Annotated in this window: 45 protein-coding genes and 2 tRNA genes; 23 read left to right on the top strand and 24 right to left on the bottom strand. The window is 42.8% G+C overall.

Translation table 11 applies throughout. The features are described 5' to 3' along the window. From J5X92_RS19620 to lolB, 3 genes are all read right to left on the bottom strand, one after another. Positions 1–76 (bottom strand) — tRNA-Gln (locus tag J5X92_RS19620). 5 nt (positions 77–81) lie between these two features. Next, complete coding sequence (gene ispE / locus J5X92_RS19615) at positions 82–987, bottom strand: 4-(cytidine 5'-diphospho)-2-C-methyl-D-erythritol kinase (protein WP_244361106.1); 906 nt, start codon at positions 985–987, stop codon at positions 82–84. Then, complete coding sequence (gene lolB, locus J5X92_RS19610) at positions 987–1607, bottom strand: lipoprotein insertase outer membrane protein LolB (RefSeq protein WP_208806345.1); 621 nt, start codon at positions 1605–1607, stop codon at positions 987–989. The genes ispE and lolB overlap by 1 nt, the downstream gene beginning before the upstream one ends. A 114-nt stretch (positions 1608–1721) precedes the next feature. On the opposite strand from lolB, the gene hemA reads away from it, so the two are divergent. From hemA to kdsA, 6 genes are all read left to right on the top strand, one after another. Further along, positions 1722–2996: a glutamyl-tRNA reductase gene (gene hemA, locus J5X92_RS19605; RefSeq protein ID WP_126873894.1), complete on the top strand. Its 1275-nt coding sequence runs from the start codon at positions 1722–1724 to the stop codon at positions 2994–2996. Between the two features lie 15 nt (positions 2997–3011). Further along, on the top strand, positions 3012–4097 hold the full coding sequence (gene prfA / locus J5X92_RS19600) for a peptide chain release factor 1 (RefSeq protein ID WP_013784686.1): 1086 nt from the start codon (positions 3012–3014) through the stop codon (positions 4095–4097). Positions 4098–4101: 4 nt separating this feature from the next. Then, entirely contained in the window at positions 4102–4968 is an 867-nt protein-coding gene (gene prmC, locus J5X92_RS19595; RefSeq protein ID WP_208806344.1) for a peptide chain release factor N(5)-glutamine methyltransferase, read from the top strand. Between the two features lie 97 nt (positions 4969–5065). Continuing rightward, a complete protein-coding gene (locus J5X92_RS19590; protein ID WP_208806343.1) occupies positions 5066–6640 on the top strand; it encodes a DUF3369 domain-containing protein in 1575 nt (524 codons plus the stop codon). Between the two features lie 78 nt (positions 6641–6718). Continuing rightward, positions 6719–7090: a SirB2 family protein gene (locus tag J5X92_RS19585; RefSeq protein WP_208806342.1), complete on the top strand. Its 372-nt coding sequence runs from the start codon at positions 6719–6721 to the stop codon at positions 7088–7090. A gap of 24 nt (positions 7091–7114) precedes the next feature. Next, the gene (kdsA, locus tag J5X92_RS19580) at positions 7115–7969 is read left to right on the top strand and encodes a 3-deoxy-8-phosphooctulonate synthase (protein ID WP_013784682.1); all 855 of its coding nucleotides are present in this window, start codon (positions 7115–7117) and stop codon (positions 7967–7969) included. Positions 7970–8030: 61 nt separating this feature from the next. Here the strand turns inward: kdsA and J5X92_RS19575 are convergent, their stop codons facing one another. Continuing rightward, positions 8031–8318 (bottom strand): hypothetical protein, encoded by a 288-nt coding sequence (locus tag J5X92_RS19575; RefSeq protein WP_208806341.1) that lies wholly within the window; start codon positions 8316–8318, stop codon positions 8031–8033. Between the two features lie 228 nt (positions 8319–8546). Between J5X92_RS19575 and J5X92_RS19570 the strand changes: the two genes are divergently transcribed. The 5 genes from J5X92_RS19570 (at position 8547) to fusA (ending at position 14001) form a co-directional block, all read left to right on the top strand. Further along, on the top strand, positions 8547–9440 hold the full coding sequence (locus J5X92_RS19570; RefSeq protein WP_208806340.1) for a transcriptional regulator GcvA: 894 nt from the start codon (positions 8547–8549) through the stop codon (positions 9438–9440). 42 nt (positions 9441–9482) lie between these two features. Then, on the top strand, positions 9483–10139 hold the full coding sequence (locus tag J5X92_RS19565) for an alpha/beta family hydrolase (protein ID WP_208806339.1): 657 nt from the start codon (positions 9483–9485) through the stop codon (positions 10137–10139). Between the two features lie 166 nt (positions 10140–10305). Continuing rightward, complete coding sequence (locus J5X92_RS19560) at positions 10306–10635, top strand: DUF423 domain-containing protein (protein WP_232043584.1); 330 nt, start codon at positions 10306–10308, stop codon at positions 10633–10635. Next, the gene (gene rlmM, locus J5X92_RS19555; protein ID WP_126873887.1) at positions 10628–11722 is read left to right on the top strand and encodes a 23S rRNA (cytidine(2498)-2'-O)-methyltransferase RlmM; all 1095 of its coding nucleotides are present in this window, start codon (positions 10628–10630) and stop codon (positions 11720–11722) included. The genes J5X92_RS19560 and rlmM overlap by 8 nt, the downstream gene beginning before the upstream one ends. 194 nt (positions 11723–11916) lie before the next feature. Beyond that, positions 11917–14001, top strand: coding sequence for an elongation factor G (gene fusA / locus J5X92_RS19550; protein ID WP_208806337.1), 2085 nt, complete (start codon positions 11917–11919; stop codon positions 13999–14001). Positions 14002–14100: 99 nt separating this feature from the next. Here fusA and cynS read toward each other — a convergent pair whose 3' ends face one another. The 6 genes from cynS to J5X92_RS19520 form a co-directional block, all read right to left on the bottom strand. Then, a complete protein-coding gene (gene cynS / locus J5X92_RS19545; RefSeq protein WP_013784675.1) occupies positions 14101–14550 on the bottom strand; it encodes a cyanase in 450 nt (149 codons plus the stop codon). Between the two features lie 40 nt (positions 14551–14590). Next, a complete protein-coding gene (locus tag J5X92_RS19540) occupies positions 14591–16414 on the bottom strand; it encodes a protein kinase (RefSeq protein WP_208806336.1) in 1824 nt (607 codons plus the stop codon). A gap of 44 nt (positions 16415–16458) precedes the next feature. Next, positions 16459–17307, bottom strand: a complete 849-nt coding sequence (locus J5X92_RS19535) for a formate/nitrite transporter family protein (protein ID WP_013784673.1) — start codon at positions 17305–17307, stop codon at positions 16459–16461. 391 nt (positions 17308–17698) lie between these two features. Next, a complete protein-coding gene (locus tag J5X92_RS19530; RefSeq protein ID WP_126873884.1) occupies positions 17699–19726 on the bottom strand; it encodes a DUF3488 and transglutaminase-like domain-containing protein in 2028 nt (675 codons plus the stop codon). Next, entirely contained in the window at positions 19723–20808 is a 1086-nt protein-coding gene (locus tag J5X92_RS19525; RefSeq protein WP_208806335.1) for a DUF58 domain-containing protein, read from the bottom strand. Before J5X92_RS19525 ends, J5X92_RS19530 begins: the two co-directional genes overlap by 4 nt. A 3-nt stretch (positions 20809–20811) precedes the next feature. Continuing rightward, on the bottom strand, positions 20812–21723 hold the full coding sequence (locus J5X92_RS19520) for a MoxR family ATPase (RefSeq protein WP_126873882.1): 912 nt from the start codon (positions 21721–21723) through the stop codon (positions 20812–20814). A 218-nt stretch (positions 21724–21941) separates the two neighbouring features. Here J5X92_RS19520 and seqA point away from each other — a divergent pair, with 218 nt between their 5' ends. The 7 genes from seqA (at position 21942) to J5X92_RS19485 (ending at position 30565) form a co-directional block, all read left to right on the top strand. Next, entirely contained in the window at positions 21942–22679 is a 738-nt protein-coding gene (seqA, locus tag J5X92_RS19515) for a replication initiation negative regulator SeqA (RefSeq protein WP_208806334.1), read from the top strand. Between the two features lie 27 nt (positions 22680–22706). Continuing rightward, on the top strand, positions 22707–24356 hold the full coding sequence (pgm, locus tag J5X92_RS19510) for a phosphoglucomutase (alpha-D-glucose-1,6-bisphosphate-dependent) (protein ID WP_126873880.1): 1650 nt from the start codon (positions 22707–22709) through the stop codon (positions 24354–24356). Between the two features lie 217 nt (positions 24357–24573). Further along, positions 24574–27051 carry a glycogen/starch/alpha-glucan phosphorylase gene (locus J5X92_RS19505; protein WP_126873879.1) on the top strand — a complete coding sequence of 826 codons (2478 nt, stop codon included), beginning with the start codon at positions 24574–24576 and terminating at the stop codon, positions 27049–27051. A 250-nt stretch (positions 27052–27301) separates the two neighbouring features. Next, positions 27302–28603, top strand: coding sequence for a bifunctional diguanylate cyclase/phosphodiesterase (locus J5X92_RS19500; RefSeq protein ID WP_208806333.1), 1302 nt, complete (start codon positions 27302–27304; stop codon positions 28601–28603). 90 nt (positions 28604–28693) lie between these two features. After that, positions 28694–29731: a succinylglutamate desuccinylase gene (gene astE, locus J5X92_RS19495; protein WP_208806332.1), complete on the top strand. Its 1038-nt coding sequence runs from the start codon at positions 28694–28696 to the stop codon at positions 29729–29731. Next, complete coding sequence (locus tag J5X92_RS19490) at positions 29724–30125, top strand: HIT domain-containing protein (RefSeq protein WP_208806331.1); 402 nt, start codon at positions 29724–29726, stop codon at positions 30123–30125. The genes astE and J5X92_RS19490 overlap by 8 nt, the downstream gene beginning before the upstream one ends. A gap of 113 nt (positions 30126–30238) precedes the next feature. After that, on the top strand, positions 30239–30565 hold the full coding sequence (locus J5X92_RS19485) for a heavy metal-binding domain-containing protein (protein ID WP_013784663.1): 327 nt from the start codon (positions 30239–30241) through the stop codon (positions 30563–30565). A gap of 135 nt (positions 30566–30700) precedes the next feature. Here the strand turns inward: J5X92_RS19485 and J5X92_RS19480 are convergent, their stop codons facing one another. The 6 genes from J5X92_RS19480 to J5X92_RS19455 all read right to left on the bottom strand — a co-directional run bounded on the left by J5X92_RS19480 (position 30701) and on the right by J5X92_RS19455 (position 34050). Beyond that, entirely contained in the window at positions 30701–30868 is a 168-nt protein-coding gene (locus tag J5X92_RS19480) for a DUF2897 family protein (RefSeq protein ID WP_013784662.1), read from the bottom strand. Between the two features lie 35 nt (positions 30869–30903). Further along, complete coding sequence (locus J5X92_RS19475; RefSeq protein WP_208806330.1) at positions 30904–31602, bottom strand: M15 family metallopeptidase; 699 nt, start codon at positions 31600–31602, stop codon at positions 30904–30906. Beyond that, positions 31599–32732, bottom strand: coding sequence for a succinyl-diaminopimelate desuccinylase (gene dapE / locus J5X92_RS19470; RefSeq protein ID WP_126873874.1), 1134 nt, complete (start codon positions 32730–32732; stop codon positions 31599–31601). The genes J5X92_RS19475 and dapE overlap by 4 nt, the downstream gene beginning before the upstream one ends. Next, positions 32726–33061 (bottom strand): ArsC family reductase, encoded by a 336-nt coding sequence (locus J5X92_RS19465; protein WP_126873987.1) that lies wholly within the window; start codon positions 33059–33061, stop codon positions 32726–32728. The genes dapE and J5X92_RS19465 overlap by 7 nt, the downstream gene beginning before the upstream one ends. Before the next feature lie 96 nt (positions 33062–33157). Continuing rightward, positions 33158–33661 (bottom strand): PTS glucose transporter subunit IIA, encoded by a 504-nt coding sequence (locus J5X92_RS19460; RefSeq protein WP_338455810.1) that lies wholly within the window; start codon positions 33659–33661, stop codon positions 33158–33160. Further along, positions 33661–34050, bottom strand: a complete 390-nt coding sequence (locus J5X92_RS19455; protein WP_126873873.1) for an ACT domain-containing protein — start codon at positions 34048–34050, stop codon at positions 33661–33663. Before J5X92_RS19455 ends, J5X92_RS19460 begins: the two co-directional genes overlap by 1 nt. Positions 34051–34479: 429 nt before the next feature. On the opposite strand from J5X92_RS19455, the gene J5X92_RS19450 reads away from it, so the two are divergent. Then, complete coding sequence (locus J5X92_RS19450; RefSeq protein WP_013784656.1) at positions 34480–34845, top strand: VOC family protein; 366 nt, start codon at positions 34480–34482, stop codon at positions 34843–34845. 160 nt (positions 34846–35005) lie between these two features. Here the strand turns inward: J5X92_RS19450 and hppD are convergent, their stop codons facing one another. Both hppD and hmgA read right to left on the bottom strand, forming a co-directional pair. Beyond that, positions 35006–36079 (bottom strand): 4-hydroxyphenylpyruvate dioxygenase, encoded by a 1074-nt coding sequence (gene hppD, locus J5X92_RS19445; protein ID WP_129737622.1) that lies wholly within the window; start codon positions 36077–36079, stop codon positions 35006–35008. A gap of 331 nt (positions 36080–36410) precedes the next feature. Next, positions 36411–37715, bottom strand: coding sequence for a homogentisate 1,2-dioxygenase (gene hmgA / locus J5X92_RS19440; protein ID WP_208806329.1), 1305 nt, complete (start codon positions 37713–37715; stop codon positions 36411–36413). A 256-nt stretch (positions 37716–37971) separates the two neighbouring features. On the opposite strand from hmgA, the gene J5X92_RS19435 reads away from it, so the two are divergent. Then, a complete protein-coding gene (locus J5X92_RS19435) occupies positions 37972–39054 on the top strand; it encodes a patatin-like phospholipase family protein (protein WP_208806328.1) in 1083 nt (360 codons plus the stop codon). 143 nt (positions 39055–39197) lie between these two features. After that, positions 39198–39274 (top strand) — tRNA-Val (locus J5X92_RS19430). A 250-nt stretch (positions 39275–39524) separates the two neighbouring features. Here J5X92_RS19430 and J5X92_RS19425 read toward each other — a convergent pair. The 3 genes from J5X92_RS19425 to J5X92_RS19420 all read right to left on the bottom strand — a co-directional run bounded on the left by J5X92_RS19425 (position 39525) and on the right by J5X92_RS19420 (position 41382). After that, positions 39525–40346: a hypothetical protein gene (locus J5X92_RS19425; protein WP_013784637.1), complete on the bottom strand. Its 822-nt coding sequence runs from the start codon at positions 40344–40346 to the stop codon at positions 39525–39527. Positions 40347–40867: 521 nt separating this feature from the next. Continuing rightward, positions 40868–40990: a hypothetical protein gene (locus J5X92_RS21180; RefSeq protein WP_013784636.1), complete on the bottom strand. Its 123-nt coding sequence runs from the start codon at positions 40988–40990 to the stop codon at positions 40868–40870. Further along, on the bottom strand, positions 40990–41382 hold the full coding sequence (locus tag J5X92_RS19420; RefSeq protein WP_013784635.1) for a hypothetical protein: 393 nt from the start codon (positions 41380–41382) through the stop codon (positions 40990–40992). The genes J5X92_RS21180 and J5X92_RS19420 overlap by 1 nt, the downstream gene beginning before the upstream one ends. A gap of 131 nt (positions 41383–41513) precedes the next feature. Here J5X92_RS19420 and J5X92_RS19415 point away from each other — a divergent pair, with 131 nt between their 5' ends. Further along, positions 41514–42536, top strand: coding sequence for a hypothetical protein (locus J5X92_RS19415; RefSeq protein WP_013784634.1), 1023 nt, complete (start codon positions 41514–41516; stop codon positions 42534–42536). 74 nt (positions 42537–42610) lie between these two features. Further along, on the top strand, positions 42611–43213 hold the full coding sequence (locus J5X92_RS19410) for a hypothetical protein (protein WP_013784633.1): 603 nt from the start codon (positions 42611–42613) through the stop codon (positions 43211–43213). 645 nt (positions 43214–43858) lie between these two features. Here J5X92_RS19410 and J5X92_RS19405 read toward each other — a convergent pair. Genes J5X92_RS19405 through J5X92_RS19395 form a run of 3 tightly spaced genes read right to left on the bottom strand, consistent with a single transcriptional unit; the run spans position 43859 to position 46646 of the window. After that, positions 43859–44596 (bottom strand): hypothetical protein, encoded by a 738-nt coding sequence (locus J5X92_RS19405; RefSeq protein WP_208806327.1) that lies wholly within the window; start codon positions 44594–44596, stop codon positions 43859–43861. Between the two features lie 7 nt (positions 44597–44603). Then, complete coding sequence (locus J5X92_RS19400) at positions 44604–45365, bottom strand: hypothetical protein (protein ID WP_013784631.1); 762 nt, start codon at positions 45363–45365, stop codon at positions 44604–44606. A gap of 27 nt (positions 45366–45392) precedes the next feature. Then, the gene (locus J5X92_RS19395) at positions 45393–46646 is read right to left on the bottom strand and encodes a hypothetical protein (RefSeq protein WP_013784630.1); all 1254 of its coding nucleotides are present in this window, start codon (positions 46644–46646) and stop codon (positions 45393–45395) included. Positions 46647–47083 lie beyond the last annotated feature (437 nt).

Here is a 47083-nt window from a genome sequence, read left to right as displayed (position 1 = left end):
TGGCTGGGGTAGCAGGACTCGAACCTACGAATGGCGGGATCAAAACCCGCTGCCTTACCAACTTGGCTATACCCCAATTTTTTATTTCTTGTCCGATGTGGCGTACACGTGCTCTGATTTTTTTAATTTTTGTAATAGCGGTGAGCGATTCACACCTTTTGCAACAAAACTTTGCCAAGCAGCAGGCAGTTTAGCCTGAACTTGTTTGGCGCAAACGTCGTCAGAAAAGGTGGCAAATACGCAGGCACCTGTGCCCGTCATTCGCGACGGTGCGTAGTGTACCAACCACTGTAATAAATTTGCAACTTCGGGATAGCGATTAACGACTAATTGCTGACAATCATTGCGAGTTTTTTCGAATTGGTAGTCTTCCCACTGCATAATTGGCGTATTTCTGGTCAATTGTTCAGCTGTAAATACCTCGGCAGTACTAATATGCACATTGGGGTTCGCCACCAAATACCATTTTTCTTCTTGCGGGGCAGGGGTGATTTCTTCACCTACCCCTGATGCGAAAGCGGTAAGTCCGCGTACAAAAATGGGTACATCTGCACCTAATTTAAGCCCAAGCTCAGCAAGTTCATCTTCTGATAGTTTAACGTCCCATAACTGATTTAGTGCGACTAGGGTGGTGGCTGCATTTGATGAACCGCCGCCAATACCGCCGCCCATGGGCAAGCATTTTTCTAAACTGATGCTTACACCTTTATTAATGTGAGCATGTTCAGCTAGCAGTTTGGCGGCACGAACAATAAGGTTATCTTCATCTTTTACCCCTTTTAGCGGGGTCGCCATAGAAATAACACCCGAATCATTAATGTCAAAAGCAAGCTTGTCGCCGTAATCAAGCATTTGAAATAAGCTTTGCAATTGGTGATAGCCATTTGGGTATCGACCATTAATATGTAGAAAAAGATTAAGTTTGGCAGGAGAAGGCCACCAATCTAGGCTTATCTCATGTGAATTCGTTACTTCTGAATTTGTCATTAAAGCAGCGTCCATTCATATATTTTTATTTTTAATTGCGTTGATGGCGGGTTGGGTTGAACCAAATTAATAGCGTGGGGCAGCCACACATTATTGCCTTCGGGGGTAGTCACATTGCCATAGTTAGCATAACTGACTTGCCACCCCTTACATGCACTACAGTTGCTTTCAAGAGTATTGAGTAGTCCCTTGTCGGTAAGGGTAAACGTGTCATCAGCAAGAGGAAGCCCTTTAATCCACGAAAGCAAGGGTTCGACGGGGATATCCATGCCCGTAGTATAATAAATTAATGGTTCAGGATCGGCGTCTTCATATACCTCGTTACCCGCTTTTAAAATGGCTTTATCGCCGTTCACATTCAAATCAACCATGGTTACACCAAGTAAATTGGTTAATCGGAAATGAAAATCGGCATCATCGGTTTTCCACAAAAGGTTAGCGCTAGCCCCTTCTTTTTCTTGTCTAAAGGCTATTTTTCCGCGCAATTGCCAAGCATCTACTTGTGCCACCTTTTTAAGCTGGGTGCTAAGGTTTACGGCGTCTTCAGGACCATCAGGTAGTGTGGTACAGGCGCTGATAAATAGGGTAACCAGTACAAGTATAAAAATGAAGCGAATCATTGGGTGTCGTCTTAGGTAAAGTGCATACTTTATGTGAACACAGTTCTACCAACACTTTCAATCATTTTGGGTTTTTCGTACAATGCGCGTCCGACGTTGCCAGCACAGATTTGAATGACTCTACTCGCCCTTGGTATTAATCACAAAACCGCCCCTGTCGCATTGCGTGAAAAAGTGGCTTTTACACCAGATTCTCTGGTGGAAGCACTTGCGTCATTAAGAAAGGTGGATGGCGTAGATGAGTCGGTGATTGTATCAACGTGCAATCGCACAGAGCTTTACGTGAACACCCAGCATGAAAGTGCTACTGCATTATTAGCGTGGTTATCAAACTTCCACCATGTTGAAGTTGATGAAATTGCCAACAACAGTTATGTGCTTGCCGCAGATGATGCGGTTAAACATATTATGCGAGTGGCAAGTGGATTAGATTCGCTCATTCTTGGTGAACCGCAGATATTAGGGCAGGTAAAGCAAGCCTTTGGCGATGCCAAACACTCAGGTATGATTAATACCGAGTTTGATAAACTATTTCAGCATACCTTTTCTGTGGCTAAGCGGGTACGCAGCGAAACTGAAATTGGCGCAAATGCCGTCAGCGTAGCTTATGCTGCAGTGCAATTAGCGAAGCATATATTTGCTGAGCTACCCAAGCGCTCGGTGCTACTGGTGGGTGCGGGTGAAACCATTGAGTTAGTGGCACAGCACTTAAAAGAGCAAGGTGTTACCTGCTTAGCTGTTGCCAACCGAACTATTTCTCGTGCAGAAGCCTTGGCTGAAACATTGGATGCCAGTGTGTATACCCTTTCACAGGTACCGGAACATCTAAAAGATTTCGATATAGTGATCAGCTCTACCGCCAGTCAGCTACCTTTAATAGGCAAGGGCATGGTAGAAAAGGCGTTGAAACAACGTAGAAATATGCCCATGTTTTTAGTGGATTTAGCGGTACCTCGTGACATTGAAGCTCAAGTGAACGAATTGGGTGATGCTTATTTATACACCGTAGATGATTTGCAGCACATCGTTCAAAAGAATTTACAAAATCGTGAGCAAGCAGCACTTGAAGCTGAAAAGCTAATTGAAAAGCAAGCTGGCGATTACATGAGCTGGAAGCAGTCTCAACAATCTATCGATTTAGTTAGGCAGTATCGTCAAAAGGGCATGGAACAGCGCGACGACGTGGTAGAAAAAGCATTGGCGCAGTTAACCGAAGGTAAAGACGCCGAAACGGTACTTAGTGAAATGGCCTACAAGCTAACCAATACATTGCTGCACCCCACAACCCTGGCACTTAGAGAAGCTGCCATGCATGATGACCCGGCGTTGAGTCGGTGGTTGGGGCAAGCATTATCGTTATCCGACACTACGTCAGATATCAAAAAATAAGGTAAACATAAAAATATGAAAGACTCGGTTGTCAGAAAACTCGAAAACTTGGTGGAACGCTTTGAAGAAGTGCAGGCTTTATTAGGCGATCCGCAAGTAATCGGCAATCAAGATAAGTTTCGTAATTTGTCAAAAGAGTTTAGCCAGCTAGAAAGCGTAGTTGGGGGCTTTAATGCTTATCAACAAGCGCAAGAAAATCTTGATTCAGCGAATGAGATGTTGAAAGAAGATGACGCAGAAATGCGTGAAATGGCGCAAGAAGAATTAAAAATTGCGAAAGCCGATATTGAACGCCTAGAAACTGAGCTTCAGGTTTTATTGTTACCTAAAGATCCTAACGATGACAGCAACTGCTTCTTAGAAGTACGTGCTGGTGCTGGTGGTGACGAAGCCGCAATATTTGCAGGCGATTTATTCCGTATGTACAGCCGTTATGCTGAAACCAAAGGTTGGCGCGTAGAATTAATTAACGCCAATGAGGGTGAGCATGGCGGTTATAAAGAAGTAGTCGCGAATATTAGTGGTGACGGCGTTTACGGTATTTTGAAATTCGAATCTGGCGGTCACCGTGTGCAGCGTGTACCCGATACAGAATCACAAGGTCGTATTCATACGTCTGCCTGTACCGTGGCTGTATTACCTGAAATTCCAGAATCAGAAGCTATTGATATTAACCCAGCGGATCTTCGCATCGATACTTTTAGAGCATCGGGTGCAGGTGGTCAGCACGTTAACAAAACCGACTCTGCTATTCGGATTACTCACTTGCCGTCAGGGTTAGTGGTTGAGTGTCAGGACGAGCGTTCGCAACATAAAAACCGTGCGAAAGCCATGTCGGTTTTGCAAGCGCGTTTGAATAACATTGAAGAAGAAAAGCGTGCGGCAGAAGAAGCCTCTACGCGTAAGAGTCTAGTCGGAAGTGGTGATCGTTCAGAGCGCATCCGTACCTATAACTTCCCGCAAGGCCGCGTAACTGATCACCGCATCAACTTAACGATATACCGTTTAGATGAAGTAATAGAAGGTGACTTGAAGCAGCTTCTCGACCCTATTATGCAAGAACATCAAGCTGACCTGTTAGCCTCGTTGTCAGACGACTAATACCATGCGTATAGACGCCGCATTAGCGTGGGCGGTAGCCGAGTTACATGAAGGCGAATCGCCAGCTGTTGATGCAAAAGTATTGTTAAGCCATGTATTAGATAAACCTCAGGTTTATCTTTTTACATGGCCAGACAAAACCTTAAGCGTCGACGCTATTTCTCAATACAAAACTCTGGTGGCCAAACGCGCCCAAGGTATTCCTGTGGCGTACCTAACGGGTAGCCGTGACTTTTGGACCTTACGTTTAGCAACCTCGCCCCATACCCTTATTCCTCGCCCCGATACCGAAGTATTAGTAGAGCAAACTCTTTCTTGTATAGCGTCAGCAGAATTTGCCCTTGAGGTAGAAGATAATAAGCTAGCCATTTGTGATTTAGGTACAGGTACAGGGGCAATTGCCCTCGCGCTGGCCTCTGAATTGCCCACTGCAAATATTACAGGTGTAGATTTACTGCATGAGGCTGTTCAACTCGCCACTAGCAATGCGGCGCTTAATAGCATTACTAATGCGCAATTTAAGCAAAGTAGTTGGTTTGACAATTTAGCGAATGAAAAATTTCACGTTATCGTTTCCAACCCACCTTATATAGAAATATCCAGCCCTTTTCTTCAGCAAGGTGATGTGCGCTTTGAGCCTGCATCAGCGCTTACATCAGGCGCCGATGGGCTTGATGATATAAAACACATTATCGCACTTGCACCCGCCCATTTATTAGAAGGTGGCTTACTGGCTTTTGAGCATGGTTTTGACCAAGCAAAAGCGGTTGGCGACCTGTTACACGCCCGAGGCTTTGTGAACGTGAGCACCGCAAAAGACTATGGTGGGAATGACCGAGTCACTTACGGTTACCTATCTACAACAGGTTAAGAATTTGTCACGTCTATTTGTTACTTCTATATGGGACTTGCTAAAAATACGTATTGCATTAATATTTTAAAAGTATTTTGGGAGCAGGAAGTTACAGATGAACGACGATTTACTTTTCATCGACGACGGTGAAGAAGATGTTGTAGAAGAGCTAGGTACATGGAAGATTCTGATTGTTGATGATGAACCTGAAGTTCATGCCATCACAAAATTGGCGCTTAATGACTTTTTCTTAAATGGTAAAACCCTAGAATTTATCAGTGCCTATAACGGCGATGAAGCAAAACGTTGTTTCAGAGAGCATGATGACATAGCAGTGGTTTTACTTGATGTTGTTATGGAAAGTGATGATGCGGGCTTACTGGTTGCTGAATATGTTCGCAACGAACTCGATAACCATTTTACGCGTATTATTCTTCGAACTGGACAGCCAGGACAAGCGCCTGAAAAAGATGTCATTATCAATTACGACATCAATGACTATAAATCGAAAACAGAACTAACCGCACAAAAGTTATTCACAGTTATTATTGCCGCGCTGCGTTCTTATCGCGATATTATTGTAATCGAAGAAAGCCGTGCAGGCTTAGAAAAAATTATTGATGCGTCTGTGGATTTGTTTTCATCCAATTCGCTCGAAAAATTCATGCAAGGCATTATTCAGCAACTGGCTTCTATTTTAGGTTGTTCGAAAGATGCTGCCTACATCACCACGGCGGTAGCGGCCACGCCCGATGCATCACCTAATCCTACAAATGCACTCGATCTTAATGAGCTGTACGTTTTTGCTGGCAACGGTGAATATTCAGATAAAGAAGGTGTGTTATTAAAAGATGCAGTGTCACCTGAAGAATATGAACTGTGCAAGCGCGCCATGCGCGACCGCGAAATTGTGTATGCGGAAGACCACGTAGTGGCGTATTGCAACAGTAAAACGCAAAACGGCGCGTTATTGTATTTATCAGGTTTACCTCGTCGGATTGGCGAAAATGACAAGCATTTGGTTAGGCGTTTTTCAAACAGTGTCCAACTAGCGTTTGATAATGTGCTCAAAACCATTGACGTAGAAAGTACGCAAAGAGAAATTATTGAGCGCTTAGGCAAAGCCATGGAACATGACGGGCAGGGTAGCAACCATATTGTGCGAATGACTGCGATGGCAGAGATTATGGGTTGTGGCATAGGCATGAATGAAAATGATGTGCGATTACTCAAGCATGCCATACCGCTTCATGACGTTGGTACCTCTCGGGTACCTGTCACTATTTTACGTAAGACTGAGCCCTTAACAGAGGATGAAGTTTTTGCCATTCGTCAGCATGCCGAATTTGGTTATCAGATTTTAAAAGACTCTTCTAGGCCCACGATTCAGCTTGCCGCAACATTGGCACGACAACACCACGAGCGATGGGATGGCAAAGGCTATCCTGAAGGGCTTCAAGGTCAAGACATCTTACAGCAAAGTCGCATAGCAACGTTGTTAGATGTGTTTGATGCACTCATCAATACTCGCCCTTATAAAACCGCATGGCCATTAGATAAGGTTGAAAAGGTTATCAATGAAGAAAAAGGGCGACACTTCGACCCGCTATTAGTTGATTACTTGTTGAACCACATTGAAAAATTCATGGCCATTCAACATCAGCACCCTGATATTCCTGAGTATGTTTAACTTAGTCGAATGCCCGTAAATAACGTACAATAACGAATAATTACATAATCAAAACTTAAGAACGATAGGAATTATTGTATGTATATGATGGCGAAATATCTGCACTTAACCGCAGTAGGGCTAAGTATTTTACTGTTTATTTTTCGCTTTATCTGGTCACAATTCGACGCCACAATTTTAACCAAAAAGTGGGTTAAAATTGTGCCTCATATTATTGATACGTTGTTACTAGCCAGTGCTATTTGGCTTTGCGTTATTTTGTCTCAATATCCCATTGTAAATGCATGGCTCACATTTAAGTTAGCTGGCGTTATCGCTTATATCGTGCTTGGGTTATTTGCCCTTAAAAAAGCAAAAACCACCGTGGGCCGCTGGGCCTTTTTCATTGCCGCGCTCGTGGTACTGATGACAACTGCGATGGTGGCAGTTACCAAACAACCCTTATTCTAGCATTTAACGGATAACGAATTAATTATGTCTGAATCTCAACAGATCATTCGTGTTGGCGATGTAGAAGTTGCTAATCACTTACCTTTCGTGCTTTTTGGCGGAATGAATGTATTAGAGTCTCGCGATCTTGCCATGCGCATTGCTGAGCATTATGTTGAAGTTACCCAAAAATTGGGTATTCCTTATGTTTTTAAAGCTTCATTTGATAAAGCAAACCGCTCATCGGTAACGTCTTATCGTGGTCCAGGTATGGAAGAGGGCTTGCGTATATTCGAAGAAATTAAATCTACTTTCAATGTGCCATTAATTACCGATGTTCATGAGCCTCACCAAGCCGCACCTGTTGCTGAAGTGGTAGATGTTATTCAACTTCCCGCGTTTTTAGCCCGTCAAACAGATTTGGTGGTTGCTATGGCTAAAACCGGTAGCGTAATTAATGTGAAGAAGCCGCAATTTCTAGCGCCTCATGAAATGCGTCATATCATTACTAAACTAGGTGAAGCGGGTAACGATAAAGTCATTTTATGTGAACGTGGTAGTAGCTTTGGCTATAACAACCTTGTGGTTGATATGCTGGGCATGGATGCAATGAAATCCTACGCACCGGTAATCTTTGATGCTACCCATGCACTGCAAATGCCAGGAGGTAGAGCAACATCAGCCGATGGTCGTCGTGCTCAAGCGGCACAATTAGCGCGAAGCGGAATGGCATTGGGCCTTGCTGGGTTGTTTATTGAAGCACATCCTAATCCGGATGAAGCAAAATGTGATGGGCCATGTGCGTTGCCATTGGCAAAACTTGAGCCGTATTTAGCGCAAATGAAAGCGTTAGATGAATTGGTGAAAGGGTTTGAGCCGTTAGATACCAGTAATACCTAGGCAAGTCTGATGGCGAATGCCGGTGCGTCGCACCGGCATGCGTATCAGGTGTGGGCGTGTATTATTCGCTTTCAGCAACTAATACAGTAGATTCTTTATTTTTTTCTTTCGCCATGGCAAGTAAGTTTTTATGTAACGCAATTTGCGTCTCTTCTGCCAGTAATGCAGCTGACTGCTTTTTAACAATAATGTGAGCGTCATTTTTAGGCAATACGTCTGCCATGTTTACGCTGGTCATCGCAGTAGCGATTAATGATTGAAGATTGATCTTTTCTGGTTGTACGTTAGCATTCGCAGCAGCGCTTGCAAAAGCCATTACAGATACACTAGCTAGTAGTAGTTTTTTCATTTTCACACCTAATAAAAATAATTTAAAAATATGTTTCCACTTGTTAAATTGCTTAACAAGTAGGCTTTGTAAAGAGTTGATATTCTAAGCTCTTTCCAAAGTTCGCGCAAATAATAGCCAAAACTCGTGCAAAAATAAAACGAGTAAAAGTATGGGTTATCATTAGCAAAACTAATGCGATTACTGCTGCTATAGTATGAGTAGGTCACACAGGATTTATTTCTTAACATGCATCGACGTCTTCCCCCTCTAAATGCGCTAAAAGCCTTTGAAGCGGCTGCCCGGCATTTGAGTTTCACTAAAGCGGCGGATGAGCTTTTTGTTACGCAAGCCGCGGTCAGTCATCAAATTAAAGCGCTTGAAGAATTCTTATCGATGAAGTTATTCATTCGTCGTAACAGAACCTTGTTATTAACCGAGGAAGGCCAGGCTTACTTCCTTGAATTAAAAGATATCTTTAAAAACCTGCAAGAAGCGACGGAAAGACTACTCGCAAGAGGCAGTAAGGGCGCCATAACTGTTGCCATGCCGCCGAGCTTTGCCAGCCAGTGGTTAGTGCCACGAATTAGTCAATTTAGTGTGGCGCAACCGGACATAGACGTAAGAATAAAAGCGGTAGACTTCGATGAAGGCTTTTTAGACGATGACGTAGATGTTGCTATTTACTATGGCAAAGGCCGCTGGAGTGGGTTGCAAGCAGACAAACTGCACCGTGAATTCCTAACACCATTATGTTCCCCTATGCTTTTCAATGGCCCTAAGCCGTTATCGAGTTTGGCAGATTTACGTCATCACGTGCTACTTCACGACTTAAGCCGCGCGGCGTGGAAAAACTGGCTTAAGCATGTGAGTGTATCAGGGGTAAATGTTAACCATGGACCAGTATTCAGCCACTCTATGCTGGTACTGCAAGCTGCCGCGTTAGGGCAGGGGATTGCGTTAGGTAATACGGTACTTGCCCGTCCAGAATTAGATGCAGGGCGATTAATTATGCCTTTTGAAGAGAAAGTAGAAAGTCGTGATGCTTTTTATTTGGTGTGCGAAGAATCCCAAGCTGAGCTTGGCAAAATTGCCGCTTTCAGAGAGTGGATATTAGGCTTGGTTGAAGAAGAGCAAGAGTGATAAGTTTTACATTTAAAAATAATACAGATAATGAGTCAGTCGATGTTTGATATTGAAATTCATTCGGTAAATACGGATGGAAAGACTAATGCACCTATAGCACGCCTTATTCTTGCGCACGGCGCGGGTGCCGGTAAGCACCACGATTTTATGCAGGCAATGGCTTCTCAGTTAACTGGCCATAATATTGAAGTGGTATTATTTAACTTTCCCTACATGCAAACCATGATGGAAACGGGAAAGCGTAGGCCGCCAGATAAAGCCGAAAAGTTACTCACACATTTTGCGGCGCTTATCGATGAGGTGGCTAAAACCCAAACTAGTGTACCGACGTTTATTGGCGGTAAATCCATGGGAGGACGCATGGCGACCATGGTACTTGATAAAGCTGAATCAATAGTAGGCGCGATAGCATTCGGTTATCCATTTCACCCTCCAGGTAAGCCTGAAAAACTCAGAACCGCCCATTTAGAAACGCTCAAAAAACCACTGCTTATACTGCAAGGCGAACGTGATACCTTCGGGACGAAGGATGAGGTGAGTGCCTATGCGTTATCGAGTACTATTGCGGTTTCTTACCTAACAGACGGCGATCACAGTTTTAAACCCAGAAAGCAAAGTGGCTTTACGTTAGAGACCCATATAGAATGCGCGGCTAAATCGACAGCTGATTTTATAAAAGCACACGTAAATAAATAATGAACCACCATTTAACCTTCGGTTTAACTTACACTCAATGACATGGGCAGGTGCTTTGAATAAGGCAATAAATAACACAGGGTCTGTTGATCAGAACCTAAGTAATAAGCAAGGCCTAAACAAACTCTGGCTGTGTGCTGGCATTCTTTTGGCGGCTACTGCAGTTATGCTAGGCGCTTTTGGCGCGCATGGTTTAAAAGCGATATTAGCACCATCGGCACTGACTACATTTGAAATTGGTGTTCGCTACCAGATGTATCATGGTTTAGCCATTGTGGCGCTGCCCGCTTTGTCGGCATACGGTTCGCCTAAATGGCTTAACGCGGTAGCTGCACTTTTTGTGGTTGGTTGTGCGCTGTTCAGTGGCAGTTTATATTTATTAGCAGTCACCGGTAACGGGTTATTTGGCCCCATTACGCCTTTGGGCGGCCTATGCTTTATTATCGGTTGGATAGCATTGGCTGTAGCTGTATTCAAAGGAAAAACTAATGACTAGCATTTTGGCCTATTGTCGCCCTGGCTATGAAAACGACACAGCCAATGAACTGGCTACTCGGTACGGCGAAAAAGAATACTTTGGCTATCCGGTATCAAAATCGAATACGGGCTTTGTGCATTATAATTTGTACGATAATACGAGCCTAGGTAATGCATTGGCATTGTTCGCGGTAAGCGAGTCTATATTTCCCCGCCAATTAATAGGTGTGTTCGCTACGCTTAATGATATTGAAAAAGAGGATAGAGTAGGGCAAGTACTCGACGCGCTAGAAGACGTGTCGCTCGAAGCGCTTACTGGTGCTCATGGTGTATTCGGTGCCATCGATGTTGAATACCCAGATACGGAAGACGGTAAAACCCTTGCGAAATTTTGTAGGAAGTTTACCGTTCCTCTTCGTCAGGCATTAAGAAAGAAGGGCTGGTTATCACCAAAGGAAAACGAGAATAAGCCTAAACTGCATGTTTTCTTCGAGTCTTTTGAAACTTGCTACATAGGCTATAGTCTTGCTGGATATCGCTCTAATGACCATTTAGGCATTTGCCGATTAAAATTTCCGTCCGATTCACCAAGTCGCTCAACCCTCAAGTTGGAAGATGCCTTGGTGAACATGTTAAGTGCTAACGAGCAACGTGAAGTACTTCGCGCTGGCGGTAGAGCAGTAGACTTGGGTGCATGCCCTGGTGGATGGACTTATCAACTAGTTAAACGTGAAATGTACGTTGAAGCGATTGATAATGGGGCTATTGCTGACAGCTTAATGAGCACAGGGCTTGTTGAACACCATGCTGCAGACGGGTTTACTTACAGACCACAATTTGGTCGTGTAGATTTACTAGTGTGTGATATGATAGAGCAACCCGATCGGGTAGCAAAGCTGATGGGTGACTGGTTGGTAAAACATTGGGCCACTCATGCGGTGTTTAATTTAAAGCTACCCATGAAACGACGATATGAAACCGTAATAGAGGCCATGTCGACGTTAATGACCAGATTGAATGCGTTAGACGATGCATTCACTGTCAAGGTAAGACATCTCTATCATGACAGAGATGAAGTTACAGTAACGATTGTACGCACTTCGTGAAACGAGGTGTGTTTTTGTTATTTTTAAAAAAATATCTAATATTCTTATATTATTGATATTTAAATAAAAAATTAATGGTGGCTCGGTTTTTCACAAACGTTTTCAGAGTTTGTGCTAAATAAAGGTGTATCTCTTGTACAGAAATCCTTTATAATCCGGCCGTTTTTTTACTCTGAATCAATGAAAGTGAACTAATGTCAGACTTATCCCTTTACAGAAACATTGGTATTTTCGCCCACGTAGACGCGGGTAAAACTACCACTACAGAACGTATTTTGAAGCTTACTGGTAAAATCCATAAAACCGGTGAAGTACACGACGGTGAGTCAACTACTGACTTCATGGAACAGGAAGCTGAGCGTGGTATTACTATCCAGTCGGCAGCAGTAAGCTGTTTCTGGAAAGATCACCGCTTCAACGTTATCGATACTCCAGGACACGTTGACTTCACAGTTGAAGTTTACCGTTCACTAAAAGTATTAGACGGCGGTATCGGTGTATTCTGTGGTTCTGGTGGTGTTGAACCGCAATCAGAAACTAACTGGCGTTATGCTAACGAATCAGAAGTTGCACGTATTATATTCGTAAACAAATTAGACCGTATGGGTGCTGATTTTTACCGTGTAACTGAGCAAGTACGTAAAGTACTTGGTGCTGTACCACTAGTTATGACGTTACCAATTGGTATCGAAGATGACTTCGTAGGTGTAGTAGACGTATTGACTAAACAAGCATACGTTTGGGATGACACTGGTCTTCCTGAAAACTACGAAATTAAAGACGTTCCTGCAGACATGGTAGACAAAGTTGATGAATACCATGAAATGCTTATCGAAACTGCTGTAGAGCAAGACGATGACCTAATGGAAGCGTACATGGAAGGTGAAACTCCTTCGGTTGAAGACATCAAGCGTTGTATCCGTAAAGGTACACGTGACCTTGCTTTCTTCCCTACATTCTGTGGTTCTGCATTCAAAAACAAAGGTGTTCAATTAGTACTTGACGCAGTTGTTGACTACTTACCATCTCCTACAGAAGTTGATCCTCAGCCTCTTATGGATGAAGAAGGTAACGAAAATGGCGAACATGCAATCGTATCTGCTGATGAAACGTTTAAAGCGTTAGCATTTAAGATCATGGATGACCGTTTTGGTGCACTAACATTCGTACGTATCTACTCTGGTAAATTGAACAAGGGTGACACCATCCTTAATTCATTCACTGGTAAAACTGAGCGTGTTGGCCGTATGGTTGAGATGCAAGCTGACGAACGTATTGAGTTATCTAGCGCACAAGCGGGTGACATCATTGCTATCGTAGGCATGAAGAACGTACAAACTGGTCACACACTTTGTGATCCGAAAGATCCAGTAACACTAGAGCCAATGGTTTTCCCAACGCCAGTAATCTCGATTGCTGTTCAGCCTAAAGATAAAGGCGGAAACGAGAAAATGGGTATCGCTATCGGTAAAATGATTGCAGAAGATCCTTCGTTCCAAGTTGAAACTGATGAAGATTCAGGCGAAACCATCCTTAAAGGTATGGGTGAGCTTCACTTAGACATCAAAGTAGACATTCTTAAGCGTACTTACGGTGTAGACCTTATTGTTGGTCAACCTCAAGTTGCTTACCGTGAAACTATCACTCAAGAAATTGAAGATAGCTACACGCATAAGAAGCAATCAGGTGGTTCTGGTCAGTTCGGTAAAATCGACTACCGCATCAAGCCTGGCGAAGCGGGTTCTGGCTTTACGTTCACATCATCTGTTGTTGGTGGTAACGTACCGAAAGAATTCTGGCCTGCAGTTGAGAAAGGCTTCAAGTCTATGATGGGCGAAGGTGTTCTAGCTGGCTTCCCAGTACTAGACGTTGAAGTTGAACTTTTTGACGGTGGCTTCCACGCAGTGGATTCATCAGCAATCGCGTTCGAAATCGCTGCTAAAGGCGCTTTCCGCCAATCTATTCCTAAAGCGGGTGCACAACTTCTTGAGCCAATCATGAAAGTTGACGTATTTACGCCAGAAGATCACGTTGGTGACGTAATCGGTGACCTTAACCGTCGTCGTGGTATGCTAAGCGACCAAGAAGCTGGTTTAACTGGCGTTCGCATTAAAGCAGACGTTCCGTTATCAGAAATGTTCGGTTACATCGGTTCACTACGTACAATGACATCTGGTCGTGGTCAGTTCTCTATGGAGTTCTCACACTACGCAGCTTGTCCACAAAACGTAGCTGACAAAGTAATGGAAGAAGCTAAAGCACGTAAAGCAGCTAAGTAATTAGCTACTAACTAGGTAAGCATTCATGCTTACCTTAGTGTTAAGCATATAAAAGCCCGTCTGGAATACCAGACGGGCTTTTTTGTTGCTAAATGCTAATTAATACATCTTGTAGGGTAAGAACTTTCCAGACATCACCACACTTACGCGGTCACCTTTAGGATCGTTCTCGCGTTGCAAATCCATTGAGAAATCGATAGCGCTCATTATGCCGTCTCCAAATTCTTCATGAATAAGTTCTTTTAAGGTTGTGCCATAAACACTGACTAATTCGTACCAGCGATAGATAAGCGGGTCGGTAGGCACTTCGGTCGGCAACGAACCTTTATAAGGCGCAATTTGTAACCAAGCAATGGCTTCATCACTCAGTTCTAGCATTTCGCCCACGGCTGTCGCTTGTTCTTTAGTCATCGCCATTTGCCCTAAACACGCGGCGGTACTCCATTCTTTTGATTGTCCTACCGCTTGGGCAATTTCACTCCATTTAATGCCTTTAGAAATTTTTGAAGACTGGATCATGTCGGTAACTTGAGTTCGATTGGTAATCATTGCATTTCCTTTTTTGAGTGATACGGGTTATTGATAAAAGTTAGTTGTTGCCATAAAGCAGTATGAAGGTAATTACATTACTAATAACTAACAGCAGGGACAGTCCCTGCCAGAATTTAAGTGGGTGACGTTGTATTAATGGCGCGGTCACGCGGTTAAGAAAAGCGGGGCTAGGGTGTCGAAGGTGATAGGTAAACTCAGATAAGCTAGCAAAACGCTTTTCAGGATTAGGCTGTAATGCTCGTTTCAGCGTGGCATCTATCCAAGCTGGAATAGGCCGTCTATCATCAAGCACCGATTGATATTTGAGTTTGTGCTGCGCCGCCACGGTCCGGGTTTTAGCTACTTGTGTGCCATAAGGAAAGCGGTCGCTGAGTAAGTAATAGGTGAGTACGGCAAGAGAATAAAGGTCGGATTGATCACAGCCGCTATCGCCTAAGAAGTATTCTGGAGCAACATAAGCTGCGGTGCCCATAATATCACTCTCGTGTTCAAATAATGCGTCACTAATGCCAGCAACACGGGCAGAACCTAAATCTATTATTTTGCAGTTACCTGAAGCTTCGATCATGATGTTTTCAGGGCGAATGTCTTGATGGAGAAGTCCTTCTCGGTGCATGGCCATTAAGCCTTGTGCTACCTGCTCAATAATACTTCGTACTTTTTCAACATCTGGCTTAGGGTTATCAGTTAGCCACTGGGTTAAGTTCTGCCCTTCAATATATTCGCTAATGGTATACATACATGAAGGCGGCTGAATACGAGTAGGTACGTTAATTACATGGTTGGATTTAATTCGTCGTGCCAGCCATTCTTCTAATGCAAAGTGCTCAAGGTAGTGGCTGTCTTGTGCCAGTTCAGTAGACGGTATTTTAATAACGATATGTGCTTTGTTATTTTCATCCCACGCTAGGAAAACATGGCTTCTAGCCGACTGGTATAGCTGTCGCTCAATGCGGTAGGCATCTATCGTCTCTCCCACATTCAACTGCTTAATAATGGGAGCTGACGTTTCATCAACAGCATATTCCGGTGTTAAAAACTTACCATCGCCCACGCTCTCTACTGTTATAAATTGGCAAGAAACGTTGTCATCACTGTTGTTTTCTAACGCAAGATCTACAAGGCGTTGCGCGAGGGGCTTGGCGCTCTTTTTTGCTATAGAAGTTTTTGAAATAGCAGTTTTTTGACTAGAAGTGCTATGAGCAGAAGCATCATCCTCAGACGCATAAATCGGCGATATAAGTGAGGCAAGCGTAGGGGATGAAACATATTCATAAACGCCATCTGTCATTAGAATAAGGGTATCGCCTGCTTTTAGCGGGACCGCGAGGTAATCAATGTCGACATTCGCATGCACACCCAGCGCATTAGCGAGATAAGACTCATGCTGTGAGTGGTCTACTCGATGAGATTGGGTAAGGACTTGTATCCTATCGTCAGAATACAAACAGACTCTAGCATCACCAACATGGAATATATGTGCCGTATCGCCTTTAACGATAACTGCAGAAAAAGTGCATACATAGCCCTTATCAGGGGTATAGCAAAAAGGGCTTTGCTGGGTTTTGGTATATAAAGTGGCATTAATACTTTGTATAACGGTTTTAGCGCTTTGCACCACTCCCCAGGTTTCAGGGGTACAAAAGTATTGTTTTATGAAATCTTTAATTGCTAAATCACTGGCTATTTGGCTAACCGTGCTGCTACTTATGCCATCGGCAAGTGCAAAGGCGGCGCCTTTTAATGTTAAAGCTGGGTCGTTACTAGCTGGAATAAACGCATCGCAAGCGTCTTGATTTATTGGCTTAACGCCGGCGCTACTGCATTCGCTATAGTGAAGTGATAAGGATTGAATCTGCATATTAAAAAAGCCCGATACAGAGGAAACGTACCGGGCTTGCTAACTTATACTGTAGCGGCTTTTGCTGGCGCTTTTTCAGCAACAGCAATTTTACGCTTAGGTGCAGTTTTAACGTGTGTGCTGTAAATCGTTAAACCTGTAAACGCTAAACCACCAACAAGGTTACCTAGCGCTGTTGGAATTTCATTCCACACGAAGTAATCCATGATAGAAAACTCACCACCCATGATAAGACCGAATGGGAATAAGAACATGTTTACAACAGAGTGTTCAAAACCCATGAAAAAGAACAGCATGATAGGCATCCACATGGCCAATACTTTACCGCTCACATGAGTAGAGATCATCGCGCCAACTACACCCAGTGATACCATCCAGTTACACAACATGCCGCGAATAAAAATAGTAAACCAACCGGCAGTACCATGTTCTGCGTAACCTAATGTTCTCGCTTCACCGATACTAGCTACTTTAGCAGCAATAGCACCACCATCTACGTTGTAACCCATGGTGAAAATAAAAGACATCATAAAGGCAACAGTCAGTGCGCCACCAAAGTTACCTAAAAATACTAAGCCCCAGTTACGTAAAATTTGTTTAGGGGTAACACCCGGTCGCTTAGCAAGCCAAGCAAGTGGGGTTAATACAAATACACCCGTTAATAGGTCGAAGCCCATTAAATACAGCATACAAAACCCCACCGGGAACAAAACGGCCCCCAGTAAGAAGATGCCGGTTTGCACCGCAATCGTAATAGCAAATACAGCCGCTAACGCTAATATTGCGCCAGCCATAAATGCGCGGATTAGCGTATCTCGTGTAGACATGTAAATTTTAGATTCACCGGCATCTACCATTTTCGTAGCAAACTCGGCGGGAAGTAAATAAGCCATAATTAATCACCCTGATTTGTAATTTATTTAAAATAACGAGCCACATCACTGCTTTCATCGATAGAACAAACGAACAAAAAAAAACGTCCACACCATTCCCTGTTTCCAAAGAAGGTTGTGGACGTCTTTATCCAATTCGATAGATTGTGTTAGTCAGTTTACAAACCGACTCGTACTGTTAAAAGATTAGCGAAAATAGTGCCAAAAAAGCATTTTAATAATAACTTCAATTAAATCATTGGGTTATTCTTATTTAGTTACACTAATAAATGATTGGAGTGATCAGCTTTAAACCACAATGGTGCAAATGAAGTGCTAGGGTGCACCGAATTGGTGGTTAATAAACCAAAAAATTCCACCTCACACTTTTTATTATTGACTGACTCTAGCGTTATATGGCTTTGGTTTGCTTTAAGTCTTTTTTTAACGCGACAAGTGTATCTTTCATTGCTCGTTCTTTTTGACTTCGGCTATCGCGACTTTCATCTGTAGCACTTTGATATAGTGCATGTTCAAAATCTTGGGTGAGCGAGTTAAATAGCGAGGCCGCGTTTGTTGGTAAAAAGGGTTTCACTTGTTTGAAGTATGCAGTGCTTCCTTTGTTCTCTCGCGCTACCTTAGTAAAATTCGACACCAACTCAACAGCGTTTAAATAAATGTGTTGATGTGCAGGCACGGTCGACTTCTTTCTAAGAGGAAAGAACAGCACAAGCAGAAAAATACTGACTATCCCCAGAAGACTCAAAAAGAAGAACGTCATTTTCTGAGAGGTTAAATCGCCAAGAAGCTTTTTTAATAAATCAGTTTGAGTTTGATTATCAAAACCCAGAACTAATCTACTCCACTGATAATCAAGTTGGCGAAACCATCCTCTGATAGATAAAAACAGTTCAGCTGAATTTAAATTCTTAAACATACCTTCACTGCGAGTTTCATTAAAATCGGCTAACGCTTGTTCTAATCCAAAGGTAATGCGTGATGGTGCCACCATACTAGTAGGATCGTACGAGACCCAAACGCCGTCTATTAATGCTTCTACCCAAGCGTGGGCATCGTACTGGCGAACTTGTATTACGTTGTCACTTAATAATTCGCCACCTTGATAGCCTGTCACCATACGAGCAGGAATGCCCGCAACCCGAAGGGCAAACACCATGGCGCTGGCATAGTGAGCACAAAAACCCGCCTTTGCTTCGAACATAAAGGTGTCGATGGGCGAGTTCGGCATAGCGTCAGGTTGTAAGGTGTAACTAAATCCGTTGGTTTTAAAGTGGCGTAGAATGTCATCGGCAATACTTCGCTCACTGTGCGCATTTGCTTTTAGCTGCTTTACCCACGCTTGAGTACGTACGTTGCTGTCCATGGGGTATTGAATATTAAGTTGATAATCAAAGTCATATATCTCACTAACACGTGGCGTTTCTGGATAATAAGTTAAATAGAACGCGCGTTTGCCAACAATTGGACGCGCTGCACGTAATGCATAATTGAACTGACGCCGCATCTCAGGATTGTCTAAATTTGTGTTTTCAGCCGACACATCAAGAGAATACAGCCAGCGTTGGTTACTGGGCTCTACTATCAATTGATAGTTTTCTGAGGGGGGAAGCGATGCGTCAGTTGAAGGCGCCGCGACACGTCGACCCATAGTTTTAAGCTGTGCTTCAGCTTGTTTTCGTCGTGGGCTAATTGTCCACGTTTTACCGTCAAAGGCTTCCATCGTCATGGCGCGCCAATACCGCTGTTCGGCCAATGGTGGGCGTTGCTCAAAGGTGGCGGTGAACGCTAAATCAGACGACCTCGCCAGCGAGGCAATATCCCCTGGCGTGACCGAATCTGATAACCCTGTTTCATTAGACTTAGACGTAGGCATTTGCCAAAGAGGAGGAAACTGCGGCATCACTACAAATAACAGTGCGGCCAAGGGAAATGCTTGCAGCAGTATTATCGACGATTTACGCATCGACCCCCTAAAACTTCTCGCGGGGGCGTATACCAATGACAATGCGGTGAACAAAAGAACGATAACCGCGACATAGCCTATCCATGCTTCAATACCTAAAGCAAAAATAAAACCACAGCCGACCAGAAATATGCACGAGCAGAATAGCTGTAAAAAATCTTTCGTTTTTGAAAGCAACATAAGCTTCAGCGAGCAGGCAATCACTAAAAGGTTAATCATGCTGTTGAGCAAACCAATAGAAAGACCGAACCAGCCTAGCGCTATTAAGGATAATACGGCTAACAAATTTACGGTGCGGCTACTTGGGTTATATTCTTGCCACCTAAAATACAACGCGCTTTGCATAATAACCGCGCATATGGCAAGTAATATCACCCAAGTTAGCAATGGGGTAAGCAGGCTAAGGGTTAGTACCATAAAGCAGGTGGATAGCAGCATATTTGCTTTATGGTTCATTTACTCAGCCCTTGGAAATCACTGTTGTCTGCGGCTTGCGCGGCAAGAGGAGCCGCCGGAGAGATAGATGCATGACTCGAAGACTTAGCCGAACTAGCATCAAAAGGTGTGTTGGGATAAGTCGCCAGTGCCTTCAGACATTGATGCATGTGTGAAATAGAATTATTGGGGGTAAAGGTTGCACTACCTAGTTTTAAACCGTAGTGCAGACCTTGCGATTGCATCGACACTATTTTTTGAGTCAATGCACTTAATCCTTCTTCTAGCGGGGTGTTAGTCGGCAAACTTAAATACACGTCGTCGCTTTTTTGTTCGCTAAACTGCTTTACCACCCAATTTCCTGTTTTAGCGACTTGCTTCCACGCTACGCGGTTTAACGGTTCGCCTTCAATGAAATCGGTGAGGGCAAAAAAGTCTTCATTACCTTGTCGGTCATCTTCTTTACCACCGACGGCATCTTCCGTGTTGTGAACAACTTCACACACCGGTCCAGCTTTGGGTTCTGGATACACGATGACTTTTACGTCGAAATCTAAGTGAGTCCAACAATGATACAAACCGAAGGGGTAGGCGCTTTTAAAGGTAATTCGAGGGAGTCTGTGCTCACCTCTAGTGTGAAGTAATAAAGGAACAGTCAGTCGCTGTTCTCGATTGCCAATATCAAAGGAGATAGTGCTCGTATCTTTTCGCCTAGGCAGTTGAAGCCACTGCAGCTGTAATAACCCTTCCGGCGTAGTTTTATAGTCTGAGTGCTTAATCCGATTGAGGGTAAGGTGTGCTGACGTATTAGCAAATACGGTTTTGGGGGAGGATGCGCTAAGGGCAATAGCCGCAAAATTTTGATAGCTGTAAAACAAAGTGATTAACATTACGCTAAGTAACAAATAGCTTAATAACAGCATAAGGTTGTTTTGATAGTTAGTGCCTAATAGAAACAAGCACATACACATCACGATAAATCCCCAGCCAAAACGGCTCGGCAAAATAAACACCGAACGCATATTCAGAGCATGTGAAGAATGTGGCGGAATACGTTTGTCTAGCCAAGCGAGCCAATGCTTATGTAATACCTTTTTAAACATGGATTACGCCGCCAGCGGATCGATACTATCCAGTAAATGCTGACTTAGCGACGTGCCCGTATGTTCAGGGGTACTTGCACTAAGCCTATGCTCAGTAACGGCAACGAATATAGCTTGCACGTCATCTGGCGTCACAAAAGTTCTATCGTGCATATAAGCCCAAGCCCTAGCGGCCTGCAATAAGGCTCGGCTAGCCCGTGGCGACAACGGGGTAGGGTAGCGACCTTCTGCGCGACTTTCTGTCACTAAACGCAATATATAATTAATCACATCATCGCTAGCATGCACATGGGTAACCGCATCTTGCATAGTGATCAAATCGGTCTGCGATAAACACGAGGCTATCTGTTGCTGAACGTCAGTTGATTGTTTCAGCATGGCTTTTTCGGCTTCCCAGTTCGGAAAGCCCAGGGAAATACGCATAAAAAAGCGGTCTAGTTGTGACTCAGGTAGCGGATAGGTGCCAGATTGATAACCCGGGTTTTGCGTGCCGATAACAAAAAAGGGAGAAGGTAAAGCATGGGTGGTGCCATCAATACTCACTTGTCGCTCTTCCATCGCTTCTAACAAGGCACTTTGGGTTTTAGGGCTTGCTCGGTTTAGCTCGTCGGCAAGAACAACTTGGCTAAAAATGGGGCCGTGCCTAAATTGAAATTCACCATTGTGACTTTGATAAACGTTAACCCCTAGCATGTCTGATGGGAGTAAATCTGACGTAAATTGAATACGTGAATATTGAAGGCCGAATACATGGGAAAGTGCGTGGGAAAGCGTGGTTTTACCCATACCAGGTAAATCTTCAATAAGAAGGTGACCATGAGCTAGCAAACACGTTACCGCAAGTTTTAACTGTTCAGATTTGCCGATAATCTTCTGACTTAGCGCGTCATGCACTAATTGAATCTCTTTTCGCATGATAAAACGTTACCTTTTTAACCCCTTATGTATTGATAATAGCAACTAAAGTGCTCAAATAGCAGTTGACACCCATACAAAGGTATGAGCATGGTTATTTAACACGTTAAAAGCATCATTTTAATGTTGGTTTTAACGAATTTAGGGCTAGGTTAGAAATAGTGCTGCGCTGTGCGTATCGGTTGTCTATAATGGGGCATCTTGTTAAGGAAGTAGTTATGAAAAGCATTGAAATAGATGATGATTTGTATGCCTTTATCGCCAGCCAAACAAAACATATAGGCGAGAGCGCATCAGAAATTTTACGTAGGCTTTTATTGCCTGAAGACGGTGAAATAAAGGGTGCAAACAACGCCTCTCTACCTGATGAGTCAGTACAATCGGCGAAAGCACCGGTTGCTGCTACCACTACCGCTAACGCCTCGGCGCAAAAGGCAGAAGCGAAACCAGCCACTAAACCGGTGGCCAAAGCGGCACCTAAAGCAACCGTTGCCAAAGCACCAGTGACGAAATCACCCGCTGCAAAATCAACAACTGCAGCCAAAGCGCCCGTTAAAAAAGACGTAGTGGCGCCAACGGTGACTGAAATAGAAAATCACAATAAAGATGATATTGTGGGTATGGTATCTCAAGATGCGTTATCGACCTTTACCAAACGTGTCGACCAATTCTTATTTATTCTAAGTGCTGCGCACAAGTTAAATAGCGATACCTTTGAAAACGTTAAATCGATTATTGGTAAAAATCGTACCTATTTTGCTACAAGCAAAGAGGCGTTGTTAGAAAATGGCAGTAGTACTAATCCAAAAGCCATTCCTGATAGCCCATTTTGGGTGGTCACCAACAACAATACCGCGAAGAAAGTAAACATGCTGGAACAAGTTTTGCGTACATTAGGGTATCAGCCCGATGTCGTCGAAACGGTAGTAAGTCGATTCGCCCCAGAGGGCAAATAAACGCTTAACTTAAAATAAGGACTTTTCATGGCTTTACATCCGCAGGCTGGTAAGCCAGCTGCACCTGAACAACTGATTAATGTGGCACAACTTGTTAGCCAGTATTACAGCTACAAACCAGACGCCGCTGCCCCAACTGAAGCAGTAAGTTTTGGTACTTCAGGGCACAGAGGATCGGCGTCGAACTATACTTTTACCGATACCCATATTAGTGCAATCTGCCAAGCACTGGTTGAATATCGTGAAGCAGAAGGTATTACCGGGCCGCTATTTATAGGTAAAGACACCCATGCATTGTCTGAACCTGCCATGATCACCGCCATCGAAGTACTCAGTGCCAACGGTGTTGATGTGGTAATTCAACGAAGCGACAACGAAAGCTTAGGTTATACCCCCACGCCGGTAATTTCCCGTACTATCATTCGTTATAACCGAGAAAACGCGGCGAAGTCTGACGGGGTAGTCATAACCCCATCACACAACCCACCCGAAGATGGTGGGTTCAAATATAACCCTCCTCATGGCGGCCCAGCTGATAGCGACGTGACGACCAAAATTCAAAATCGTGCGAACGCGCTTATTGCCGAAGGCAATAAAGACGTTAAACGCATCGATATCCGTTCCGTAAGAGCCCAGAAGTTAGTGCGCGAAGAAGATTTTATGGAACCTTATATTGATGACCTAGCTCAGGTTATTGATATGCAGGCTATCGCAAAAGCGGGCTTGAAACTCGGTACTGACCCCCTTGGCGGTGCAGGTATCGGTTATTGGTCTCGTATTGCGGATAAATATGGATTAGACATCACGGTTGTAAACCCTGCTGTCGACCCTCAGTTTGGATTCATGCGCCGCGATAAAGACGGCAAGTTACGCATGGACTGTTCAAGTGCTTTCGCCATGGCGGGCTTAATCGAATTAAAAGATGATTTTGACCTTGCATGGGGCAACGACCCAGATTTCGATCGCCACGGTATCGTATGCAAAAGTGCTGGCTTAATGAACCCCAATCATTATCTTGCGGTGGCCATTCAGTATTTATATACACACAGACCCGAGTGGCCAGCGTCACTTAAAATCGGTAAAACACTGGTTTCAAGCAGCATGATCGATCGCGTAGCGAATAGCTTAGACAAACCCCTTGCCGAAATGCCAGTAGGCTTCAAATGGTTTGTAGATGGTTTATCTAACAGTGAAATTGGTTTTGCAGGTGAAGAAAGTGCTGGTGGTATTTTCTTACAGCGAAATGGCGAAACTTGGGCTACCGATAAAGACGGTTTTATCCTGTGTTTGTTAGCTGCTGAAATTCTTGCGGTGACTAAGAAAGATCCAGGTGAACACTATCAGGCATTAACTGAGCAATTTTCATCGCCGGTTTATAACCGTGTAGATGTGGCTGCTACCTTAGAGCAAAAGCAGAAGTTATCTGCTATGGATGCTTCGGTAGTAACCAGCGATACCCTAGCTGGTGAGCCCATTACTGCCGTGCAAACCCACGCCCCAGGTAACAATGCCGCTATTGGTGGTGTAAAGGTTTCTACAGAAAATGGTTGGTTTGCAGCACGTCCATCAGGGACTGAACAAATCTACAAAATTTATGCAGAAAGCTTTAAAGGTGAAACTCACTTACAAGAATTAATTCAAGAAGCGGAAGCCTTAGTGGGTAAGATTATCAAATAAGGTCAAAAAACAACCTCTTCAAGGCGGGGGTTGTTAAATCAATGTTAAACGCCGGATGATTGCATACGTTTTCATCCGGTTTTTTGTTATTTTAACAAAATTATCACAACAAAATCGTTTAAGCACTGCTATATTGATCTCATATTGTTGATTTTTTCTGTAATTAAATTACATATTGAGTGTGCTTTAGTACACATCAACCAGAGTGAGACGCAAAATGAATGCAAAAGCTGCCAAAACGCAACCCTCTTCACCGCTAGACAAGACAGAGTTTAAAGCTGCTATTGTTAAGCACCTTCACTGTACGCTAGGTACGGATGAAAATAAGGCTAATAACCACGCATGGTGGAAAGCTACCTGTGCAGCCATTCAGGCTCAGGTACTAGAAGGCCTTCGCAAAACGCAAAAAAGTCACTACTTCAATGATACTCGTGCAGTACATTATTTTTCTGCTGAATTCTTAATGGGTAGATTGTTATCGAACAACCTTCAAAATTTAGGTTTGTTCGATGTGGCTAGTGGCGCATTAAAAGAACTTGGTGTTGAAATTACCGACATCATGGAAGAAGAGCCAGACATGGCACTAGGTAATGGCGGGTTAGGGCGCTTAGCCGCGTGCTTTATCGACTCACTTGCCACGATGGAATTGCCTGCAATTGGTTATGGTATTCATTATGAACATGGCCTTTTCCGTCAAGAAATTAAGAGTGGTGCTCAAATAGAACGCCCTGATAGTTGGCGCGATTACGGTAACCCGTGGGAAATCTGCCGCCCAGAGTCAATTCAAGAAGTGCCTTTATTTGGTTATGTAGAAACCAAATACGGCGAAAGCGGCCGTATTCAGAAAGAATGGCACCCTGGCTCAATTGTTAAAGGGATACCATGGGATATTCCTGTCGTTGGTTATGAAGGTAAAACCGTAAACGTGTTGCGTTTGTGGCAGTCAGATTCATCTGATTACTTCAATTGGGATGTATTCAACGCTGGTGGTTATGTAGATGCGCAGCGTGAAAACGTACAAGCAGAAACCATTTCAAAAGTACTCTATCCAAACGATGAAACTCAAGCAGGTAAAGAGCTTCGTTTAATTCAGCAGTACTTCTTCTGCTCATGTTCCTTAAAAGACATCATTCGCCGTTACAAGCGTGCCCATGGTGATGACTGGAGCCGCTTCGCTGATCAGGTTGTCATTCAATTAAATGATACACACCCAGCTATCGCGATTCCTGAACTTATGCGTATCTTAGTCGACCGCGCTGAACTAGATTGGGATCAAGCATGGGGTATCAGCACGAAAGTGTTCGCTTATACCAACCATACGTTGTTACCTGAAGCCTTAGAAAAATGGCCTGCACGTATGATTGAAAAAATCTTACCGCGCCATTTAGAAATCATCTATGAAATTAACCATAGATTCATGGCAGAAGTCGATAAGAAATGGCCAAGCGACAACCGCATTAAAGCCAAGCTTTCTATTATAGAAGAAGGCAACGAGAAAATGGTACGTATGGGCCACTTATCGGTTATTGGCTCATTCGCGGTAAATGGCGTAGCTGAAATGCACTCTCGACTAGTGAAGTCTGACTTGTTCCCAGAGTTCGATGCGTTATGGCCAGGCAAATTAACGAATGTAACGAATGGTATTACGCCACGTCGTTGGTTGAAAGCGTGTAACCCTGAACTTTCTAAATTGATTGATAAGAAAATTGGCACAGATTGGCCAAAAGACTTATACAAACTTGAAGCACTAGAAAAGTACGCCGATAACAAAACGTTCCAAAAGCAATTCATGCAAGTGAAGCTTAACAACAAGCAATTGCTGGCTGATGAAATTCGAGAGTCGTTAGACATTGAAGTAGACGTTAACGCTATTTTCGATGTACAAATTAAACGCCTTCACGAATACAAGCGTCAACATTTGAACTTGCTTCATATTATGGCCTTGTATCGTCGACTGCTAGAAAATCCTGATTACGATATGGTGCCTCGCGTATTCATTTTCGGCGCGAAAGCAGCACCGGGTTACAAGTTGGCAAAAGATATTATTTACGCCATCAACAAAGTGGCTGATAAAATCAATAACGACCCACGTGTAAACAATAAAATTAAAGTGGTGTTCTTGCCGAACTACCGCGTATCGCTTGCTGAGAAAATGATCCCAGCATCAGACGTGTCTGAGCAAATTAGTACTGCAGGGAAAGAAGCGTCTGGAACCGGTAACATGAAGTTGGCACTTAACGGCGCTATTACCGTAGGTACACTTGATGGGGCTAACGTTGAAATTGCCGAAGAAGTAGGCGATGACAACATCTTTATCTTTGGCCTAACCGTTGAAGAAGTTCACGAGCTGAAGGATAACGGCTACAAGCCTTACGATTACTACTACCGTGATCCTGAAATTAAAGCGGTCCTTGATTGGCTTGAAACCGATTACTTCACGCCGGGTAAGCCAGGTGCGCTAGTGTCGATTAAGCAAAGCTTGTTAGATCATGGTGACCAATACATGGTGCTAGCAGACTTCCGTAGTTATTGCGATGCGCAAATTGCTATTGATGAGGCGTACCGAGACAAAGCGCGCTGGGCTAAAATGGCGATTATCAATACCGCCAAGATGGGTAAGTTTACCTCAGACCGTTCAATTAAAGATTATGTAGAACGTATTTGGAAACTTTCACCGTGTAAGATCGAAAACTAGTCTCAAGAGACTCAAAAAAAAGCCCGGAAATGCTATGCTTTCCGGGCTTTTTGTTGTGATATATTTATCCAATTAAAATAAAAATAAATTAAAAATCAATAAGTAGCCGATTTAATGTAAAAAGGTCTGCAATCTATAATAAGGTATAGATTCATATACTGATAACACGTTGCGCTTAGTATTAAGTCGTGTTGAACTACCGTCTGCTTATTTTAAGCACCTAGCCGCCGTTTAGTGCAAGGAAACCGTCATGAGCCAACATCATAATTCGCTGGCTACACTTCCCAATCGATTTGCGTTTATCGACACAGTCTCGAAGTGTGGTGTATTGCATCCATCATTATCACTAATGCTAGTGGATGTAGTCCGTTTCTCAGACGTAACCACCAGTTTAGGGATTAATATTGGTGACAGGTTTCTGCTAGAAATTGCTAACCGCATCCAATCTTTGTTTGGTGGTGATATTCGCCTTGGCAGAATAAGTGGTGATGTATTTGGTATTGCGTTTCTCGGTACGCGAAGTTCAGGCCAAATGCGAGACATGTTCGAACGGCTTGTTGAGCATTTCAAAACACCCATGCATCACGATGGCCATGCATTCATCGCCGATTTTAATGTAGGTGTAGTGACATCAGAGGGTCAGACCTTTGAAATTACGGCATTTGTGTCTCGTGGAGAAGCGGCACTAAAGCAAGCAAAAGAAAATAAGTACGAAAACTTTTGCCTGTATAATATGCAAGATAAGACCGATACGGGTCGTAGCCTTGCATTAAAAGCTGATTTAAAACGTGCGTTATCGCAAAATGAATTAGAGCTTTATTATCAACCTAAAGTTAACCTTCAAACCCTTGAAGTGATTGGGGCTGAGTGCTTACTTCGCTGGAATCATCCGTTAGATGGCGTACTGTTCCCAGGCCCGCTTATTGAAGCGGCAGAATCCTATAACATGATGAATGAGTTGGGCTATTGGACATTAGAGCAAGCATTTAGAAGTTTAGTTGATTTTGATTTTCACCGTTTGTCGCTGACCTTGTCTGTCAACATATCACCTACTCAGTTGTATGATAATCATCTTATCCCTTCCTTGAAGATGCTCAGTAAGTCTTACGCCATGCCGCTTACTCGTATAGAGTTAGAGCTGACTGAAGATGTGGCCTTGTCTAATTCACTGATGGTGAAAAGGCAGCTTGATGAGCTTCGCGCCCTAGGGGTCGCCATTTCGGTAGATGACTTTGGTAAAGGTTACTCAAACCTAGCATACATTCGAGATCTTGATTTAAGCGCGCTTAAAATAGATAAAACCTTTGTTATAGAATTAGCGAATCATCCTGTTAATCGCGCCATTATCGAAGCTGCAAAAATTATCGGTAAAGCGAAGAACTGCGATGTCATTGCCGAAGGTGTTGAAACTATTGCTCAACTTCACATATTACGAGAAGTGGGCGTAACGATAGGGCAGGGGTACCTGTTTTCAAAAGCCATTCCGCTGAATGACTTTATTAGTCTAGCGCAGCAAGAAATTATAGTCGGTAACTCTCCTTTACGTGCCTAAATAAAATCCCTCGGTTACGAAGGGGCAATACGTGCATTCGCTTGGCTGAATCGCTAAACTAGTGTTATTCAAGCTACTTTTGGTTTATGTATGCAACAACTTATCGAGCAAGGAAATTTTCTTTCTTTGTCTAGAACTCAACCTGAGTTATTTACCTCTTCTATTCAATTTACGTTAGACAACGGTACTGACGTTGCTATCGCCGCCCCTGGTATTATTGCCTTCACGCCAACGGCGAAAACGTCTATCAATAAACATGTTGTGCTATCTAGCGGCGTTCATGGAAATGAAACGGCCCCCATCGAAATATGCGACGAGCTGGTACAGCATATTCTTACTAATAAGCTTGAGCTTAGCCATCGTGTACTTTTTCTATTTGGTAACTTACCGGCCATGGATATTGCCGAAAGGTTTGTAGAAGAAAACATGAATCGGTTGTTTAATGGCGCCCATTCGAAAGGGGAAGGGTGCAACAACAGTGAGCGCAAACGTGCTAAAGCGCTAGAAGAGGCGATAACCGATTTCTTCTCTGTGGCAGCTTCTGGTGAGGAGAAGTATCACTACGACTTACATACGGCTATTCGTGAGTCTAAAAATGAAAAGTTTGCGGTCTACCCGTATTTGCATGGTAAAGCGCATAGCAAAAGCCAGCTTGGATTTTTAGCTGCGTGTGGTATTCAAACCATTTTGTTATCTGAGTCAGAAACCACAACGTTTAGTTACTCTTCTTCTGTGCAGCATCAAGCGCATGCCTTTACCGTCGAATTGGGCAAAGTGCAGCCATTTGGTCAAAACGACATGAGCCGTTTCGAAGCAGCAAAACAATCAATTACTGCACTAATTTGTGAAGATGATTTCAGACCTGACGTTGATATAGACTCGCTAGATATTTATCGGGTGAATCAAGTCATCAATCGCTATCAAAACGATTTCACGTTGCATTTCGATGACGACACACCTAATTTTACTGATTATGCTAAAGGCACGGTATTGGCGACCGAAACCGGTGCTACCTATACTGCGCAGCAAGACGGAGAAGCGATAGTCTTTCCTAATGCTAATGTGGCCATAGGCCAACGTGCTTTACTAACGGTTGTCCCTACAAAGCTGGAGAAACTTAGTGTTTAAGTTAGATGCAAGGCTAGAAGCTGATACATTCTTCATTCACGATTTACCCCTTTGCAGGGTATTACTAATGAATGATAGTCAGTTTCCATGGTTAATATTAGTGCCTCGTGTAGACGGGGTAACTGAAATCATTGAGTTGTCAGAGGCCCAACAGCAACAGTTTTTAAGTGAATCGGCACAGGTGAGCCGTTTACTGCAATCGCAATTTTCACCGGATAAATTGAACATCGCGGCACTGGGTAATGTAGTGAGTCAGTTGCATATTCACCATGTTGCACGGTATAAAAGTGATATCGCATGGCCAAAACCAATTTGGGGAGCGCAAGCTGTTGTGGCTTACCCTGAAGATAAAGCGGCTGCATTGGTAGACGTGCTGAAAAAGGCATTGTCTTGATAGGCTAGGGTAACCGTGTGCTAGGTGGCTAGCACTGCCGTGAATATCTTATGGTCTACTATAAGACCAAAGTATAAACTCAATTTTTAAAACAACTCAGCAAGGAGCAACCTATGATAATTTCAACTACGCCTACTCTGGAAGGGCAAAAAATTGAAGCCTACTATGGCATTGTGGTTGGCGAAGCCGTAATGGGCGCTAATATAGTAAAAGATTTATTTGCCTCTATTCGTGACATTGTAGGTGGTCGTTCTGGTTCATATGAAGAAGAGTTAACGCGAGCAAGAAAGCTAGCGTTTACAGAACTTGAGCACGAGGCACGTAGTATGGGTGCTAACGCAGTTGTGGGGATAGATCTTGATTACCAAGTTATTGGTGACAAAGGCAGTATGTTGATGGTGAGTATTAGCGGAACTGCCGTAAAAACGTCGCCACTTTAACGCGTAGTAGGTAGGCTAATTTAGACAAAGGGCCTGATTCAATGCCAGCTTAAACCCAGTTTTTAGCAGTTTGAATCTGGTTAGTCTTAATGTGATTAGCTTTGATGTGGTTAGCCTTCCAGCAGGGCGACTGTTTTACCAGTCGTCCTCTTCATCTTCAAATCCATTCTTCTTTTGCTTATCGTCTTTCTTTTTAAGCGGTGTTGGAAATTTAAATTTAGCGCTGTATTTTAACAGCGTGATATTGCCAACCACCACGCCCAATACAATAACGATAATAATGACAACCCAAAGCGTATCCATCACTGTCTCCGTTAAAGCTATTTAGTTGTGAAAGCTTATCTAGCCCAACTTTCACTATCCCAACTCTCGCCACGATTTAACACGTAGCGATAGTAAATTTCATCAATATGCTGTAGAACAACGGCCTTACCTTCAATGCTACTGTGTTTGATGGCAGTAGTGAGTTCCGTCAGCGAAAGCGCTTGTTCAAACTCAGTGGCAACAGCCCGGTGGCTTAGGTGCCAAAGCTCACACGCTACGCCGCCTTTATCTTCATTGAATGGGCGAAAGAACCCAAAGGTGCTCATATTCGCTTTAAGCCAATTAGCTAACAAAAAACAAGGCCCACCTTTTCGATATTCGCTATCAACTAACGAAAACTTACCGCTCCATTGTTCAACGGCGTGCTTGTCATAAACATCAAAGTCACTTCCCCAATGATGTCGACTGCCACCAGGTAACGCTGACCACATCAGTATTGCATGTAGTTTTTCTACGTTGGATAAACTGTTCGGGTTTAATACAGTGCCCTCACTATCCAACAGCGCCGCTTCGCCACGCCATTTTCTATTCCAAATAGCACACTGTTTATCAAAGTGACGAAAGCTGCTTACTAAGCACAAATCTATACCGTCATCTCGGGCGGCTTGTTGCATATTAACAAAAGCGGGTAGCACGTTGGCATGCAGGAAGTGTCCATTTCCTGCATCAACAAGGTGAGGATTGTCTTGCCCTAACCAGGTAGCTGGTTTCATGCGAGTAGATTGACCAAAATACCGTAGTACATGTCGCTTAATAACTCTAAATCACTCATTTTTACACATTCATCTATTTTATGAATGGTGGCATTTACTGGCCCTAGCTCAATAACTTGTGCGCCAGTCGGCGCAATAAATCGCCCATCAGATGTGCCGCCAGCGGTAGATAAAATGGTAGGCGTGCCACGTACATCGGCAATTGCTTTTTCAGTGGCAGTAAGCAGCGGGCCTGAGTCTGTCAAAAAAGGCTGGCCGTTAAACGTCCACTTTATGTCGTAGTCAAGTTCGTGCTTATCCAGAATGGTCGTAACGCGTTTAATGAGTTCTTGATCTGTCACTTCGGTTGAAAACCGGAAGTTAAAGCACACATGAAGCTCGCCAGGAATTACATTACCTGCACCAGTGCCGCCATTAATGTTTGAAATTTGAAAGCTGGTGGGCGGGAAAAACTCGTTGCCATTGTCCCAATGAGACTGAGCCAATTCTGTTAAGGCAGGTGTGGCGCAATGCACTGGATTTTTTGCTAAGTGCGGATAAGCAACATGGCCTTGAATACCTTTAACAGTAAGATCGCCAGTTAATGAACCACGTCGGCCATTTTTAACAATATCGCCCACTTCATCGGTCGAAGATGGTTCGCCAACCACACACCACGTGATTTTTTCATTTCGTGCTTCAAGGGTATCGATAACACGAGTAGTGCCATTGATAAACGGGCCTTCTTCGTCACTGGTAATAAGATACGCAATACTACCTTTGTGATCAGGATAATCGGCTACAAATTTACGGGTTGCGACTAACATTGCGGCCAAACTGCCTTTCATGTCGGCAGCACCACGGCCATGTAAATAGCCGTCTACTTCAGTAGCCGTAAAAGGCGGGGTTTTCCATGCGCTTTCTGGACCACTGGGAACCACATCGGTGTGACCAGCAAAGCAAAAGACAGGACCTTCGTTACCACGACGTGACCACAGGTTGGTGGTATCGTCAAACACCATAGTTTCATTGTTAAACCCCAAGGTACCTAAAAAATCTTTCATGGCTTCTTGGCAACCCTCATCTTCAGGGGTAACCGAACGCCTATTCATTAAGTTTTTAGCAATGTCTATTACGTTATCGTTTAACAAAATATTTCCTCATACTGCGCAGGTTTAAAGCCAATGTGAAACGTGCCGTTATGGTTTAAAATAGGGCGCTTCACCATCGCAGGGTGTTCAAGTAACAAAGCGAGTGCCTTTTCGCGGGTGATATCTGTTTTATCACTGTCATCGAGTTGGCGAAAAGTCGTGCCACGTTTGTTCAACATCACTTCATAACCAAGACTGGCTTCAGCGTTGGCAAGAAAATTGGCGTCTATACCGTCTTTTCTGTAATCGTGAAAAGTAAATTCGATGTTGTTCTCAGTAAGCCATTTTTTGGCTTTTTTGATCGTGTCGCAATTTGCGATGCCATACATTGTTGTACTCAAAAGGATACTCCGTTACAGCGTGAAGTTAGTGTAAGTGCATAATAAGCTCGTTATTATACATTTTCAAAAAGGGTTCGAACTTGCCTAAATATAAAGGGTTAACAGCGTGTCGTTACCCGCATCAACAAATTTTTGATGCGTTGGTAGAACGCCTATTAATGCTTTGGCATTTAATAAGGTCATTATACAAATATTTTCCACGCCTTGTTGTTTTAGCCACGCGGAATTAACACTAAATAACATAGCACCGGCTTTAATCTGTTCGCCTTGTCTTAACTGAGTTAAAAATTGCGCACCGTGCAGCATTTGGGTGTGTAAGCCATATTTGATTCGACACTTAAGCCCAAAAGAAGATTTAATTTCAATTGAATAGTCGAGGGGATCTATTTTCATTACTGTTGCATTAAATGGGGATACCACTTTACTGGAAGCGGTGGTAAGCGCTAAACCTGGCCCCCATGCTCCAACATTGATTAGATCATCATTAACGTGTTGCAGTAACACACATTGGCCTGACACCGGTGATGCGATTGGAATGGTTTTTTTAAACTGTTCAGGAGGCGATGTCAGTTGCTTTTCTATTAACACTACTTGCCCTCAAGAACCGTATAACCTGCATTTCTTAATGCCTTTGTTGCATCAGCAAGTTTATTATCTTTCACAAGGAAAAAATCGGTTTCGAATGTCGATACAACAAAAATAGCGACTTTCACGGCGGCAAGCACCGCGCCTATCTGCGCCATAATACCTACCATAGATAAATGCAGCGGGCCGAGCAGTTCAAGTGCTCGCCAGCCTTCGTCAGAATCTAGTGAATCTACATCTACATTCGACGGGATAACAATAGACAATTCATCTTCTGTTTTGCCCAAGAAAAAAAGCGGGCTTTGAAGTACATTTGCAGGAATTGCACTGTCGCCATCTAGGCTGTGGATCGTAAATGGTTGGGGAAGTACTGAGAGTGTTTGTTTTGGCATGAATAACCGGAAAAAAAGGTTTCAATCAAAGTATCCACATTAAAACACTATCTGTGGTTAAGTGCTACGTGTTATCCACTTAATCTGTGGATAAGTTTGTTGAGTAGTTTGGGGCTTTTGTTTAAAGTCTTGAAATTAAACAATAAAATAAACTGTACAAACAATAGTCAGTGGATAACATTTACCTATTCACAAGCATTTTCCACAGCCTCTGTCTATACATATTTAAAAATTGTTCTGCTTATTTTGCAATTTCTTGTCTTGACACTGCTGTCTTTTATCCAACGTAATAAACCGGATCGCCACGTGGTTTTTTATCAATGGCTGTGCAATTATCAAAGAGTACTATATTTAAATACTGGGTTTACATACTAGGTTTACAGACCGGCTTGATGACCTAATAATGCCAAACCTCAAAAGGGGAATGATATGAGCGATAGTTTATGGATGGATATCACCACTGAAGACGCTGATGCCCTAGCTGATTTTTATGTGAATGTGATGGGCTGGAAAAAAGAAGCCTTCGACATGGGTGGCTATAACGATTATGTCATGATGAAAGAAGACGGAAGCCCAGCTGGCGGTATATGCCATAAGCGAGGCTGCAATAGTAATATTCCTGGCGGTTGGGTGCCGTATTTCACGGTAGCCGAATTAGACTCAGCATTAGCCGCTTCTAAAAGCGCTGGTGGGCAGCAAATAGGAGATATTCGCCATCATGGTAAATCTCGCTTTTGTATTATAAAAGACCCTTCAGGGGCGTGTTGTGCACTTTACGAACAAGGCGAAGAGTAAAAGGGCACTACCAGAACACGGCAAGTACACGCTGAGGAAAGGAGGGGAAAGATTAGGAAAGGTTAGGAATACACAGGGTGATGTCAGCTTCAGGCTAAGGGGGCTGACATCACTAACACCACTATGTGTAAAATTTTTGAGCAAGCATTGATTAGGGCGACTATTTATTTAATACGCCGCGATTTACCTGATCCCGCTCAATCGATTCAAATAACGCTTTAAAGTTGCCTTCTCCAAATCCATCGTCTTCTTTGCGCTGAATAAACTCGAAAAACACTGGGCCAAAAACGGTTTCTGAGAAAATTTGCAGTAGCAAACGAGGAGACTCGCCTTCCGTGGTGCCGTCTAACAAAATACCTCGTTGTTTAAATTCTCCAACAGGCTCACCGTGGCCGGGTAAGCGCTCTTCTAACATGTCGTAATAAGTATCAGGAGGTGGGGTCATAAACTTCATGCCCTTCGCTTTAAGTTTATCTAAGCAGCTTATAAGGTCGTCACAAGCAAAAGCGATATGTTGAATACCTTCACCATTGTATTGCATTAAGAATTCTTCAATTTGGCCCCCACCGCCAACCGCTTCTTCATTAAGTGGAATTCGAATTTTGCCATCAGGCGCGGTCATGGCTTTAGATAGTAAACCGGTGTATTCACCCTTAATGTCAAAATAGCGAATTTCGCGAAAGTTAAACAACGATTCGTAGAATTTCGCCCAATGATTCATTCGGCCGCGATACACATTGTGAGTAAGGTGATCCAGCGTGTGGAAGCCACAACCTTCAGGGTGTCTGTCTACCCCTTCAATCCATGTGAAATCGATATCATAAATGGTGTTTTCGCCTTGATAGCGATCGATTAAATAAAGCATGGCGCCGCCGATACCTCTGATAGCCGGCAGTTTCAATTCCATAGGGCCCGTGTGGGTGTCCATAGGTTGAGCGCCGCGCTTTAGCACTTCAGAATAGGCGTGCTGAGAGTCTTTAACGCGAAAGGCCATGCCACACGCTGAAGGGCCGTGTTCTTCGGCATAGTAAGAAGCGTGGCAATTTTTTTCATAGTTACTTAAAAGATTGATATCGCCTTGGCGCCACAGCTCCACATCTTTTGATTTATGCTTGGCCACAAGGGTGAACCCCATTGCTTCAAACATAGGCTCCAATAAACCCTTTTTAGGCGCGGTAAATTCTAAAAACTCAAAACCATCTAACCCAATTGGGTTTTCAAATACGTCTGCCATTTTCTTTCTCGCTTACTGAAGTCACTGCCTTTGCGTTAGTTAATTAGTTTTTGATATTGAACCCACGCTAAGGCGATTGTAATTAGAAGAGATGATTGTAATGGTGAGGTAAATATAAGGGCAATAGAGTGTTAAAACACGATGTGGGCCGTTGTAGCGTATTAAGTGTAACGTTTAGTTTTCAGCTGTGTAAAAACGCAATTTAATCTGGTTTTTAATGGTGTAAGCAGATGAATTTAAACGTTTTGTTTTTGTTTGTGGGCAGCTAGGGAATGTTCATAAATACATACATTCAAAGAATTTCCCTACTATTATGGTTTTTATATAGTACTTATATCTTACCGTCGAAATGCTTCGTTATTCCTTTCCAACAATCGATATAGTCTGTTTGGCGCAGTGGAGTACTAAGTGCAAACTCAGTTGGGGCGATAGGAAAGCGAGACTCAAACATAAACGCCAGTGTATTTTCGTATTTCTGTGGGGCTAATTCTGTATTCGAGGCTGCTTCAAATACGGAAGCTTCGGGGCCATGAGGGGTAAAGCAATTATGTAAACTCATACCACCAGGCGCAAAGCCCTTTTCTTTAGCATCATAACTACCCTCAATTAACCCCATAAATTCACTCATCACATTTCTATGAAAATAAGGCGGGCGGAAGGTATTCTCAGCCACCATCCAGCGTGGGGGGAAAATGACAAAATCAACATTGGCAGTGCCTTCAAGTTCAGAAGGCGAGGTTAGCACCGTAAATATGGAAGGGTCGGGGTGGTCAAAACTAACGGTATTCATTACGTTAAAATTTTTAAGATCATATTTGTAAGGCGCTGAATTACCTACCCACGCCACGACATCAAAAGGCGAATGTGGAAGCGGGGCTTGGTATAAATGGCCACAAAACTTGTTAATGATGACATGGGGCGTGTCTACATCGTCAAACCATGCAGTGGGGTACAAAAAGTCTCTTTGATTGGCAAACCCGTTTGCGCCTGCGGGGCCTCGCTCAGGTAAAACAAATGACTGCCCATAGTTTTCACAAATATACCCTCGAATTGCGCCATCAATAGGAGTAACGCTAAAGCGAACCCCACGAGGGATCACCATAATTTCACCTGCAGATAGATGTAATTTGCCAAACTCAGTTTTTACTTCCATGTTTCCATGTTGTGGAACGAACAGCATCTCACCGTCGGATGAGTAAAATACCTTATTCCCCATAGACGAATTCGCACTATAGCAGTGAATGCCCATGCCGATTTGCTGATTAGCGTCGCCGTTCGTGGCTATGGTCACTAAACCTTCAATAAAGTCTATGTTGCTACTCTCATCAATTAGGGGGAGAGGATCCCAACGCATTACATTTGGCGGGCACGGCGATTGCGTTTCAGGGCCAGTTTGAAGCTGTGTGTTTTTATAAGGTGAAAAATCGCCCATAGCGACAGAAGGCCGAATTCGATAAGTCCAACTGCGTCTATTTTTAGCCCGAGGCGCGGTAAATGCACTGGTGCTGAACTGCTCAGCGTAAAGTTTATAATTAACTTTCTGCGGGCTAAATTGCCCTTTTGGTAGTGCATTAGGCAAGGCTTCAGTTTCATGCTCATTATTAAAACCCGACAAATAAGTTAATTGACTCACCATACCCACCTTTCAAATACTGCTGATGCTAAACGCTTCTATTTACGTAGCGTAAATATTAATAAAAAGTAAATCAATTGCGTGGCTAGAATAGGGCCCTTATAAAAAATTGATGTGTGATGATTTGTTTACGCGGGTGGAAACTTCAACATCAAATGCACTGCTTATAGTTGTGGTTTCATAAAGGTGATGGACGGCCCATTGATTTTACGGCTTTTACTGATAAATTAGGCGCATACATGATAAGTAGAGTCAATACGTGGCACCGCTAGAAATTTATGCCGGCAATGGGGCAATGAATACCATTAAGCAGCAAGGCTTTCACCCTGAAATATTTAGTTATTTTCTCGGCGCTTCAGGCGGTCCAAAATGGTTTTCACTTGCAGGTTTAGACAGAGTACTGTTCCCTGAGTGGTTTAGTAATGTAGAACATCAAATACATGTTATAGGGTCTTCTGCGGGGGCATTTAGGGCTATTTGTGCAGTACAAAACGACCCGCTTGCAGCCATAAATCGGCTAGCCACGTCTTATTCAACCACTACTTACAGCGATAAGCCTACTCCTGCGGAAATAACCCGCAAGGCGGAAGCGTTAGTAAAAGAAATGGTGGATAGCGAAGGAAAAAAAGAGGTGTTGGCCAACGAGCGATTCAAAGCACACATCTTTGTGGCGAAGTGTTTAGGGGCTACCCGGCGCGAACATAAGTTTTCGCAGTTATCGGGCCTTGCGATGAGTGCTGCCGCTAACGCGGTCACGCGAAAGAACTTGGGTAGGTATTACACACGCTGTATTTTTTCGTCGCCAAATACAGAATTTTCAATTAAAGACCCGTACCAATTGCCCACCGAACATTACGAATTAAATAACGAAAATATCCACAATGCCCTGCTAGCCTCCGGTGCAATTCCCGTTGTGCTAGAAGGAATAAGAGATATTGCGGGGGCTCCGCAAGCTATGTATCGCGATGGCGGTATAGTTGATTATCATTTTGACCTAGAATTTGGCCCTGACAAAGGTTTAGTGTTATATCCACACTTTTACCCTAAGCCCATTCCGGGTTGGTTCGACAAGGGCTTAAAACGCCGCGTGGCACATAAAAATAGTTACGACAATGTGGTCATGCTAGTGCCATCTGCCAAGTTCGTTGCAAGCCTGCCATACGGTAAAATTCCAGATCGAAAAGACTTCGAGCAACTCGATGCCACTACCCGTATTAAGTACTGGCAAACGGTATTGCAGGAAACCGATAGGTTAGGGGAGTACTTTATGAAAATTTCGAGTGATGGCAGTATTGTTGATAAAATCAAGCCGTTGCCATTTATGCAGCGTGAGAACGTTTAATTCGGTGTGAAATTGCTCACTTTTTCAATAAATGGTGGCAAATCAATCAAACACACACCTTAAACACAAAATAAGCTTGCAGGACGCACTGCGCATCGCTATGATACGCGCCGTCCTTCAGGCAGTTCTGCCGAAGTATATTTGCGACTATAGCTCAGTTGGTTAGAGCGCTACCTTGACATGGTAGAGGTCCCCTGTTCGAATCAGGGTAGTCGCACCATCTATTTTTCCCCTAAGAATTTTTTCTAGCGTCATTTTAAAAATATTTAAGATTCCTAACTCATTGACAGTATTGAACTAATCGGTTTTACGCAGTTTTTTCAGGATTTGTGTTTATTTTCGTTTTTTCCTTTAAAAACAGATAAATACTGTCAGAATGGTCACGAGTGGTCACAATTCGTGACCACTCGTGACCAAATCTAGATTTCACTCCTTTGTTATTTGCCGTTAAAAACCATGGCGTTTTTCTCTTATGGCATTTTGTATTTAACAAAGTCACTTAAGAACATTTCACTATTCTGCTTCACACAACCACGAATTAAATAATGCAATGCCGATTTTTCGTGAGGTTTTAGGAGAGCGGTATCGCGAAATAATGTGCTGCTTGTAGATATGCCGTATCCATTTGCCGAGCACTTAACACTGAATAACGTCACGCCATCAATCGATGCAAATGCAATATATTCATTATCCCCAGTATTTCTGAAAAACAGATGAAGGCGCACTTGATTATCTAAAAGTATGAAGTGGCCATTTGAATAAAATAAGTTATCTTTTAAACCCAAGTTTGGATGAGCGCACAAAAGTAAAATGGATTCGGCGGAAATAGCCATTTCTGATTCAAAAGCATATTTCTTCACTTTTACAAGCTTTAAGCTCCCGCTTTTTAATGTTGAGCGATGCATGCCTTTTTCGGCAGAAGCTTCTTTTAAGCTGGTAAATGTGCGCCCTTCTGAATCTGTGACAATTAAAGCATTGCTATGACGGGTAGGGGAGAGACCCGGCAGGTTAAGCCACTCTCTAATACGTCTTCGCCTCAAAGATAGACGTTTTCCCACGCTACTCGCTTTTATTCCCTCTTGAGCAGCAAATTGTTCGATACGGTTTTGATAGTTCATCGTTGGCAGTTTTCGCTCAACAATTTCAAGTGCTTCATAAATGTTCCATCCGCAGCGAACGCGTTCAAGCACTTTGTCGCTATTTAATCCGAAGGCTCTGGCTGCTGCGGACAAGCTATCGTAGAGTTGGCCTTGTACTTCAACTTGCTTACTATTAGATTCATAAGATGTCATGGAATTACTCCTTTCAGTTAAATTCCATAACAGTGTGTTAAGTTTTACGTAAATTTTAAAAAAAATGTGGCAATGCAAACATAAAGCTTGAGCTTAAGTGTAAAAATTGAGGAATTAATTGCTTTCTGCGCGCGTCAATGATGGTCGGTCCGGGATAAACGAACAAATGGATATAAAACGGTTGTAGTGGGCAACTGTGCAGAATCTCGCAGATAAATGCAGAATAATGAACAAAGGTATTAGAGTATCTGAGTTAACGTAATTAATGGACGCTCAGTGAAAGCGGCGAGACTGTCACTTTAAAAGATAGCAATTGCTCTACTGCTGATTAGGAGAAGTGCTTCTATTTTTCATAATCTTACTATTAATGTACCGGCCGCTATGAGTGAGAGGTGGGCTAGCATTTTACAAGAGGTAATGGGCCGCTAAAGACCTTGAGTTTAATCAATGCGCGCAACGTGGGTGCTGTTCACCCGCTGCGTAACCAAGGAAGGCATGCACTGTGGTACCCCGGTATGGCTTCATAGTCGGCGTAACGACACCGCTTCTTGCCCCGTCCATTCGTGTTCGGGCAATTGCCAGCTGGTAAGCAAGTTATTTACGTCGGTATCTAAATTAATCGGGTTATCTTGGCGGTATTTCATCAGTACTGTCGCAAATGCGGGTTTTGAAATACTGCCTGCTTGGAATACTGTTTTTCATCAACAACCCGCTCGGTAGTTACGTCTTTAACGCCGCTTTCCATGGTCCAAGCCAGTTGCCAATTTCGCATGAAAGCTACCGACACGCTAGGCGCTTTGTAGTTCGCCAGTCGTTGTTCTAAAGACCAATAATCAACTTTTTGGCTTTCAATGCGAATGCGCTCACTTAACCCTGTTTTTAAAAAGTTGGCTTTTTGTGATTCTTTGACTGGCGAGGGTGAAGCTGTTTGCGTTTCGGGTTTTGCACAACCCACTAATGAAACTAGGCAGATGGAAAATGCAATAGCGGTAGGTGTTTTGGCTGGTTTTGTGTTAGGTATTCTATAACGCAGCACATTTCAGAGGGGTACTTTTTTTTCTATCTATATTAGTTATGTGTTTGATAACGGTGGTTATAGATGGCATTTTACGTTATAAATCCAAATGCATTCGTGGTGTGTATAAATCCAAGAGAAAGGACTTTCGTTTGACATATTTGAGGAAAAGAGTAGTTTTTTGTATACTACGTATTGTAAAATGCAACTTTAAGGAGATTTCAGATGCGTGCAACAACAGAAAGTGGTCCAAAAGTTTACTAATACTATCGCTTGTTTTTAGTTCGACAAACGCTCTTGCTCAAACCCAGAGCGAACCCATTGCCGAGCCTAAGCAAGATGTCGTGGCAACAGCGCCTAACAATAACTCTGTTGCCACGAACAAACCCACTCAGTCAGTAGAAAATCTACCCATACCGCCCAAAAAGTCAGTAAGCACAACCCCAGTTAACATTGTTAATAAACCCGGTACTCTCTTTAACGTAGATCCAGACGACGCACTTGTAATAATGCGTATGCTTGTCACGATTGCCGCCCTCATTTTCAGTACAATGTTAATCCCTTTCATACGCTACGTGCATAACTTGCGAAGCGTAAAGCTTAGTTATCTTGAATTTTTTAAAGCTGACATTGATAGCGTCATGCAGCGTTATCACCATGTATTAACACAAGATGAATTGGCTTTAAAATATCCCGATTGTCATATGAACAAGCCATGGTTAAAAACCCTAAAAGATGGTGGTTATAAAAACGAAATACCCCATGAAATCGTTCTTATAGACGATCTTTTAAAACGGGCTCTCAACGAGGTCAGCAATGATGTCGCTTACTTTCCAGTCATAACTTATACTTCGATGCCCTCAACTAACACTAGCCATGATAATCCTCTCTGGAAATTAAAGCGTGAGCATACCAAAGTCATTTCGGAGTACCTTAACTCCGAAGTTGAGGTGCAGGAAACAACGCGTATGCTTTATTCTTCTCCTATCTTTGACTGGATTAACAGTAATGATCAAGAGCAACGAATGCGTTGGATCCGAGGGGCTGAGTCTTTGTTAGATGAAATAGCCAAGCATTATATAAGAGTAAGACGCCTAAACGATTTGTTGAATAAGCTATTAAAGCCAAAATTTTTTTTATGGATAAAATGGTTGCGATTCTACCCTAGCGTGTAATAGGCAGTTAACCTGCCACGCGACCAGCTGAGCATTATTACAATTTTAACGATTGATAAAAAAGGGGCTAACTGATGGAAAATGATAAACAACCACTGTTTCAACTATTGGAAATAAAATTTCTTCTAATAATAACAGCTGTCGTTGCTGTTTTTCTTTATTTCCTTCAGTATTTTGGTCAAAGTAAAACGGAAAATTTATTGTTTGTGATCCCAGTTGTACTTTTGTGGCTACCACATATTTTTGGTAAAAAATTAGAAGCGTTTTCCCGAAAGCATTTCAATGAAGATCGCTCTGATAGAGTCATCGCGTTCATCGAATCTGGCGAGCCAACAGGACTTAACTTCGAAACGTTAATGAATTATATCAGTAATCTGACTATTAACGGCCTACTAATATCAAGCTCTGTTTATGTTTTAGAGAATAGGGGTTGGTGCGGTTACTTTATAGGGGGGATTATATTCCTAGTAGCATTGATATTTATGCTTTTTACGATTTTAAACTTTGCGCATAACATAGCAGTTAGATCAGAGTCTAAACAAGTCTCCGAGAGCAAAGTGCCTGAGAACAGAAAAATGAATCAATCAGGCTTAGCCATATTTTCCATATTGTCTTTTCCTTTAATCGTTATAATTTCAATAGTAGTTCCCGCTGTTTTGGGAATAATTTCGGAATAGGTACACATGAATATTCATTCAATAGAAAATTGTAAATGCGGTTCAAAGCCTCTAATGCCTAGCAAAGTCAAAGGGCTCACCAATGGGTTTTTAATTCGTTGTGCTAAAACGTCTTGTACAGAGGGTAGGGAAAACAAATTGCATTGACAGATGGAATGAAATGGCTTCGGCCTAAGAGTGAGTTCTTAAGCAGCCACGTTGGTGTGGCTGCGCAGGGCTACTTATTACATTGTCATTGCACTATGGAAAGTGTCAGATAGATTTTCTTTTATTTCTTCCGTTACCTTCTCACATAAACCGCTATAGTGGTTCACCATTATCACTCTTGTTATGTCAGTGAATAAGAAAAATCAACGCCATGAGCTGTATCTTGCAAAGCCTTTCAAAAACAGCCCTGAGGGCATTTTTGAAGTGGATTGGCTAAATGCTAGAATGAGAAAGAGATTTATCTTACTGCTGGAGCGTTGGTTGGCCTTGCTATGAATTGGAATTACAGTGTGTCGATAATTTTCATGTAAATCTGCTGCTCACTAGGGTGAAAAATGAATAGCTCCAGGTCCGGTTTACGCTCACAGCAGCCGCTCAAACAAGAAAAAATGCAAGCCAGCTATTGGCACTTTACAGCAGCACCAGTGAGTAGTTTAGTTAATCCTTTTTGTTACTTATATAACTAAGTCCTTCTATAGCTTGTTTACGCTTGATACCACTGTTACTTTCACTGGTCAACCACTTGTTAAAGTGTCCGTTCAGTCCTGAAGGATGAGAGACGTGAACCCATAAAAAACCATCAGCTTGTATACTGACGTCATTAATCTGCTTGAACGTATCGCTGAATAGCCGCTTTAATACGGTTCGGATTGATTTTAAGTACGCGTCGCTGTTACCGAGTAATATTACTGCTCTAATACTTTTGGGTAGGTCTCGCAAATACCTATCAGTACAATTTTCGATGATCTGTGGTATTTCTTGAAAAGCTCTGTTGATTACAGGGCCAATGCACGAATAGCCACAATTCAATCCGTTTTTGATTTCAGCTTTGGATACGCTACAGCGAATCAACGAGCCAAACGCAATATTCGAATGAGGATCTTCAATTTTGCTGTCGACACAACAGTCATGCTCTAATACATCAACTACGTGCAGTGCTTTCGTTAACCGGTTTCTCATTTTCGCAAAAGCAACATCCTCGAACCGCTCCTGTTCAAATAGGTTTGCTTGCGTAAATCCTTTAGAAAAGCCCAGAACAAGATATTCCGGGTTAGATGAACCCCAAGCACCAGGGTTGTTAACCATGCGCCAGTGCAATGCGGGTTCAAATACTTTTTCCTTTATACCTTGGTAACAGACTCTACATTCTATTTTTCCGTGTTCGGGTAACATCATTCTGTCCTTAGTCTAGGTTAAAGAAATTGGTATTTGACAATATTTCATCTAGAGATAACTCGTTTCTGGCTTTGAAGGCATCTATTAATTCCCCCGCTTCGTTGATGCACACGAAATCATTTTCGCTTTGATTGAGTAACACATAAGCTTGCTGGAAATCCTGCTCTTGTTTAAAAGAAAACATTTCTTTAGAGAGAACGGTGTTAAACACATAAACATCAAGCTTTGCATGATATGTAGCGACCACAACATGCTTTCCGCTAACGAAAAAGAGTTTGGCTGTCTGTCTATCGGACGTTCGGTGATGCTTGTCAAGCCACAGAACCATGCTCATCAACATGTTTTTAATGTTTTGTGTTTGTAGGGGCGAAGCACGTTGATGCACCCGTTGTAAAAAGTGTTCATGTACATAGCACTTTGATGAGTAGTGGTGGTAAGGCTGCCTTCTAACTCTTATGTTTCGTGTGATTACTCTTTCGCAAATTATGCAGTGCAATATTCCTAGCTCGCCAAAGTCAGCGTGGTCAGGGTTAATTGCAAGATTCAGTGAGTCGAAGTGCCAGCTACTGTTTTGCTTATCTATTCTATGAAATAGCAATAGGTCACCATACATATCAAAGATATTCTGTACGTAAGCGGTCATACTTTTTCTGGAAAAGGGTTTATTTTGGCCAACTCTTTTTTCGGCTTCAGCGTTGTATTTGTCGAGAACATCATTTGCTACTCTGAACGTGCCTTTGACTTGTGCCTTAGCTATTGATGAATGCATTGAAAAATCCTTATGTAACAATGTTTTTTACAGAAGTTGGCTAATTAGGCGTTCTGCATGATCAAATGATTTTACTTTTACTTTCGCAATAGCCGCGGTATGAAACTCTTTATAAGTATGAAGACCGCTATGCCTCCCAACACCATCTTCAGAAGATTCGTACCAAGTTATTTCAAAGTCGCTTGAATTGAGTCGCTTTGCCATATTGTGAGTCACCCAAATACTCGGTGTTTTCGTTCGTTCGATGGCGATCGACAGGCTGCCTTTTTTTAATGCAAAAAGTTTCTTATTTTTGCTCCTGTCATCAGGGTGAGTAGAAAAATCATATTCTACTTTTAGGTAGTCGCCGAGATTATCAGCGGTGAAAGAAATATTCGGTTTTTGAAATACGTTTGGTTTGGCAGTGGCTTCAAGGGTATCACGATCCCCTGACTGTTCTGAGGGACGTAAGTAGTTTTCCAATGAAGAGCTATTAGCCAATGCCGAATTCATTTCATGCGCTACGTTCTCCACTGCCACAATAAGAGACGGCAAATCAAGATTCAATTTCCCCAAAAAACTTCCAATTTTGCGAGCAATGTCACCGTAGAGGGAAAATAAAGCGATAAACTTAATATTGCTATCAGAGTCAGCATTAACACCTGTTTTCGAATAAACCGTTTCCAAGGTATCAACGAGGTTATACTTGATAGCGCGTTGCTCTATCGCATAAATGAGCGCACTGCAGGTTCTTACGCTAGATAAATCCAATGGGGCGTCAAGAGACACACTATCGTACTGCTTAAAAGGTTTGAAACGCTCCTGTGACTCTAAGTATTGACGTAGTTCATGATTATTCATTGCTGCCAGCGATTTAAGAGAAACCATGTTTTTGAGCGTGCTGACCTTAACACCCAAAACAGCAGCCACGGCTTCATGGGTGATTTCGCAGTAGTTCGCGACGTATTCGTCCTCAACAATGTAGAGCGATGAATATAGCCCTAAGCAACTAACCGCCGTAGTGAGAGTAGGGTACTCTTCCTCGATGTTCATGTTGTTAGCGACAGTTGGCAACATAGTTTCCATCGTTTCGACGAACGCCACTAAATCGAATTCATTAAACCCTAGAAAGTTATCCATAGTTCCAAAGTTCGCTAGTTCAAACGCTATATCCGTAAATCTGTAAAATCGTGTTTCATTGAATTTGGCATTCATTTCTAATCCAAGTATGGACGTGATCTTTTCGCAGAAAGCTTCTAAAAACTGCTCTCTTTCTATTTGAAATTTATTTCTATCCAACATAATTAACTCTCCCAAAAAGTCATATTGAAAACTGCAATTACAAAATAGCATCATTTTGTATTTTATTGCAAGCTTAAATGATGAAGGTGAGTCATTCGTGTGTTCGTTGTATTTAGTTTGGGAAGTGTAATGATTTTTTAGAGTAATAATTTTTCGGAATGGAAGGGGAAGTGGAGAGTAGGCTAGCATCCAATACTGATACGAAGGTTTCAGCGCTAGATTATTATCAATTTTTTTCTATGCGGAACGTTTGCGATTTCCCCTAGAGAAAAACTACTAAGGGAAATGCATCTTTGGGGGTAGAGAAGGTTAAAAAGAGAGGTAACTGTCAGATCAAGTCTGAGCTAGTACAAATTATGTTGTTAACACCAAGCGACTTTGTCGTATCTTAATTACCAAGCGATTCTGTCGTAAGCGCTAATTACCAAGGGAAACTG

The sequence above is a fragment of the Alteromonas sp. K632G genome (genome assembly GCF_017653625.1).
Taxonomy (GTDB): domain Bacteria; phylum Pseudomonadota; class Gammaproteobacteria; order Enterobacterales; family Alteromonadaceae; genus Alteromonas; species Alteromonas naphthalenivorans.
This window is presented reverse-complemented; position numbering and strand designations above follow the sequence as displayed.

Bases quoted from the DNA above. Each gene is read 5' to 3' on its own strand.
- ispE (WP_244361106.1), bottom strand. From the start codon at position 987: ATGACAAATTCAGAAGTAACGAATTCACATGAGATAAGCCTAGATTGG.
- lolB (WP_208806345.1), bottom strand. From the start codon at position 1,607: ATGATTCGCTTCATTTTTATACTTGTACTGGTTACCCTATTTATCAGC.
- hemA (WP_126873894.1), top strand. From the start codon at position 1,722: ATGACTCTACTCGCCCTTGGTATTAATCACAAAACCGCCCCTGTCGCA.
- prfA (WP_013784686.1), top strand. From the start codon at position 3,012: ATGAAAGACTCGGTTGTCAGAAAACTCGAAAACTTGGTGGAACGCTTT.
- prmC (WP_208806344.1), top strand. From the start codon at position 4,102: ATGCGTATAGACGCCGCATTAGCGTGGGCGGTAGCCGAGTTACATGAA.
- J5X92_RS19590 (WP_208806343.1), top strand. From the start codon at position 5,066: ATGAACGACGATTTACTTTTCATCGACGACGGTGAAGAAGATGTTGTA.
- J5X92_RS19585 (WP_208806342.1), top strand. From the start codon at position 6,719: ATGTATATGATGGCGAAATATCTGCACTTAACCGCAGTAGGGCTAAGT.
- kdsA (WP_013784682.1), top strand. From the start codon at position 7,115: ATGTCTGAATCTCAACAGATCATTCGTGTTGGCGATGTAGAAGTTGCT.
- J5X92_RS19575 (WP_208806341.1), bottom strand. From the start codon at position 8,318: ATGAAAAAACTACTACTAGCTAGTGTATCTGTAATGGCTTTTGCAAGC.
- J5X92_RS19570 (WP_208806340.1), top strand. From the start codon at position 8,547: ATGCATCGACGTCTTCCCCCTCTAAATGCGCTAAAAGCCTTTGAAGCG.
- J5X92_RS19565 (WP_208806339.1), top strand. From the start codon at position 9,483: ATGTTTGATATTGAAATTCATTCGGTAAATACGGATGGAAAGACTAAT.
- J5X92_RS19560 (WP_232043584.1), top strand. From the start codon at position 10,306: ATGCTAGGCGCTTTTGGCGCGCATGGTTTAAAAGCGATATTAGCACCA.
- rlmM (WP_126873887.1), top strand. From the start codon at position 10,628: ATGACTAGCATTTTGGCCTATTGTCGCCCTGGCTATGAAAACGACACA.
- fusA (WP_208806337.1), top strand. From the start codon at position 11,917: ATGTCAGACTTATCCCTTTACAGAAACATTGGTATTTTCGCCCACGTA.
- cynS (WP_013784675.1), bottom strand. From the start codon at position 14,550: ATGATTACCAATCGAACTCAAGTTACCGACATGATCCAGTCTTCAAAA.
- J5X92_RS19540 (WP_208806336.1), bottom strand. From the start codon at position 16,414: ATGCAGATTCAATCCTTATCACTTCACTATAGCGAATGCAGTAGCGCC.
- J5X92_RS19535 (WP_013784673.1), bottom strand. From the start codon at position 17,307: ATGGCTTATTTACTTCCCGCCGAGTTTGCTACGAAAATGGTAGATGCC.
- J5X92_RS19530 (WP_126873884.1), bottom strand. From the start codon at position 19,726: ATGAACCATAAAGCAAATATGCTGCTATCCACCTGCTTTATGGTACTA.
- J5X92_RS19525 (WP_208806335.1), bottom strand. From the start codon at position 20,808: ATGTTTAAAAAGGTATTACATAAGCATTGGCTCGCTTGGCTAGACAAA.
- J5X92_RS19520 (WP_126873882.1), bottom strand. From the start codon at position 21,723: ATGCGAAAAGAGATTCAATTAGTGCATGACGCGCTAAGTCAGAAGATT.
- seqA (WP_208806334.1), top strand. From the start codon at position 21,942: ATGAAAAGCATTGAAATAGATGATGATTTGTATGCCTTTATCGCCAGC.
- pgm (WP_126873880.1), top strand. From the start codon at position 22,707: ATGGCTTTACATCCGCAGGCTGGTAAGCCAGCTGCACCTGAACAACTG.
- J5X92_RS19505 (WP_126873879.1), top strand. From the start codon at position 24,574: ATGAATGCAAAAGCTGCCAAAACGCAACCCTCTTCACCGCTAGACAAG.
- J5X92_RS19500 (WP_208806333.1), top strand. From the start codon at position 27,302: ATGAGCCAACATCATAATTCGCTGGCTACACTTCCCAATCGATTTGCG.
- astE (WP_208806332.1), top strand. From the start codon at position 28,694: ATGCAACAACTTATCGAGCAAGGAAATTTTCTTTCTTTGTCTAGAACT.
- J5X92_RS19485 (WP_013784663.1), top strand. From the start codon at position 30,239: ATGATAATTTCAACTACGCCTACTCTGGAAGGGCAAAAAATTGAAGCC.
- J5X92_RS19480 (WP_013784662.1), bottom strand. From the start codon at position 30,868: ATGGATACGCTTTGGGTTGTCATTATTATCGTTATTGTATTGGGCGTG.
- J5X92_RS19475 (WP_208806330.1), bottom strand. From the start codon at position 31,602: ATGAAACCAGCTACCTGGTTAGGGCAAGACAATCCTCACCTTGTTGAT.
- J5X92_RS19465 (WP_126873987.1), bottom strand. From the start codon at position 33,061: ATGTATGGCATCGCAAATTGCGACACGATCAAAAAAGCCAAAAAATGG.
- J5X92_RS19455 (WP_126873873.1), bottom strand. From the start codon at position 34,050: ATGCCAAAACAAACACTCTCAGTACTTCCCCAACCATTTACGATCCAC.
- J5X92_RS19450 (WP_013784656.1), top strand. From the start codon at position 34,480: ATGAGCGATAGTTTATGGATGGATATCACCACTGAAGACGCTGATGCC.
- hppD (WP_129737622.1), bottom strand. From the start codon at position 36,079: ATGGCAGACGTATTTGAAAACCCAATTGGGTTAGATGGTTTTGAGTTT.
- hmgA (WP_208806329.1), bottom strand. From the start codon at position 37,715: ATGGTGAGTCAATTAACTTATTTGTCGGGTTTTAATAATGAGCATGAA.
- J5X92_RS19425 (WP_013784637.1), bottom strand. From the start codon at position 40,346: ATGACATCTTATGAATCTAATAGTAAGCAAGTTGAAGTACAAGGCCAA.
- J5X92_RS21180 (WP_013784636.1), bottom strand. From the start codon at position 40,990: ATGAAATACCGCCAAGATAACCCGATTAATTTAGATACCGACGTAAAT.
- J5X92_RS19410 (WP_013784633.1), top strand. From the start codon at position 42,611: ATGGAAAATGATAAACAACCACTGTTTCAACTATTGGAAATAAAATTT.
- J5X92_RS19405 (WP_208806327.1), bottom strand. From the start codon at position 44,596: ATGATGTTACCCGAACACGGAAAAATAGAATGTAGAGTCTGTTACCAA.
- J5X92_RS19400 (WP_013784631.1), bottom strand. From the start codon at position 45,365: ATGCATTCATCAATAGCTAAGGCACAAGTCAAAGGCACGTTCAGAGTA.
- J5X92_RS19395 (WP_013784630.1), bottom strand. From the start codon at position 46,646: ATGTTGGATAGAAATAAATTTCAAATAGAAAGAGAGCAGTTTTTAGAA.